This window comes from Planctobacterium sp. AWM4_229, assembly GCF_056160305.1.
Window position 1 is genome coordinate 115344 of sequence record NZ_JBSWWX010000009.1, and the last position, 44697, is coordinate 160040.

Below are 44697 nucleotides of genomic sequence, written 5' to 3' on the forward strand. Positions count from 1 at the left end.
ACAAACTTAATTTCCCCGGCGATCTGCTTCATGAAGCGGGACATATTGCCGTTGCCCCGCCCGACATTCGAGCGAATTTACAGGATGATGTAGCGCAATTCGGTCAAGGCCCCGCTGAAGAAATGGCAGCAATCGCATGGTCATGGGCAGCTATCAAACACCTGAATATCCCACCTGAAGTGGTATTCCACAAAAATGGATATAAAGGAGCCTCATTAAACTACATAGAAGCCTTTGCAAACAGTTCGGGTTTTGGACACCCAATGCTTGCTTTCTGGGGCATGTGTAATAACTTCAATGATCCCCGAGGTGGCTTTCCATCAATGCTACACTGGCTTCGTTGTTAAGACTGGTTTACGCCAGTTTCATCAGCGATATAGAACTTTGGCACGGGTCTCAAACAGTAATTCACATTTACAATTCCCCGCCCCTCTGATTGCCAGTCTACATCTGTGGGAAATGTCAATCCGCATTGATACTCTTCTATTGTGATTGCATCGTCCAAACGCAAAATGGTGGTAATTACCAAGTCTCGTTTGGCGGCGAAAACCGTTAAGTCGAATTGCCCGAGCAATATATTATCTGACTCAATCTGCGCCACTTTATAAGTATGCTGGTCCAGTTTTAAAAGCGCCACTTTGTGCCTACGAAAAGGCATTAGCATTCCAGTAATAGCAGCATCTGTTTTATCGGTAAGCTTAAGTAATTGTTCCACTTCCCCTTTCAAGGAGGTGCCGACCAGGTGGCATTCTATGCTATGAGGAATCAACCTACCTGTATCCTTCAGCAGCTTTGAAACATGCAGGGTAATCGCCACTTGAGCCTCTGCTTCTAAGGCCTTCGTTAGACACTCAAAAATGACAATATCATAGGGCAAGTGATCGTGATATTTAAGTACATCACTTTGAACAAAAGTCACCTCTAAATTAGGTTTATTGAGAGATTGCCATAGGTGTTTCGCATTTTCCAAGGACGTTTCAGACACATCCAATAGCACTAGTTCGATTGGCGCGCTTAATCTTAAAGCCAATATGGGTAATACCAGGGTAGCAAACGGGCCACAACCGGGGTATAACACTCTAATGACCGAATTATCGTTCCTGCGATTGACGTTATTCAGCAAAGCCTGCCAATATTTTACCGTGCGATAATAATCAGGCATACACCCGGCCGCCGAAGAGCTGCACAGTTTAAGCCCAAAGTCACCGAACTCATCTTCTCCAGTAAATAATTCCTGTTTCGATGCGGCATACAATTCGTCAAATATCTCCGTCAATAATTGCCGCCCTTTAACGTCACTAAGGGGTTTCGAAAGCGACTCATTTATCTTCCTGGCTATGAGATTTAATTGCTTTTCTTCGATCATTCTTCCTCCGGTGCCTGAAATCCAAAATAACGTATTTCGTCTGCAAATAGTTGCCCAATATTCTTGATTGTCTCAGGTGACCAACGCTGGATGTAGGTATGTCCGGCGGAATGATTAACGTCATGTCTGACTGGAAATAACTGAAACTGCCACTTTTGTGCAAGACTGGCCATAGCCCTTTGCAACTCTTTCGCTCGGTTAATGGGTTCTGTACAGTGCAGCCTGATAACATGGTCTACGCCTTGAGTGTATTGCAACTGACTGAATGTGTGTTCTGTATTTTCAGAGTAAGGTAAAATAGCTCTGTGAATTGATTCTTGAGGCGCCGGACACCCCGCAGCGACCCAGCTATCGAAGCTATATCTCTGGTAGCTATCAGCCTCAAGAGAGTAGCGATAAAAACGAAATATGGATAAAGCCCTGTCCCAAGTATTTCTCACCACTACGAAAGAGCGATACGCCTGCCATTGCTTAGGATATTTTTTAGCGATAACTGCAGGAACTTGATGGCTCACGGTACCCACTCGAGGGTCATCCCGCCCCATATAATCTACCCCTGTCATTGCTCTTCGTACGGCCGTACTGGCGCTTTTGGGATTTTCAATAAAAATAACTTTAGTGTCGTCGTCAATCATTGTTCATTAGGGCCGGATATTGAAAGCTGTTGCAATAGTTTGGCAATTTGAGGATGCACGTTTTTTGAAACTGGCGGTGCTATAAAACTACTGAAATTATCAACGCGCTCAAGCTCATAACTCGCTGAATTTGCTTCTCCTCCCAGAAACCGAACAACCTTTGTCAGCTCAGAGCCACAAAACATCGAATCATAGTCTAGCTTCAAAAAGTTACTCTTGGGCATTTTTTGCTCGAGCTGACGGGCGTAATGATGCTGTTCACAATAGTAATACAGGCATTTATCCACCGGACTAAATTCATGCCATACATCGCTAATATAACCAAAGGCGACCCCGTCAGAATCTGGTTCCAACAAGGACTTATATGATTGATGAGGTAATAAAGGAGGAACATAGGCATTTATCTTTATCAATGAAAGCGCATTGGATACAGGTTCTCTGGTGATCTGTATTACTTTCAGCTCAACATCCATTGTTTGCCTTAGCTCAGACGCAATCCACTCAATGTGCCGCCAGCCCGGATAGCCACACTCAACATAATTGTTCCCCTGCTGCAACGTCAATCGGATGGACTCTACATGCCCTTGAATCTCTTTGCCATTGTGTTCAAGAGGATTCCCCCCGGAATTAACATGTGGCGCATAAAGAAGATGTATGGGTTCGTGTTCCACCCGATATGAATGAGCCAACTGTTGATTTAAATTATGCGCTAACCACTGAGTGCCGCAACGCCCCGGTGATATCACGAAACAACATATTGCCATGCTCAGTTATCCTTTCTTACTTCGAGTTTAAACCTGAAAAAAGCAAATTATTCTGTCACTAATATCGCCTTCAGAGGAGCCAGATGACTTTCAAAATTTCGCCACTGCTCAAGTCCAGAGCGATAAATCGGTTGGCGAACTTGCTCGGAACTCGGGGTATGAATGTTTCTGTTGGTTTGATGAAAAGCAACGCAAGCCTCTTCAAACGGTAATCCACAAAAGTTCAGAAGTCTGCGCACCTCAAACTCAAGATTATTCACCACCTCTTCATATTGGACCGTTAATACCTCACCGGGCAAAACCTTATCCCAATGGTTCATCAAGCGAAGATAGTCGTTGTAGTATTTACCTAAGCCGTTAAGGCTATAGCTAAAGTGATACCCCGTTGCGAACAGCTGTTTAAAGCAACTAAAACAAGCGGCCATCGGATCTCGGCGCGCATCTATGAAGATAGCATTGGGCAGCATTAATTTAATTAAAGCAATGTGCTTAAAGTTATTGGGCATTTTATCAATAAAGTAAGGAGCTCCCTTTCTAAAGTCCCGGGTTTCTGTGAGATAGGTCTCTCCCATCTGTTTTAACTGCTCTGGTGTCAACTGGTACAAATAACCAGCATAATGCTCTTGGTTATTAAAAACTCGGTTAATAATACTTTGCACATTTAGCAACTCCATGGTGCTATCCACCATGGAGTGTGAGGCTAATATCTGCTCCAGCAAAGTGGAACCAGAGCGGGGTAAACCAACGATGAATATCGGTACCGGCCCTTCATTTTCTGCCGACTTGATCTGGTTGAACAAGCTTTGGCGGCAATGAAACGTTTGTTGTGATACCAGTTGTTCAAAATATTCAGGTTGATAATTAATGGCTTGCTGTTGTAAGGCGTTTCCTTGTTGGTAAAAGTGAAATGACTGGGCAAAATCACCTTGATCTTCCCACCCTTTGCCCAAAGCAAAAAACAAGTAGGTTTTGTCCTTCACCGATACTTCCGGTGACTCAAGCATGTCGCTCATTTTCCCTATCTGTTCGACGCTGAATTGATATTTCTTGGTATTGGCTAAACTCCACCACACTTCACCAAAGTCTGGTTTGGCTTCTATAGCCGAACAATACGCCCTGATAGCGCGCTCGTAATTACCTTGGGTTTTGTGTGCATGGCCTGACAACATAAAAAAGTAGTGCTGTTCTGCGCTGTCCAGCTTTAACAACTCGTCGTACAGCACAATCGCTTCTGCCACTCTCCCCAAATGACTCAAAGCAGCAGCACGGTACCCCCATAATCGAATTTCCTGGTCATTAATAGTTCCCAAATTCTCTGTCACAGCGACAGCCTTTGCAAACTTTCCGCTATTCATGAGTAATGCCATAAAGGTTAACCTGGCCTGTGTATGCCCAGGTTCCAGTTGCAGACAGATTTGCAACGCATTTTCGGCTTCCAGGTGACTTTCATACGCCAGACAAATTTGCGCCAGAATAAATAATCCCTCTACATGATTACCGTTTACCTGTAAAAACTGTCGACAAAGACTATTAGCAATATCAAATCGTTTTTCATACAAATATACTTTTGCCTTTACCAACTCTGCAGGCAGGCTTTGGAGATAAACCAGCTGTTTTTCTGTAAATTTCAGGGCTTCGACATTATTTGTGGCCTGATACCACCCCCTTAACTTTTGCCAGGCGGGGATCAGTGCTGAATTAACCTCAACTCCTCGCCGATATGCCAGCGCAGCTTGTTCATCTTTATTCATGTCGGTGTAAACATGTCCCAGCTCTTGCCACGCACGGCCACTGTGGGGAGTTAATTCAACCAGCTCTAAAGCCTGCTGCAGAGCTTGCTCAAACTGTTTTTGAAAGCGGCTAACTATTACCGAAAGGTACCGCAGATGGCATACCTCCGGGCTTAAACCCGGTGCGCTAATAGCAAGTTCGGTTGTGATTAAAATCCTGGCTTTGTCCAGCTCACCGGCGGAAATCGCTTCTTCAATAGCAGATATAGGGTTCATAAGTTCCTTGTCATCATAGTCATCCTAACCTAAAGGGGGGAAACTATTTGTCGTGAGAGTGCATCTAAATCTATGCTTAATTTTGGCACAATTCAATATTCCAAAAATCGCAACGTCATCATGTGTAAAAACAGCAATAATTTGCCCCTGAAATGAAAAATTAGACATTTATTGTTTGCAAACTAGTATTCTTAAATTCTACAGTAAGTAAACCGGATAAAACGAAAAGTCGTTTATCAAAGGTTTAATCTGCCAAAAAACAGGTAACCTAAATTAGTTGTTAATTAGTGATTAGCTTAAGAAACATAGTAAGCAATGGGATGATTATTCGATCTGAAACGATTGCATTTATCTGTCAAGATTTGTCTTTATTTAAGATTGGACTTCATATCACAATCAGAAAATTGCATTACTTTTGCATGTTCGCTGATGCCTTACAGTTCCTTTCTAATGCACACGTTTGGGTTAACTGCTTTCCATACAAAGTCCCCCCAAGTCAGGCTAATTTTCCAATAGTGGTAAGTGGCATGAAGATGAATTGCCCGAAATTTCACCCCATAAAATCTTAAACTTTACAGGTCGACTATGACAGATGAATTGATTGAAGAAGTTGCTAAGGTCACTGAAGTGATTGTTAGCGATACTTGTACTGTTCCAGAAACTCAAGCAGCAGTCGCCAAACTTGCAAATCTATTGGCCGCAGCATCAACAATAGATTTTAAAGATCCCCAACAGGCTGTTGGTAACAACAACACTGACAACGGTACTGCATTGAGCCCCTTATTGGCAGCCGGGTGTGCCTTTAATCATATCCGAACACAGCAATTTCAACGAGGGGTTCACCAGTACTTGAAAGAAGCAAAAGATGGAGACCAGCCATTGCAAATTTTATATGCTGGCACGGGTCCTTATGCGACATTGCTTTTCCCGGTTTTATTGTTACATCGCCACCGTTCCATTGAGGTAAGTGTCATTGACATTTACAAATCGAGTACGAATGGTGTCTTAAAATTATTCGAATTAGCCCAGTTCAAAAATATTGCAGTTACCGCTTACACTTCAGATGCCACTAAGTGGCGACCAAAATCCTCCGACGAACAATTTGACCTCATCATATCTGAGACTATGGATAGAGGCCTTATGCGCGAACCTCAGGTATCTATTTTCAAACATTTGTGTCAGTTTTTAAAACCAGAAGGCCAGTTCATTCCAGAGGAAATTACCATCAGCGCCACACTTTTGCGCAACAATGAAATTTCCGAGCTCGGCACGATTTTCACGCTGAACAAATCAACTAGTCAGCAACTATCAGCTGAAGACAAACCTTATTTTGATGGCAATATTTTGCTTGGCAATGATGACAATAAAACCTTCACCCAATTAGTCATATCCACAGAAGTACACACCTATGGAGAACACCATCTTAGACGTAACGAAATTGAAATTACCACCGACTTTTCTTATCGCTATTTAGATTTGACACAAGAGAGAGCCATTCCATACCGATACTCAATGGAAGAAAACCCGGGATTTACATTTACACTCCCATTCTATCAGGCGCCATTACCACCGGAAAATCTGGCAATAGAAACGCAATCAGGTACACCTTATCTCTACGTATTCTGGCACAACGTGCTATGGGACTTTCACAGGCCCAGACGAAATGAAGAACACAAGTCTCTGCAAACTTGGTTAAAATGGGATAACGTACTTACCATGATTGATGCCTATAAGGCCGATCTGCAGAGCAGCATAGAGCAAGTATTAGCCGTTCACCCGCCGTGTTTTTCTCGATTCGAGACCTGGTTTTTAGATACCTATGGCAGGTTGAGCAATCAGGAACTAAAGGCTTTAAATCAAACCATCGCCATAAGTCACATGTAGTGCGGTAAATTGCGATTGGCAAATATCACGTGTGTGAAAAACACTTCCAAGATTAAAATATGAAGTATAAACAACAACTTAATCAATTAAAGAAACTGTATACAACACATCTGGCTAATGCTGTACAGTCTCACCTCTGCAGGGAAACGATTGAAAACTTGATTACTTGCGACCATGAGAAACGCACTGAATTGCTCGATTGTTATATCGATAAATTCGCGGGATTAGTTTTTTCATCTGAAGTTAGTGCCTTCCTGGAGTCTTTCTATGAAGAAGAATTTGTTTGGCGTTGGCCAATTTTTGACATCATTGATGATTCTGCACTTAAGACCTATGAAAGTACTACATGGCATCGTGATAGCGGTATGAGAGGAATGTTAAAAGTATTCCTCTACCTTAATTCAGTGGAAGAGCATGACTGTAACACGCTTATGATTGACGAACCTACTAGTAACAAACTCGGAGAAATGGGCGCCTTACCACTTGAACTAGACAAACGTTCAACAGATGTATCTGAGTATTTGAACACTATTCCCAATAATCCTGAAATCATATCTTATCCTCTTGCGGCTGGAGATTTACTTGTATTCGATCCCACCCGGTTAGCTCATCGATGCCAGCCACCATCGAAAAATAAACAGCGCTACACGATTTGCTACAGTGTTTTCCCAAAATCTACTTTTGGATAACACACTATGAGCAAAAACACAGAGTCGACACGGTATTTTTTAGAATAAATCAATTTCGGAATCATCTACCACGATGGGCTGTTCTGATAAGCGTCCATCTTCCACCAACTGTTCATAACAATAAACAGCATTGCGGCCATGCTCTTTAGCGTAGTAAAGGGCCTTGTCGGCGCGTTCCACAAGCACTTGCTCATACTCTTCTTGAGAGGCTTCGGCAAATCCGACACTGATAGTTATCTTGCCTACGAGGGGAAAACGATCTTCTTCAACGTTCTTGCGAAAGTCGTTCAGTTTTTTGAAGGCATCAGAGCGCGTGGCAGGCTCCATGATTATCACAAACTCTTCACCACCAAAACGAAAGACGTAATCAGACGAGCGAAAATAGCCTGCCATTTTTTGCGACAGGGTTAACAGCACCTCATCCCCACAAACGTGACCAAACACATCATTTACTTTTTTAAAGTGGTCAATATCGATGATCACTAACCAAGGTTTGTCCTCAGGGTGAGAAACTCGTTGCGGAATTTCTTGTTGTAACTTTTTCTGTCTGTGGGCTTGCTTGGACAACATCTGACGCAAATGGCGCTCAAAGGAATGGCGATTGAGCAATCCTGTGAGTTTATCTTTCTCGCTTTCCACCAGCACCCGAAGGTAATTACCATAAATCCGCGCAAATGCACTGATCAATGACTTATTCTCAGAGGTAATATCTTCGGCCACCAGGTGCAGTGCTAGCTTGCTCTCCGCCCCGGTTACCGGCACCCATAGCTCAGTTTTTCCATTGCGATTTTCAGTCACAGAACGCTTCAAACTATCAATGGAGGTAACCAACTGCATGGACGGGGTGTCCATTCGCTGATTGGCATGCCAGACAAAATGAGGCTCTTCAGATTGAACTTTGAGTTCCAGAATGATGTTGATGACAGGATTGGGCCAACTGCGTTCTAACTCGTACAAACAGGCTTTTTCGAAATAGACATATTCAGCAATGGTAGACAATAAACTGATGCCGACTGAATCGAGATCTTTGTTATCGGTTAAAGTGATAACCGATTCGAGAATTTGTTTGTTCATTTCCTTGCCCCGTCATAGCCGCCCCTTATGATCGAATCAACGGCCACAAAGCTCAATTAAACTTTAGTCTTAACAGCTATAATTCGCCAGCAATAACAAACCACTAATTTGAAATAACTATTTGCTCAGCAAAGAACTTTTTGTAGTTGATTTTGATGTCTTCAGCCCGAACCGCGCTGGCTATTTTTTCACGACAATGCTTATCCGCTAAGTTGACATCTTTTGGCGCGACAAAATGGTTGGAACGAAAAGAATAAAAGGTTTTTACTTTGGGCGAAAGCGGGTTGTCTTCATTGTGCTCAGTCACCAATGAAAGTTTTTCCGAATCGAGTTTTACCAAACTACCCACCGGGTGTACGCCGATGTATTTAATAAACTTATTAACCAGCGCTCTATCCAACTCAGAATCAGTGCACTTTAAGATTATTTTTAACGCCTGATTTGGAGACATACCTTTTTTATAACAACGGTCTGCCGTCATTGCGTCGTAGGCATCCACAATGGCAATCATACGGCCATAGATGTTGATGTCATCCTCGTCCAGTCCCATGGGGTAGCCAGTGCCATCTAGCCGTTCATGATGCTGTGCCACTACGTTGAATAAACGCTCAGTGACACCATCCATTCTTTTGAGCACTTCCAGGCCTTTGATAACATGACCTTTCATGATGGTCATTTCGTCATCCGTTAGCTTTCCGGGCTTGAGTAAGATGTTATCAGGGATCTCAATCTTGCCAATATCGTGCAAAGTACCAGCGAGTGCCAGCTCTGATACAACATCTTCATCCAGTTCCAGATATTGAGCGAACGCGCCCATTAAGATCCCGACGTTGAGGGAATGCTCCAGCAAATAAGCATCTTTTTCTCGCAGATGGGTCATGCACAGCAGAGCGTTAGGGTTTCTGTCCAGAGAGGCGACAAATCGGTCACTGACATCTTTTATTGGGGCAAAGTTTACCGGTAATCCGGCTTTGATGGAGTGCAGTAACTTCTTTTGAATGTGCTTTGCTTCCTCATACAAAGCGCTGGCTTGCGTCAATTCATCTTCCATGGATACTGACACTTTTCGCGTTTCTGAAGCCTCTACATCCGTGCCTGAATGTTGCTCTTCTTGTGGCGATTCTTCGGCTAAGTCACTTTTTTCTAAGTCAATCACCAGGGATACAACGCCCTTAGCCTTGAGAAACGCGATGGCTTTATCGGTTGTTACCTTGCCTTGAGTCTTAACCTTCAGATCCCCTTTTTGTTGATGCACAGCATCGACATACATCCCCACTTTTAACTCAGCTACGGGTACAACCTTCATTTGACTCATAAAATTCAGGACACTCAAGACAACGATTGCTTGTCATAATAGTGTAGCTTTTCAGCAGATCCAATCTTTGATTTTAATTTGCCCAAATTGGGCAAATTAGCTATCCATAGTCTGTTTGATTTTTTGTAACAGCATTTCATAACTGAAAGGCTTCTTTAATGCTTGCTGACATAATTCCTTCAAGCGTGGGGTTTGCAAGACTTCATTTTTCTCAAGCTCTTTGGCATAGCCAGTCATCAACACAATGGCCATAGTTGGCTTTAACAACATAACCTGAGAGGCGAGTTCCAGACCATTCATTTCTCCGGGCATGACAACATCTGTTAACAACAGATCGTAATCCGGTGCAGATTTTAGCAGTTTTATAGCAGCCTCAGCATTTGGCGCACAGTCAACAATATGACCTGCCAGCTCCAATTGCTTCTGAATAATTTGTAGCAACTCAGTTTCGTCATCCACTACCAAAATACGCCAGCAATTTACGGCCTTTGAATTGGATTCAATGGCACTGCTCTCTAATGTGGCACTGTCGGCAGAATCGATGGATGGTTGCGAGGGCTCCTGTTCCAACAGCTGATTTATCTGTTCCAATGCTGTTATGGCTTTAATAACTCGGCTCTTTTGTTTTATCTCAAGCGAAGCATCGTCGTGCAACAATTCGAGATTCCCCTGCATGATGCCCAACAGATTATTTAGCTTGTGTTTAGTTTTTGAATTCATGGATTCACAGCACCACTCACGAAATAAAAGCGTACCACCTAATGAGCATAATATAATGTTGTCAAAAACACAGTATTATCAAATGTGACAACCCGAAAAATAACTTTCTCACTCTCGATGTCCAAGGTGAAATGGTTATTGACCACTTAAATTAAAACCAATCCACTATTGATATAATATATCATTTCATGCAGACTGTATTTTTATTCCACCTGTGCACCATAAAAGTATCATTTCTCAAAAACATTCACCCGCCAACTTAATAAAACCTTCACACTTCAGTCATTTGTTTCACGGGTTCGTCTTATTATTGCAACAGAAAGTCTTATTCAATGAGTGCCAGAAATTACAACGCCGTTACACTGTTCCTTTATTCACACAACCTCCCTCATTTAAGTGAAGTAATAAACACCTGAAAGCCTGACATATTTCATTCATAAAATTGCCTTTCTTGTCACATATAAGTTACTGATGAGACACAAAAACATAAAATTTGTTTCATTAATCCCGCCTATCCTCGTCCGGGTTTTGTGGTTCTAGAACTACATTCCTCAACCCAACAATTAATCTATCAGGAATACAACACATGAAGACGAACTGGATTGCTCCGGTTAGCGCATTGGCGTTAGCCGTATCCGCCGCGACTCATGCTCAAGTATTACCAGAGGTGCAAAGTAGCAGCGCCTGGTATACTGACGGTCAAACGCAAATCACCAGTAAACTGGCCAGAGATCCAAAACAAAAAGCGAAAAACGTTATTTTGTTTGTGGGTGACGGCATGGGGATTTCAACCTTAACTGCGGCGCGCATTTTAAAAGGCCAGCAAGAAGGTAACTCCGGTGAAGAAGGTTATTTAAGCTTCGAAACCTTCCCGTTTTCAGCGCAAGTCAAAACTTACAACGTCGATGCTCAAACACCCGACTCAGCGGGTACCATGACAGCCATGATGTCTGGTTTGAAAACCGACGTGGGTGTTATTGGTGTTGATGAAGACATTGAGCGCGGAGACTGCTCAACAGTGGCGGGGAATGAAGTGGTTACCGCTTTAGAACTGGCTGAAATCAAGGGGCTTTCCACCGGTATTATCTCTACCGCCCGCATCACTCACGCCACACCGGCTGCCACTTACGCAAAATCAGCTGACCGCAACTGGGAAGATGTTTCTGACATGCCAGAAGATGCTGTTGGCACCTGTGCTGATATTGCAGACCAGTTAGTGAACTTTGAAATGTACCTTGAAAATCGTTATCCGGGTATCGATGTAGACGGTATCGAAGTGGCTATGGGCGGTGGTCGTCGTCACTTCTTGCCTAAGGATGAAGCATTCAACTCGCCTGATGCAGCAAGCAGTGTAGAAGGTGACCGCACTGATGGTCGCGACCTGACTGCTGAGTGGCAGGCGCAATATCAAAATGGTGTGTATGTGTATGACCAAACCGGCTTTGATGCCATTGACGCAGATTCAGTTGAGCGCGTATTTGGTTTGTTTAACGAGTCTCACATGCAGTACGAGGCAGATCGCGACAACGACATCGCTGGCGAACCTTCTATTGCCGAGATGACAGCCACTGCGATTGATGTACTAGACAACAACGACAAAGGCTTTTTCCTGATGGTGGAATCGGGTCGTATTGACCACGGTCATCACGCCGGTAGTGCTTATGGTGCCTTAACTGACGCGATTGCCTTCGCTGATGCAGTACAAGCTGCTGTGGACGCAACAGACCCGGAAGAAACACTGATCCTGGTTACGGCTGACCACAGCCACGTATTTACTATTGCAGGTTACCCAAAACGCGGCAACCCCATCCTTGGTCATGTGGTTTCTGTCGGCGCTGAAGAACCTTCACTGGCTGCTGATGGCCTGCCCTACACCACAGTGGGTTACACCAATGGTCGCGGCTACCGAGATTTAGGAACAGAGACAGATGCTGATGCAACCTACGCTTTAGATGCCGTGACGGGTCGAGTAGATACTTCAGCTGTCGACACTACACAACCTGGCTATCACCAGGAAGCGACCATTCCTACGAGTTCAGAAACTCATGCTGGTGAAGATATTTCATTGCACGCCATGGGGCCGGGTTCTCAATATGCACAGGGTGTTATTGAGCAAAGTGTCGTTTTCCACCTTATTGATCAAGCGCTTGATCTGGTTGACTAAGGAAGATTTCAAAATGAAAAAGTTTATTTATACATTGATTGCTGCTTCCGTTATCGGATTGGCAGGTTGTAACGGTGATGACGGCGACCAAGGACCAGCAGGTCCGGCCGGTCCTCAAGGCGCACCGGGTATTGATGGTTCTAATGGAACAGATGGCGCTGATGGCGCAAACGGTGCCGATGGTTCTGATGGTGCAGACGGCAGTAATGGTCTGAACAGCTTAATCAGCCAAACGGCGTTACAGGTTGGCAATGAAAACTGCCGCAACGGCGGTGTTCAAATTGACTCAGGCCTGGATACCAATGGCGACGGCGTTTTGGATGCTGGCGAAATTACAGCCACCGAATACGTTTGCTCACCGGCGATTGCACAATTGGATGATGCAGCGCTGGAAACCAGCCGCACCAATGAGTACTTCATTGCCGGTCAAGCTGAAATCGCTAATGCACAAGAAATTTGGGCTGATGTTACTGACCCCACTGCGGCTCGCGCATTAAAAGCGGCTGAAGCACAAGGACTGGTCATTGAAAAAGTGGCTGCACGTGACATTGCAGATGTTCGCGGTAAAGCGAAAAACGTGATCTTGTTTGTGGGTGACGGCATGGGTATTTCCACCGTAACCGCAGCGCGTATCCTGGATGGCCAGAACAAAGGGCTTGAAGGCGAAGAGCACGTATTGGCAATGGATAACATGCCCTTCTCTGGTTTTTCTAAAACCTACAACGTGGATGCGCAAACGCCAGATTCGGCGGGCACCATGACCGCTATGGTTGCTGGTGTAAAAACCGACGTTGGTGTTATCGGTGTTGCTGAAGGCGTAGAACGCGGTAGCTGTGCAACGGTTGCTGGCAACGAGTTAGTCACCGCTTTAGAGTTGGCTGAAATTGCCGGTAAAGCAACGGGTATTATCTCAACGGCGCGTATCACCCACGCGACCCCGGCTTCTACCTATGCCAAATCAGCAGATCGCAACTGGGAAGATATCTCTGACATGCCAGAAACGGAAACCGCTTGTGAAGATATCGCTTCTCAGCTGGTTAACTTCGAAGCTAACCTCGAAGCGCGCTTTGACGGCCTGGACGTGGATGGTATCGAGGTAGTCATGGGTGGTGGTCGTCGTCACTTCTTACCCAAAGACGAAGCATTCAACTCACCTGATGCAGCCAGCTCAGTAGAGGGCGACCGTACTGATGGTCGTGATCTGACAGCCGAGTGGCAGGCAACATATACTGACGGTGTTTATGTTTATGACCAGATTGGTTTTGACGCCATTGATGCTGCAACTACCACACGCGTATTTGGTTTGTTCAACGAGTCGCACATGCAGTACGAAGCTGACCGCGCCAATGACATCGCTGGAGAGCCTTCTGTTGCCGAAATGACAGCCAAAGCCATTGATATTCTGGACAATGACCAGGATGGTTTCTTCTTGATGGTGGAATCGGGTCGTATTGACCACGGTCACCACGCAGGCAGTGCCTATGGCGCATTAACCGATACCATTGCCTTTGATGATGCAGTGCAAACAGCCATCAACATGACGGACGATAGCGACACGTTAATCATCGTTACGGCTGACCACAGTCATGTATTTACCATCGCAGGCTATCCCAAGCGCGGTAATCCTATCTTAGGTAAAGTGGTTCCTGTCGGCTCTGATGAAGTCTCGTTGGCTTCTGATGGTATGCCTTACACCACTTTGGGTTACACCAACGGCCGTGGATATCACGATTTTGGCACAGAAACCGATGCCGATGCCGTATACGGTAGTGCTGGTCCTGTTACGGGTCGCGTTGACTTAACTGATGTTGATACCACAGCTCCGGGTTTCCACCAGGAAGCGTTAGTTCCGCTTTCTTCAGAAACTCACGCGGCTGAGGATGTGGGTATTTACGCAAGTGGTCCCGGTGCACACCTGGTTACCGGTACTAACGAGCAAAGCGTTATATTCCATGTAATGGAATATGCAGCAGATATGGTAAGCGCTGCAGAAGAAGCATTAAATTAAGTAAGGCTTAATTTTTTCGACACAAATCGGGACCATAATGGTCCCGATTTTTTTAATGAACTGAAAACAATACTGAAATCATGAAACTCAAGACACTTTTATCTCTTATTCTGCTTTTCTGCTTACAACAAAATTCATTCGCCAGTGAAGCTTTATTGGCAAATTATGAGATCACTGTTAAACAAAACAATCATGACCATGCTGAATCCACAAGAGAACTTGGCTTGTGGCGACTCAGTGCCAATCAAGTAGTACACCAGTTTAACCAGCAGCAGCTTTCCCAGCACTGGACCTTACAAAAAAATAATCGGGTTAAACTACTCAAATTATTCGATGCGCACGACAGAGGCGTGGAGTACGCAGCAGCTGATATCAAAGGCCACCAGAAACGAGATTGGTCTGAAAAGTATCAGCTACTGAGCGACGACTTTCTGGCGCAGCTAAAAATAGTGAAAAGCTATCAGGATGACCACTATGGAAAGGTTCAGGTATTAAGAACAGAAGCTAAAACACGCAGCCTGACTGTGGAGTGGTTACCAGAATACAAGCTGATCAAATCCCTCAAAACTGAGGACCCAAATGGTACGGAGCACTGGCAACTGGTGAACCTCTCGCGGGATAAAGAAAAAATTAATGCTCAAGCACAACTTTGGGAAAAGTATTACCTGACGGATTACGCTGATATTGGTGACAACGAATCCGATCCCTTTTTGATGCAAATGATTAACCTGGGCTTTGTCGAGGAAGCCGCTTCTGGTTTTTACAATGAAAAAGGTCAGCAGATTCAGGGGCAGCATAAGCATCATCACTAATTGAATGGCAAGGAAGCCAGGCCAACGCAAAAAAATCCCCTGGTAAAAACAACAACCCCTATTTACGTGTTAAAGTGCTCGGATACGGAATTTAGATTTATCCAAACACATGGATTTAACAGCATTCACTGAAGAGCTCAAAGCCATTGGTAAAGAGGCGGAGCGCAATAGTAGCCAAAAAGACTACTACCACATGCGTGCCATTGGTCTTATGGGACACTTATCTTTTCTGGCAGGTATTGTGGCCTGTATTAGCGAATACTATTTTGTCAGTAGCCTGTTAATCGCCTGGTCTCTGATGATCGGCTGGCTACTCATGCACCACATTGGTCACGGCGGCTATAACAAAATTACAGGTATTCCAAAGCGCTTTCACTCTAAGCATTATGCACAAGGTTGGCGTCGTTATATTGATTGGTTTGACTGGATCAAGCCCGAAGCCTGGAATTATGAGCACAATTATCTGCATCATTCATTTACCGGTGAATTGAAAGATCCGGATCTGGTAGAGGAAAACCTCGACTGGTTAGCCTCCTCTTCTGTGCCATGGCCGTTAAAAATCGTTGTATTGCTGTTTTTTGCGCTGACCTGGAAAATCACCTATTACTCAGCCAGGACCTTGTCCTACTTACGTGGCCACAACAAAATAGACTTTGGGAATTTCTTCGACATCAGACAAAAATCCCAGCGGGTTATGTGGCTGCAATTATTTATCCCCTATGTCAGCGTGCACTTTGTATTACTGCCACTGATATTAGAATGGGCCTTTGCAGCGGGTTGGGCCTTTTTGATGTGTCGCTTAGCGGCAGAGCTTTTACACAACCTACATACGTTTCTCATTATCGTGCCTAACCATGCTGGTGATGATCTTTTCCGGTTTGATGATATCGAAAAAAAGGAACGCAAAGGCAGCGGCTATTATTTACGACAAATCACCGGTTCAGCCAACTACCATTGCGGCAATGAGTGGCTGGATTTATCGCAAATGTATCTTAATTACCAGATAGAGCATCATTTGTTCCCGGCGCTGCCAATGCGTCAATATCGACTGATTCAACCTAAAGTAAAAGCCCTGTGTGAGCAATACGGTGTGCCTTACGTGCAAGAAAGCATCTGGAAGAGAGTATGGAAAATGACCACAATTGCCACTGGTCGGAAAAAAATGAAACGAGACTTTCAGTTTTTAACCCCCAATCAGCGTTAAAATTTTCACTAACTGATTGATTTTTAAGCTGTCATCTGAGTGTCACAGTAATGCTGCTTGCACCCGTGGATCCTGCGCTATAAACTGCGAACAATGGGCTTTCAGAATCTCTTCCCCCAAATTTTCATCAACTAAAAACAATAAGAATGTCTGAACAAACTGTAGAATTAAAAGGCACGGGTTTTACTCTATCTGTAGTGAAAATTACCAGCCCGGACCTCATCAAAGTTAAACATGAACTCGCCTCAAAAATTGCTCAGGCACCACAGTTTTTTGACCTGGCACCCGTGGTGATTAACCTGGAAACCTGCGAAACCATGCCGGAATTCAGCGCATTAAAATCACTGTTATCTGAGTTGAAATTACTACCTGTTGGCATTACCGGTTGTCCTGAACCATTCAAACAAGCAGCCAATGATGCCGGCTTTGCTCTGATGACGGCGGCGAAAAAAACCGCACCAGCAATAACACCTGTGCAAAATGCCCCGCAAATAGTAGAGAAAGTGGTAAAAGTCCACGAATCTCAACCTGGCAAAATCGTGCAGCAAAACTTGCGTTCCGGCCAGCAGATCTATGCCAAAGGCACAGATCTAATCATCGTTGGCTCGGTGAGTAACGGCGCCGAAGTCATCGCAGACGGTAACATCCACATCTATGGCGCCCTGCGCGGTCGCGCTATCGCTGGGGCTTCGGGCAACAACGAGGCGCGGATTTTTTGCCGCAAGTTGCAGGCTGAACTGGTGAGTATTAATGGTCACTATTGGACCTCAGAAAAACTGCAGGACCATTGGGAAAAGAATACTTGTATTGCACTCAGCGGGGAACAGTTACACCTGACCTCGCTTGAGGCTTAAACAATAGGAAAAATTATGTCACGAATTATTGTCGTAACGTCTGGAAAAGGCGGCGTGGGTAAAACTACCAGCAGCGCGGCCATCGGCACAGGCCTGGCTCTGAAAGGCCACAAAACAGTTATTGTAGACTTTGATATTGGTTTGCGTAATCTGGATTTGATCATGGGCGTTGAACGCCGCGTAGTGTATGACTTTGTCAATGTTATCAATGGCGATGCCAATTTAAATCAGGCGCTGATCAAAGACAAACGAGTAGATGGTTTGTATATCCTTCCAGCCTCACAAACTCGGGATAAAGATGCACTGACTAAAGAAGGTGTGGAAAAAGTTCTGGAAGAGCTCAAGCAAACCTTCGACTTTATCATTTGTGACTCGCCTGCTGGCATTGAACAAGGGGCATTAATGGCGCTGTACTTTGCCGATGAAGCCATTGTTGTTACTAATCCGGAAGTGTCCTCGGTGCGAGATTCGGACCGTATTTTGGGAATTCTGGCCTCCAAATCACGCCGCGCAGAGCAAGGGCTTGAGCCAGTCAAAGAACACCTGTTATTGACCCGTTACAACCCGACACGCGTTACAGCAGGTGAGATGCTCAGTGTTGATGATGTCAACGAAATACTCGCCATTTCTCTATTGGGTGTTATTCCCGAATCCCAAGCGGTGTTGAAAGCGTCCAACTTGGGTGAGCCCGTAGTTATGGATCAGGAAAGTGATGCGGGCCTGGCTTATCAGGATGCAATCGCGCGCTTGTTAGGTGAAAAGCTAGACTTCCGCTTTCTTACTGAAGAAAAGAAAGGCTTATTGAAGCGTTTATTTGGGGGGTAAGCAACGATGTCATTATTGAATTATTTTCGTCCGAAAAAGAAACCTGCGGCTTCCGTTGCGAAAGAGCGTTTACAAATTATTGTGGCTCATGAACGCAAAAAGCGCACTGGCCCCAGTTGGTTACCGCAAATGGAGCGAGACATCCTGGATGTGATACGCAAATATGTGGAAATCAGCCCGGATGCCATCTCAGTGCAGCTTGAGCAAAAAGAAGATGATTTATCTGTACTGGAACTCAATGTGACGTTGCCGGAATAATCCGGCAACTCACTCCCCATCTAAATTTGTTTAAAGCGATTTCGCTAAACTCCCGTCGCTGGTAATTGGGCCAACATCTCACTGCCAGCGCACGGTGGCGGCAATAATGAGTCTGAGCACAGCTCGATAGTCCATAATTCCTCTTGTTTATGACTTTCATCCAGATGGATGAGATGCAATAAAGAGCGGTCTTGTAAGGGACCTATTACGACTCGAAATCGCGTCGCACTCTGTTCCGGGTTCTCCACAATCAGCGTATTGTAATGGCGATACAACATACTGCGCTCATAAGCGAATTTGAGATCGTTAAAGCTGCCTATCACAGCATAGCTTTGCGCTAATTCCGATTGTGATTCATTAGCCACAAACAATTCAGTCTCTGCATTGCCTTTCTCGCTGACCGCCGCAGAAATTCTTGATTCTTGTTTGAATTCATCTTGCACAAGAGTACCCTGGTCTACCTGCTCTGTTACAAGCTCATTTGCAGCTAGCAGTTGTGGCGATTCTTCGCTGCTTATCAATTCTGCACAGAGTGGCTCATCATTTAGCAAATGATGCCAGGCACAGTCTTGTTCCATGACCGCTGACATTGCATGATCCGTCAAACCTTTGCCAGTCAATAAATAACTCACTCCACCCACCGCCATTAACTCCAGCGAAGCACAGCCGGTAGCACTACTAATGGCAGCACACAAAACACTGATTTTTATCACTTTTGTCATAAAAAACCCCGATATTACGCAACGTCAGATTTCTAACGTTGGCAACAATATTGATTGTCAGATGAGTATTAGAGGCAAAGTCCAGGCCATTTCTTAGACGGTTGTTGTTATTTGTTTGTACCCGAAGGTTTTCATGGTTAGACTCAGCGCTACACAGCCGCCATCAAAAGAATTGAACAATGCAAAAAAACTACTCCCTATTAACTGGCTATATCATGGCCGCCGTGGTGGTTTCTATCTGGAGTGGCTTTATCGTGGTTTCCCGATTTGGAGCCACTCACGCACTAAATAATTTTGACTTGATTGCCCTTAGATACGGTGTTGCCAGCCTGGTCTCAATCCCTGTGTGGTGGTTTTTGTCTTCTCGCGTTAATTTCCTGAATATTCGCTATTTATTGCTCGCTGTATTTGGTGGCATGTTATACGCAATATGTGCCTTTACGGCATTTTCCTTGGCACCGGCCAATCACGCTGCAGTATTTTTACCGGGCTTTATGCCGGTTGCCATCAGTCTTTGTATCTGGTTAATCATTGGCACTCCAGTAAAAGGCAAAGCCCTGCTTGCTTTGGCTATTATTTCACTAGGGATAATATTGTTAGGTACTAAAACACTGACCGTCAGTCCGGAAACACTAACAGGTGATATTCTCTTCATTTGTGCTGCATTGAGTTGGGGGGTTTTTAACGCGCTATTGAAAAAGTGGCACCCTGATCCTTATGCAACGGTAGTGGCCGTATCTTTATTTACCACCTTGGTATACCTGCCGATTTTTATCTTGTTTTTGCCTTCAAACCTGGGACAAGCGCCAGCCAGTGAGATTTGGTTACAAGCGGGCTATCAAGGCGTACTGGCAGCGGTTGTGCAGCTCTTGTTGTATGTGAAAGCAGCCAAGACCATAGGGGCTAACAATATGGCGGTTACCATGGCCTTTGTGCCGGTACTCGCCGCCTTAATCGCTGTTCCAGTATTGGCAGAACAAATCACCCTATTTATCGCGCTCAGTTTGCTTTGTGTAACGGGTGGTGCCATCTTCGGCAACATTCACGGGAATAAAAACAGACACAAAGATGAAATAAACTAGGGCGCCAATAATATCAATGGATATAACGCCCTTGTTCATTGTTACGGCCTACCGTTTGGCCCCTGACCGTCGGAGTTTCGCTCCTCTCTCTCTTGCACTTCAGGAGAAAGAAAAACATTGCGCTGCAGCTCTCTGCCGACGTCGGTGTTTCGGCGAATAATATCTGACAGTCGAGTTTCTTCTATGCGACTTGCCTGCCGTTCAGACATGACATTTTGATACCAAAATCTGTCACCGTCGCGCAACGCCAGAAACTGACGACGTAAAATATGGAAGAACAGTTCACCTACCATAGCATCCTGATGGTGGTCTTCTGCCAGACCACCCACCCATAAATCAATATCGTCCACTGATTCATATGCTTCTGCCAGCGCCGAAGAAACTAACGGGTCACTGGAAATTTCAGTAAACTCAGAAACCGGAATTAATCCCAACGCAACTCTGGCTTGATTGTACCCCGGTAAGCCATGATCGCGCCCCCGCTGAATATTAAGTGATACCAAATCAAAGCCACCAGCCCCCGGGGCACCAAACAAAAAGTTGCGTACGTCGTCTATGACATAATTATCAATAGACTGACAAATTTGTGTGGCTAAGCCACGCAGTACAGGCTCGAGCCCTTCATTGATAATTTCCGAGGGACGAAAGAAGGCATCACGTAATGACAAATGGCCTGCATCAATTTCTTCCCCATTTTCATCAAGACGCAACAACTGTGGGCTCAACAGGCTATGCCCTAATCGATAAGCCCCGGTGGAAAACTCATTGGCAATACTGGCATCAACTTCTGAGTTATAACCGCGATAGCGAGGTAACGCGTCACGCCCGAGTAACAGGGGTAAAAACTCGTTGTAAGTAATCACTTGCATCTGAGCGGCTACAATTGCTCGCGCCTGTTGATAAAGCTCCTCACCGCTCAAGTCAGGACTGTCCCTTTTTATCCTCTCCACCTGTCGATTGTGTTCCCGCACAAACAAGGTGTGCATTGTAGCCAACCCCACTTGTTCATTGGCGCGCACATCGCCCGCCAGGAAAAGTGCAGCAGATGTGCCCCCGGCATTGGCCAGACCATCATCATTAAAAGGCAACAAATTGCCTTCGCTGGTTTTTAGTCGACCTGTTCCGTCCAAAGTTCGCAGTGCATTGGCCCGTTCTGCTGAAGAGCCATACACATTGGAAGCATCTATCCAGGCTGAAATTTCGTTAATTTGTTGACGAGGATTATCAAAACCCGTTCCGGTTTCAATATCATATACAGAACGGTTTAAGGAAATCTGGGCTATACCAGTAGCTTGCGGATCAAAAAACACATCACCTGTTGGTACGTTAATGTTGGCGGGCTCTTCTGGATCAACACCGTCTGTCAAATCAATATCGTGATCTAAAAACTGTCCCCACTGCCACATAAAATCAGTAACCATTTTCGCATTTTGTACGTCGTGGCTTTGAGCAAAAACCAAATTACTGATTTCTCTGGCGGAAGGGCGGTCTTCACCCGCGGGAGAACTGATGCCATCACTATAATCCGCTGCAGTATAACGTTGCAGTTGAATGTGCGCTTTGCCCCAATCTGGATTTTCCAGATTATTATTACTGCCATCATAGGCGCGAATATCAAATACCGGGACGTCAGGTGCAGGTGGGTGGTCACGCTCAATATTGCGCACCGGGGATACCGAATTGCGGTTGCTCCTGTCTCGCTCCAATCCATCGTTTTGTTGTGCCGTTGCGGCAAAGCCATTTAGTGCAATCGCTATCGATATAGCCAAAGTTCTGTATCGCATTTTTTTCTCCAAACTGCGGGGGATTCAATGCTTACAACGCGAATGTTTACCTTTGGTTGACAAAGCTTACGCATTATTGACAAATTAGTGGGATACTGGCGAGAGTCGAGCGACCAGGTCTCATTAGAGTAACGCCAACCATTAAAAGTTTTATGCAACCACCAAGGAAAAAAACTGATGTTAAGTGAATTGCGACGAAAACTGACACTTGCGCTATTGCTCTGCCTGAATATCAGTTACGGTTTTGCCCATGGCGATGCACAATACCTGGGAAACAGCGCGGTACTGGTTGAATCAGAAGGCAAAAAAGTGTTGTTTGATCCTTTCTTTCACAATGACTTTGGTGTATTTCAACTTGTTCCGAAGCACCTGCAAAAGGCTATCATGCAAGGCGAAGCCCCTTATAATGGTATAGACGCAATAGTCATCAGTCATGCCCACGAAGACCATTTTTCTGCTGTGGATGTGGCCGAGTACTTGCGACGTTTTCCCGAAACAAAACTGATTGCTCCACAACAGGCGATTGATTTACTCGAGGAGTACAATTTAACTGCCTCGCAATTAATTGGCTTCGACCTCTCTTTTAATGCCCCAATGCAATCAAAACAGGTGGCAGAATTAAACGTGCAAGCAGTTCGGATCCCTCATGCCGGTTGGCCCGCAAGAAAAGACGTACAGAATATCGTGTTTAGAATCGAACTTGGCGATGCATTCAGTGCCATGCATATGGGTGATGCCGATCCTGACGATGATCACTATCTGCCTTATAAAAACCACTGGCAGAATCATGAAACGTCAGTGAATTTTCCCCCCTACTGGTTTTTTATGTCGCTCGAAGGACGAGATATTCTCAATGAGATATTACAAGTGGAGCAGCACATAGGCGTTCATGTACCCAAGGAAATCCCACAATTTTTAAAACAATCCAGTTATCCATACTTCTCTATCCCTGGTGAAAGGCGACAATTTCACAAGTAACGAACCTCGTTGATAGAATTTATTGTCTCGAAACTTCACGATTTTGTCATAAGAGCACAGTATTTTTGCCTGTTTCGGAAACAAAATCGTACAATAAACGCGCAAAGCACCTGAAATGCCTGGTTTTTCATCATTTGAGCGTAAAATAATCAGATAAGTGATAATAACCCTGATCAATTTTGCAAAAATGATGTATACTGCCGCGCAATTTTTTTTTAACTCCAAAAAGTGAAGCCATGACAGACTTAGCTAAGTACAGAAATATTGGTATCTTCGCTCACGTAGACGCGGGGAAGACAACTTCTACAGAACGTATTCTTAAACTTACCGGTAAAATCCATAAAACCGGTGAAGTACATGACGGTGAATCAACTACCGACTTCATGGAACAGGAAGCAGAGCGTGGTATTACCATCCAGTCTGCTGCAACAACTTGTTTCTGGAATGATCACCGCTTAAACATCATCGATACTCCAGGACACGTTGACTTCACCGTTGAAGTATACCGTTCTTTGAAAGTACTTGACGGCGGTGTAGGTGTATTCTGTGGTTCAGGTGGTGTTGAGCCTCAATCAGAAACTAACTGGCGTTATGCTAACGAATCTGAAGTTGCTCGTATCATTTTCGTAAACAAACTGGACCGTATGGGTGCAGATTTCTACCGCGTTGTTGGTCAAGTGAAAAACGTATTGGCGGCAAACCCGCTGGTAATGACATTGCCAATCGGTATCGAAGACGAATTCACAGGTGTTGTCGATGTACTTTCTCAAAAAGCGTACATCTGGGACGATTCTGGTTTACCAGAAAACTACGAAGTGACTGACATCCCAGCTGACATGGTTGACAAAGCGGCAGAATACCGTGAGCAACTAGTAGAAACTGCGGTTGAGCAAGACGACGATCTGATGATGGCTTACATGGATGGCGAGGAGCCTTCTATCGAAGACATCAAGCGTTGTATCCGTAAAGGTACTCGCGAACTGGCCTTCTTCCCAACTTACTGTGGTTCTGCCTTTAAGAACAAAGGTATTCAGTTGGTATTGGACGCTGTTGTAGATTACTTGCCAGCTCCTCAAGAAGTTGATCCTCAAGATCTGACAGACGAAGAAACCGGTGAGCCTACTGGCGAAAAAGCCATTGTATCTGCAGATGAGCCGTTCCGTGCTCTGGCGTTCAAAATCATGGACGACCGCTTCGGTGCATTGACCTTTATCCGTATCTACTCAGGTGTTCTGAACAAGGGTGACACCATCCTTAACTCTGCTACAGGTAAAACAGAGCGTATCGGCCGTATGGTTGAAATGCACGCCGACGAGCGTACTGAGTTGAGCTCTGCACAAGCCGGTGACATCATCGCAGTTGTAGGTATGAAGAACGTACAAACTGGTCACACTTTATGTGATCCTAACAACCCTTGTACGCTTGAGCCTATGATCTTCCCTGAGCCGGTAATCTCTATCGCTGTAGCACCTAAAGATAAAGGTTCTACTGAGAAAATGGGTATTGCCATCGGTAAGATGGTTGCAGAAGATCCGTCATTCCAGGTTGAAACTGACGAAGATTCTGGCGAAACCATCCTGAAAGGTATGGGTGAGCTTCACTTAGATATCAAAGTAGACATCCTTAAGCGTACTTATGGTGTTGAACTGGAAGTAGGTCAGCCTCAGGTTGCTTACCGTGAAACTATCACGCAAATGGTTGAAGATTCATACACTCACAAGAAGCAGTCTGGTGGTTCTGGTCAGTTCGGTAAAATCGACTACCGCATCAAGCCAGGTGAGCCTAACTCAGGCTTCAAGTTCGAATCTACTGTTGTTGGTGGTAACGTACCTAAAGAATTCTTCCCTGCCATCGAAAAAGGCTTCAAGGGCATGATGGAAGAAGGCGTACTAGCTGGTTACCCAGTACTAGACGTTGAAGTAGAGTTGTTCGACGGTGGTTTCCACGCAGTTGACTCCTCTGCAGTAGCGTTCGAAATCGCAGCGAAAGGGGCTTTCCGTCAATCGATTCCTAAGGCTGGTCCTCAGTTAATCGAGCCAATCATGAAAGTTGACGTATTCACCCCAGATGATCACGTTGGTGACGTAATCGGTGACTTGAACCGTCGTCGTGGCATGATCAAAGATCAGGAAGCTGGCGCAACAGGTGTACGTGTTAAAGCAGACGTACCTCTTTCTGAGATGTTCGGTTACATCGGGCACCTGCGTACTATGACTTCTGGCCGTGGTCAGTTCTCTATGGAGTTCTCACACTACATGCCTTGTCCGAATGCAGTATCTGAAAAAGTAATCGAAGAAGCTAAGGCGCGTAAAGCTGCTAAGTAATTCCGCTTACTAGTAAGTATACAAAAGCCCCGGTCAGTGACCGGGGCTTTTTAGTTTTTACCCTACCTGATTTGTTGACTACACTTAGTTAACAGATCAATTACTTCGCAAGTCATCATGAATCCGGGCCTGACTTTCACTAAAAAGATGCTCTTTTTAATTTTTGCCTGCGGTTTATCCTTTGTCACGCATAGCACGCCAAAACAAACTATTGTTTATCCTATTTCAATCGACCTGCAAGATAAACGCGATCTGTACACGGTCGCCGTTGTAAAAGTGATTTTTACCCAGTCTAAACGATATCAATTACAGGCCTTACCACTCAAAAGGGAGTACGACAAATTACTGGCATTGCTAAAGCGGGGAGAAGTGGACATCGCTTGGGGAGGGGCAAGTGCTGCCAATGTCAAACAATTCAGGGCTGTTGATTTTCCGATCATGAAAGGCTTGATAGGCTATCGTTTGTTCTTGGTAAAAAAATCCAACCGAGATATGTTGAGAAACGTAGCGCAACTAGACGACTTAAAATCTTATACCATTGGTCAGGGTAGCACCTGGGTTGAAATAGACATGTTCCAGCGCGCCGGACTACAAGTTGTGCCGGCTGAATCTTACCCAGCTTTGTTTTCCATGTTAGCAAATGGTCGATTTGAGCTGTTTCCTCGCTCCATTTTAGAGATTTCTAATGAGCTCAATACCTTCTCTCAATATGAGCTAGAAGTCGCCGACCATGTGGCACTGCACTATGACTTTGCATTACTTTTCTACGTTAATAAAGACAACCAACAACTGCACCAATACCTTACCGACCGACTCAAAGACCCAATAATTAAATTGCAGATAGAGCAGTTATTTAACAAATATTATCAAGATTCTTTAGATAAATATCATTATGAACAGAGAAGAGTTATAAAGCTTCCCAACACTCTTATGCCTTCAATCAATGACCTTACACAGGCTCACTAACCAGCTACCTCTTGCCAGGTACTTTCGAGTCTGGCCATCAGTTGACCTAATTCCTGACTGGATTCATAAGGATTGGTTTCCCAACCTGCAATCCTGCCAGAAAAGCGCTCACTCTTTTCATTTAGCAACTGTATAATCCAACGCAAATTAGAGGTATTAGGAATAATACCTATATTCGCCCAGCAACGCCATTTGTCGAGATGTTGCTGAAAAGCATCAACATCAGTATCAAAGCCTTCTGTGGCAAGGTCTTTAGCTAGTTTACCTGCAGATGAATCAGAATTGTGTTCAATGTAAAATGACAGTGATATACGCTGACTGGTATTCAGGTTTCTGTGCCTGAGTTCATGAGTGATTTCTTTAACCCAATCATTGACTGTGAGGTTGTCTGACTGCATTTTGACGGCTCCTGACAGCGGTACTGCCCGTAGATTGCATTTACTTCAAGCTTAGTTTACCTGAACTAAATCAGGTATGAGAATGCAAACCACCACTTAGGTATGTAAATACATACCTTTTAATCACCATCAGGTGCAAATAAGGTTTGAAACTTCATACCCAAATCTAGCACGCCATACCCACTCTCACGTGACATTGCATTGAGCTTGATTTACTCGCGCAATACAATATAGCTACAAGATCAGCAAGAATATTGCTCGCCAAAGGAATATTTAGCGATTGAACAGGACCTATTATTTGCCCGAATAATAATATGTATAGGGTGATTGTATGAATCGACAACCGAAAATTGATTATGCTACGACAACCAGTGCTTCTGGTTATGAGCAAGTGTGTGCTTTTTCTTTATCTTCCAGTCAAGCCATCAGACTGAATCTCAAATCGATTTGGGAAAAGCTGTCTCGGCTATCCAAATCACAACAAAACGTCATCTATTTTCCATATCACTTGATAAGGCAGCAAAGCGAACAACATGCAATCGCTTGTCGCCATAGTTATAACGACATACCACTAGGAAAAAAAGAAACACGACGAATAAGAAGTATTGAGGTGGAAGTATTGGCACTGGATACGGCTTTTAAATGTAGTTCTTTTCAAGAGTACAGTGAACAAAAGCGGGAGATTAAGCTTATTCTCATCGCTTTACGCACAATATTCAACGAATTTAAAGACAATCGCAATGCCGACTGCAAACAACGATTAAAACTGTTCGAGCAACACATCACCCAGTTAATCGAAGAGCTTAAACACATTTCTGATAACCTCGCTTAATGTATCTCTCCCCTTTACTACCAAAGACATTGCTTTTTAGGTAGTTCAGCATTTGACTAAATTCACTAAATTTTCAGCATTTCCCCTAAATTCTATTAGTCATTTTCACAATTAATTAACATAAATATCAGCTATTTTACTGATTTATATGCATTTTTTATTATGTGGCCTCAATAATGCAGTAGAAGAAAACGCAAAGTCGCTATTAATTTCTGACAAAAACACATCGAGGACAGATAAATGTATTCAGATGAAGATCTAAATGAAGCGGTTAATAAAGGGATTTTTAGCCCTGCCGCAGTCAATGAGTTCAGACAACAATTTGCACAAGCCCGCAATATTCATCAAGTGGATGAAGAAAACTTCCGGTTACTCAGTGGTTTCAATGATGTTTTTGTAGTCATTGCTAGCGGACTTTTGTTGGCATCACTCACCTGGTTGGGATTCGAAACCAAGCCTGTTTTAGGTGCACTCATTTTGGCGGCAGGTTCTTGGGGCCTGGCAGAAGTTTTTGTTAGAAGAAAACGCATGGCACTGCCTGCTATTGGGTTGTTATTGAGCTTTTTAGGAGGCCTGTTTGCCATTCCAATCACCCTTTACGACGTCTCTCACTCAGTACATGAGTTACAATTTGTCGCCGCCGGTCTGCTCACCGTGGCAGGTGCATGGTTGCACTGGCAACGTTTTAGAGTTCCCGTTACCGTGGCTGCTGGTATGGTCTCACTATTTTTGGGGGTGTTTGGTGTGCTATTTAGCCAATTTCCCGAAATTCGCTTTTACTATCAACCCTATTTAGCAGGGGCTGGTTTAATAACTTTTGCACTCGCTATGTATTGGGATGCCAAAGATCCCAAACGTCAAACCCGCAATTCCGATATCGCATTTTGGCTACACTTGTTGTCAGCGCCTCTGATCGTACACCCAATCTTCAGCACACTAGGTATCTTTTCTGGTGTTACCGGTTACTCCACAGCGATGATTGTATTGGCGCTATACACTTTACTGGCCTTAATATCCATTATCGTAGATAGAAGAGCCATCATGGTTTCTGCACTAGTCTATGTCGTCTATGCTATGAGTGGTTTATTGGAGAACTATGGTTTTGTGAGCTATAGCATGGCGTTAACAGGTATATTTATCGGCGGCAGTTTGCTATTGCTTTCAGCCTACTGGCAGAAGACTCGCCAGTCCGTTGTCGGTTGGTTACCAGGCAAAGCGCAAAGCTACTTACCAGCATTGCAATAATAGCAATAGTGCAGTGCGAGATAATTCGCACTGCACTTTTCACACAGTCCAACTGCCAATGAGTAACTCAAGCATTTGATGAACCAGGTATTATAAATATCGGTTCAATGTTTCTATCAAGACGTCTCTTTTTATTGGTTTAGTTATGTAATCATCCATTCCTGCTTGTTTTCCCATATTACTATCTTCTTTCATCGCATTTGCTGACAAACCTATTATCGGAATATCCACATGACCATTACTTCGAATGTTTTGGGTCGCCGTATAACCATCCATTTCAGGCATTTGTATGTCCATTAATACGGCGTCGTAATGCGGGTAGTTTTCTATTTTACTGACCGCTATCGCACCGTTTTCTGCAACATCAAAGGTCAAACCCAAGCCTTTTAACAGTTCTCCGGCGACAACTTGATTAATATCGTTATCTTCCACTAATAAAAGGTGTCCATTGAGCTTCACTACAGCACCAGCATCTGACGCGGAGGGAGCGGCAAGACCGTTAGCTTGATTATCGAGTGTAATGATGAAATTTTTAAATTGCAGCGGACTGAATGGATGCACCAAGACAGAGAAGCCAATATCGCTGGCACTCAATGAATCTGCAATCAGCGACGGAACAACAACACCGATCCGAACTCCATTGCGTGAAAGTTCAGGAAATTCATCCAGGAAGTGACGAAGCTCTTTGTGATTTTCAACTTCTAAAATCAAATGCGTAACTTTGCCTTCTGTTAATAGTATTTCGCTCTTTTCTTCGGAGATACATTGACCATGCAAGCCTGCACGGATTCGAAAACTATCCGCAATATAGTTTTTGCGATTAATGTAATACGCGGTATCGGGTAACATTGGTAACTCGGCAAAAATATCGGGCTGATTTTTAAACGCCGCGAGTGGTAAACGCACCTGAAAACAGCTGCCTTTACCCTGTTCAGATTCGGCACTGATTGTCCCGTTCATCAGACTCAAAAGCTGAGTGACAATAGACAACCCCAAGCCAGTGCCACCGTATTTTCTGTCTGTCGAACCATCAGCTTGTTCAAAAGGCTTAAAAATCTTATCTAACTGCTCTTTTGTCATGCCAATCCCGGTGTCTTCCACTTCGATACACAACATAAGCTCGTTCCCCGCATCATTAAGCTCACCAGAGAAGCGAATAGATATATATCCGGACTCCGTAAACTTGACCGCATTATTCGACAAATTCATCAGGATTTGCGATAAGCGCAATGGGTCACCAATGACTCTGTCAGGAAGCCCGGGATCAACTTCCAGCTTCATTTGTAGATTCTTTTCCTTGGTGCGCAGAGAAACCACCCCAATGAGATTGTCAATAAATGCATGTAGTTCAAAACTGCATTTTTCAATTTCCATCTTGCCAGCTTCAATTTTAGAAAAATCCAAAATATCGTTAATCACCGTCATCAATATTTCGCTGGAATAGGATGCTTTTTCCAGATAAGTGAGCACTTCAGGTTGATTGGTTTTTTCACTTGCCAGCTCAATCAGGCCAATAACACCATTCATTGGGGTTCTAATCTCATGACTCATGTTAGCCAGGAACATACTTTTAGAAATAGTCGCATTTTCAGCTTTTAATTTTTCCTTACTTAGCTCCTGGTTGAGATGTTCCATGCGCGCATTGGTGTTTTGAGCAGCCACCAACAACGCTTGAGTTTCATTATTTTTGTCGCTAAATACCTGTGCAGCAATCGCCAATGCGCCAATCTCATCTTTGCGCTGCAAGCCCGGAATCGATTCAACCTTCAGGTTTCTGGAGAGTTTTTTAAATACCTCGGTGATTGCCCGAATAGGTACTACAATCCTGAAAATAGAAAATAGTGCCGCACCAAATGCAACAAGAATCGCAATCGTTGAAAATAGAATGCTCTGAAGCTTTGCTTTCCGAGCCTCTTCCTGAGATTTTTTTCTATTTTGCTCTACGGCGTAGCTTACCTCCTCCACGAGCTGCGTACTCAAAAACAGAAACTCGTTTGCAGCTCCCGCCATGACGACATTAACCAGAAAAAGATTACCTTGGATTAGTTGTGTCAACGCCAAAAAGTCGCTGCTTGCCCCTTTGATTAAATCAAGACTCGCTTCCCGAAGACTATCTGGTAGAGAAGCCGAAAGCGACTCTGCATGAGCCAAATTCTCATTAAAGAGATTGATGTAAGAGCCACCAGGTTGTGCCATATATCTTATGGAAGCCACCTCAGCATCAGCCAGGAACAATAGAAGTTCATCCACCAATTTTTGTTCAACGCCTTCAGCTGAGGTTTTTAAGGCTATTTTTAGATCATCAATTTTCTTAATAGTGCCTTGTTGCAATAGCCTTTCACGCTGTGCTCTGGTTTCCACGACTTGCTGAAAATTTGCCTCATAGTCAGATAAGTGTAAGCGCATACTCTCTAGAGAGTTATCAGTGCTGGTGCTCGTAAGATTAGACTGTTTAAGTAATTCAAAACGGGCCAGATCATTGTTGATCTTAGCCATACTTCGGGAAAAGCGAGTTACTGCTGAGGGACTCCCCGTATTGATAAATAGCAATACCGTGCGCTGTAAATTCAGAAGTTCATATTCAATCGCTTTTACTTGTTTCAGATCTGAGAAAGAAACGCCTGCGGCATCAAGAGCCGAGCTGAGCCGTGATTGACTTTTTTGATTTAAGAAGGCCTGTAACAAAAATAAAACCATCAGCGCGACAATAACAAAAATCAGTTGTGAGCGAATTGATTTCAACATTTAACATTATCCTGGTTCAGCCCGTGATGAATTCATACCACTTCTGCAAACTGTATTCATAAGTGGGCATAACCGTATTCCAGACGGCAACGTTGCTGAGCCGATCGACATAGCTGCCCCCGGCCCTCACCTGTCCTTTTTTAACCGACAACTTACCATCATGACCTTTCAGGTCAGTGGCAGCAGGCAATCCACCGTACCAATAGTCCCATTCTTCCTCGCTGAGAAAATCTTTAGAACGCTGCGGATTGGAAATATAATAACCTTGTCTTGCGATAAACGCGCCGGGCCAACCCGAAAGCCACCAGTTCATATATTCATATGCTGCATCTTTTTCTCGTCCTTTTGTCGCTGCAGACAAACACATCACCCCGTGCCATCCTCGATACCCTTCTCTCGGAGCAGCAAAGCGTACTGGAATATTCTGACCATTGAGACTAGATACCGCAGGTGAAAACATACTCTCTATTAGCACTCGACCGGACTTCATGAATTGCACAGATTCAGGAACTGAAGTCCAAAAACCATTAAAATGACCATCCAGTTTTAAGTTAAGTAGTACCGAAAACAGGGCGTCCATTTCCGACTCTGTAATTGCCCCAATGTCTTCAAAAGTGACTAACCCTTTCGCTTGCGCGGCGAGCGCGAGATCAAACAATCCGATGGTAGGGTCATTCACAACGCCTACTTTGCCTTTAAATACCGGATCAAGTAACCAGCCCCAGCTTTCACTACTTGCATCATATCCACTAGGTACTTTATCTGTGATATAACCAAATGAATCAACGTTGTGGACGTACGGCAAAAAGCTGATTTTATCTGTGTGTTGTTCTCCCAATAATCCATTGCTTTGAACATTTAAAATTTTGTGCGGAGCATCACCGGCACCAATTTTTGCGCTGGCCGATATCTTTCCAGTTTTAGTGAGATCATTGATTTCATCCCAATATAGCAATCTTTGCTTTTCAATGGGCTGAATGGCTTGTGAGCGCCAAAGTACGTTAATGCTGTTCGACCACTGCTCGTACAAATCAAAACTGGCTGGATTAGTGGAAGCCTTTTGAAGCACCGCAGCGCTGCCCTTAGGTTCGAATTCCACTTGGATACCCAAGTCAGCCATCGCTCTCTCACGAATGGCATCCCTCAGTGTTACATGTGTCCCCATGACTCTAATAACAGGTTTGGCTCTGCCAATCGCGAAAGGCGCGACTCCTGCTGATACTGCGAAAGCCGCGCTACTCTTTAAAAAAGTTCGCCGTTTGTCATTTTTAACCAAATCAGTGTTGGCGTTTTTTGTCACGAATTCAGCCCTACAAATGTGCCCTATTGAGAGGTTGGCACTGCATTTTAGAAAGCGCAAATAGACAAAAGTCTAATCCAGTTAATTTTATTGAATTCGCTGGCGATATAGAGAGGTTGGAAACAGTTTGGAAATATTTGGACCTGCAAATTACAGTGGTATAGCAATGATTCAAAGGCCTTGAGAAAACGTAAAAATCTTCTCAATATCAGGGTAAACTCGAAGCTCATTATTAACAGATGTCTTAAACTCTGAAACCAAGGATTAAATAAATGAACCGAAAGACTTGCTTATTTGCTTTGCTCACTGTCGTTGGTATGAACGCACATGCTCAAACTCTCAATGATTTGAATAGTGGGGAAATAGATGGCGCCTGTTTTGGACACTATGACTCCGCCACCAAAAACTATTACAATTCTGCCACTATTCCTCATGTTTTTGTGAGTTCAAACAGGCTGGCTCATATTATCGTGCAAAATACTTCTGATGCGACTCTAAAGCTCTACTATCAACCGTCATTTTATTCTGAAGCTTCGGCTGGCGCTGCAGTAAGTATCAGCAACGAAACATATCAGGGAGCCTTTTCGAGCAACAACTCCCCTAAGTCATCTTCTGGTGCGACATTAAGTGCCAACTCGGCTGGCAGAATAGTTGTTCCCTATCAAAACGGAAATCACACAGGGCACATAAAGCTTTATTGGGCTACAACAGAATGTATGACATCCCCTCCGGTGATCGCTTCCGCTGAATCACAGTACTATGTAAGCTCTCCACAGCTTTCAGGGATTAGCTACATTGAAGTTAATAACGGAAATGCCTGGTAGGTAAATAGTGAGTAAAAGGGCGACTTACTTTGCGCCCTTATCTCTTTTTTAAAAGGGCAACGGATACTTTTTCAATAACACCAAAACTTCAGCTTGCAGCGTTTCAGACAGGGGCATTGTAAATGCAGCCAGGTTTTCCTCAAGTTGAGGCATACTGGTCGCGCCAATGATTGTAGAAGTCACACCATCCACTTTATCACACCAGGCCAGTGCCAGTTGTGCGGCTGTCATACCATGACGTTCAGCCAGTGTTTTAATATCTGCCACTGCACTGTTCACCACCTGACTATCGCGGAACAATCCATTGCGCTGTGCAATTGTCCAGCGGCTTCCTTCAGGCCTTGCACCATTGAGATATTTACCACTTAGTACCCCGCCCCCTAGTGGCGACCAAGGCAGATAGGCAATGTCTTCGTGAATGCAATGTTCAATCAAGTAAGGCCAATCTTTGGTGTGTAGCATGTTAAATTCGTTTTGAATCGAAACCATGCGGGGTAAGCTGTATTTTTCACTCAGCTTGAGGTATTCGCTAATCCCCCATGTGGTATCGTCTGAAAGGCCACAATAACGTATCTTACCCGCCTTTACACAGTCGTTAAGCCCTTGCAGTATCTCAAGCATATCATTGGACGCTTGTTCAGTTTTAGTGTCACTAAACTTCACCTGGCCTGGCCAATGGTTGGAAAAATGAGGATGACTACGATTGGGCCAATGCAATTGATATAAATCGATGTAATCTGTCTGTAAACGCCTGAGGGAAGCATCTACCGCCTGCTTAACCGCCTCACCGCTAATCATGCTGCCTTCTCGAATCCATGGCAACCCAGGCCCGGCTATTTTTGTGGCTAACACCAGGTCCTTGCGTTGTTCTTGATTTTTTGCCAACCAATTGCCGATGACCTTCTCCGTCGCGCCATAAGTTTCTGCCCTTGGCGGGATAGAGTACAATTCAGCGGTATCAATAAAATTAACTCCTTGGGAAAGCGCAAAATCCAGTTGTTGCTCCGCATCTTGCTGAGTGTTTTGTTCACCCCATGTCATGGACCCGAGACACACACGTGACACCTTCAAACCACTACTACCTAAAACGGAATATTCCATATCTGAGAACCTGCTGTTAAGAGTTTTATTAATTCTATAGCAAGATGTATGGACGGATCCTGGAATTGAAAGGTAACTATCTCACTTCACGGTGATTTTCGGGTAGCAGGGAGATACTCCACGCGCATTGTTAAGTCTTGACGCTGGCTTTGTAGACGGTTGTATATTAAGTTGTTGAATTCTAGGAAATTCAATAACTTGGCGTCCTCCAATGGCAAATATCGGGGACGCTGCCTCTTATCTATTGTCGTTGACTTTATCTAGCACGGCTTTTTCTCGTTTTTTACCCAAGCTTTTTGCCAGCTTTTTCATACTCACAGTGCGATCATTTTCATCCACGATATCAATGCCTAACAGAGTTTCCAGCAAGTCTTCCATGGTTATAATACCTTCAAGGCCACCGTATTCATCCACCACCAAGATCATATTGGCCCGTTGACTCAAAAACTTATCAAAAGCTGTCGATAGCGGCATAGTTGCAAGCATCACTATCATTTCTTTTTTGTATTCCACAAGCTGTTTCTGGCCATTTCCCCTTGCTTGCGCCAGCAACAAATCTGACTTCATAACAAAGCCGCTGATCTTCTCTGGTTCGTTCTCTTCATAGATGGGGATACGAGAAAATTCGTTGCTATCGTGTTTGTGGAAATAGGTTTCCACCGTAAGGTGCTCTGGTAGAGAGAACACCACCGTTCTGTGAGTCATGGCATCTTTTATTTTTAACTCATGAAGGTTTAATAAACTCTGCATAAAGTTCATTTCATGAACCGCCAACTGCCCTTCCTGTGCAGAGATCTCTGCCATGGCTAACATTTCACCTCGACTCAAGCCTCGCAGTGGACTGTCTTCCTTAAATCCCTTTGTTAGCTTCTCTGACATTTTGACAAATGGATAGAGCACGATAATCAAATATTTAAGGAAAAAAGCGGTCACAGGAGCAAGTTGACGCCAATAAGTGGCACCAAGTGTTTTTGGAATGATCTCAGAAAAAACCAAAATCAAAAGTGTTAATACCGCGGATATTACCCCCAGATACGCATCGCCGAATACCACCGCAGCCTGTGCCCCTGCCCCCGCAGCTCCCATTGTATGAGCAATGGTATTGAGAGTCAGGATAGCCGACAATGGTTTGTTTATGTCTGAAGAAAGCTCGCGTAACAGTGTTCCTGTCGGCTTACCATCTCTTTCCAATAGCGAAATATATGCAGAGGAACAGCTCAATATAACGGCTTCCGCTACAGAGCAAATAAATGAGAACCCCAGGGCAATAAATACGTAAATAATCAGCAGCGTCACTACTCGTTCCTATCTCAAAATTCGGATGTATTTTCAGGTGAGCCCGTAGTATGACACAGGCGTCTTTTATCCGGGAAAATAAAATAAAAACTATTTTGTAGTAATTATTACTTGCAACCTTCCATCAATTAATACTACATTGTAGTTATAAACATCTGAGGCAGAACATGGCGGAAAAAGAAAAGTTTTTAGGAGAGTTCGAGCAAATCGTGTTATTGGCTTGTATTCAGTTGGGCACAACCGCTTACGGTGCCAGCTTGAGACAATTACTACACGATGAAATTCAACGTGATGTGGCAATAGGAGCACTGTATTCCACCCTGGAGCGCCTGGAGAAAAAAGGCATGGTGACCTCAAGATTTGGGGAGGCAACGGCCGAGCGCGGTGGCAAACCGAAACGCTTCTTTGAAGTTACCGCCAAAGGGCAAGAGGCCTTAAAGCGAGCCAGGGAGGCGATGAATACGCTTTGGAATGGTATTTCCATCAGGCAAATAGATGCTTAGGTAGATCCATGAGCGAATCTAAATTACCTCATAAACAGCCTCCGCTGCTGGCACAAAGAATACTAAATCTGGTGGTCCCAAATCACTTAAAAGAGAGTTTAACGGGCGATCTGGAAGAAGAGTTTGCGCACCGCGCAATAAATAACAACAAACAAGCTACTCACTGGTTTTGGAGACAAACAATGCAAACATCACTGCACTACTTTTCACAATATCTGGCCACTGAGGCCATGCTGAAAAAGCTGGTTATCATCACAACAATCATATTGTTCCCCACTCTGCTAATCATGATTTCATGGCTTAGTAATATGGACACCGATACATCCGAGCACATCTGGAACAATTTATTACAAGGTAAAATACACAGTTTCTTATTTGAAGCCGAGGTACTAACGCTGGGATCAGAAAAGATCGCAACTGAGTTTGATCTCTTAATGTATTTCAATATTCCTGCAGCACTGTGGTCTTTGTTTGCTTTAGCAGTGCTGTATTTTCGCAACAAAAAAGCGGTCTTTTCCGCACACCAAGCTGCGGCCTGGTCAGCGGTATTGATGTTGATGCCCTATTTGTTTGGACTGATCTATATCGAAATCATTGAGCCGCAAGCACGCCACGTAGGCCCCCCGGTTGCATTCATGGCTTTGTCCATTGTTTACCTAATCTTACCCTCGAGCTATCTGGTGTTGAGCAAGATGACTAAGAAGTAAAGCGACTCCATCAGAAGTGTTTTAGAGCTGGTAGAAAGGATCATTGCTTGTCATATTACAAGACAAACCGATACGCCTTGCCAGCTCATTAACAACCACTCTCAGCCTGATGTTTTCCTCAATTAATTTCCCGGTTAAAAACTGCAGCTCTTATTCGAACGATTAAGTGAGGAGCTCCCCTGCACTTTTAGTATTTACTGTAAGATCACAAATAACACCTCACTCCTTGCTTCTGTATTAGTTTCTCGAATCAATAAACAGAAAATAGCAAAGGCCAATTCAAACAAGCGTTTAAATTTCCAGTAAGACTGCTACACTCAGACAGGCAAAAACCAATTGGAAGAGTGAATATGCTTAAAGCACAATATAAAGAAAGAGGCTCGGTGCCCCAAGACGTCATTGAAGCTGTCGAATTTACTGCGCCAGTACCGCAGCACGATGAAATACTTGTGGAGTTGCAAGCCTCTCCGATAAATCCCTCTGACGTACTCACGCTAACAGGCTTATATGGTATTCTGCCGCCACTTCCCGCTATTGGTGGTAATGAAGGTGTTGGAAAAGTGGTTTCTGTGGGCGACAACGTAGATCATTTTCAGCCCGGCCAGTTGGTTTTACTGCCTGTAGGTATAGGTACCTGGTCCACTCATATAGTCGCCCCTGCTAAAAAGTTCATCCCGTTACCTGACGGTGCCGATGCTCAGCAACTGTCTATGCTATCCATCAATCCACCAACCGCTTCATTGATGCTGTCAGAATTTGTATCGCTGGAAGAAGGTGATTGGGTGATTCAGAATGCCGCCAATTCAGCGGTGGGGAACTATTTAATTCAACTGGCCAAATTACGCGGTTTAAAAACCATCAACATAGTACGCCGGGAATCTCTTATTGAGCCACTCTTAAAAGCGGGTGCAGACATTGTACTTGTGGATGGTGATGACCTAGTGAAGCGAGTGCGCAAAACCACAGAAAAAGCAGAAATAAAATTAGCAATCGACGCTGTTGGTGGCAGCGCTTCGAATCGCCTGGCCGACTGCCTGACAACTCAAGGAACCTTGGTCAATTACGGCATGATGAGTGGCGAGGCTGCACAGGTATCCTCTGCTAATTTGATTTTTAAGGACATCACCGTAAAAGGATTTTGGTTGGCCTTATGGTTTCAGCACGCGACCAAAGAAGCCCAACAAAGCCTCTACAATGAACTGGCTATGTTAATAGCGACCGGCAAATTAAAAGCGCCTATTGACCGTACATACAAGGTGGCGGATATCAAAGAAGCAATAGCCTATGCGGCTCAAGGAGAGCGCAATGGCAAAGTATTGATCACCGCTTGATCAAACCAAAAAACTGCGGGGGTCTTCCCCCCTTTTTTGGAATTATTTGTAGAATCATTCAAACTTTATTAACACTCAGAACGACTTACAAAATAACTTCTCAATATCAGGTATTTTGTAATGAATAAATTCGCTAAAACCGTCGCCCTGTCCTCAAGCTTTTTATTAGTCTCATTGTATGCAATGGCCCGCCAGGCCCCCACCCCAGTTTACGCGGTAGCTATCGACGACTGTCAGGTCGTCAAGCAAATAACGCTAGGAGATGAGGAATATGAAGCCTGGCAAAAGATGCAGGACCTGGAAAAGCAAATGCAGGTTATCCAAGGACCATTGAAAGCAGTAGAAGCCAAATTTTCTGAATATGGTAAGGAGATGGAAAAACTAAACGAATTAGCAATTCAGGAAACAGAGCAAACCTTGTATATAGATAAGGAATTACTGAAAAAAACGGAAGTACTGGCTGACAAAATTTCAGCATTGGCGGACGCGCACCAGTCAGATTTTGATGCTATAGGTGACTTAGGGAAACTAATTGGTCAGCAAGCTGACATCTTTAGTGACACCATTGAGAGTGCCTTTAAAGGTCTCGATTACAACCGGGTTAAAATATACAAAGCAGATGAGCCACTAGACTTAGACCAGTGTTTCACTGACCAATTGATGTAGCATTAGCGAAATAATTCAGGGCGGAATTACCGCCCTTTTTAATGTATATAATTAAATCAAATTGACGCTCGGTGACCCAACCTGGGTTTCAGCGATTTGTGTTCTGGAAGTATTCTCGGCATATTCTGTTGAAAGAATAGTATCCACATAATGCCACTGTGTAGTAACTTTCTCAGCGGTGAACGTCAGGGTCATAAAGCCCCTATCCATGACATTCATATATTGCAAATCCTCAACTAACTGAACTATGCCAGCTTCGGTTGCAATAGCATCTTCTGGCGCAATTGAGAGGTACTGCTCTAATCCAGGAGAAGACACTGAGGGTGTCGCGAATTCAACAGCCACTGAATCGCCTGAAATGTCTTTTAAGTTGTTAGCCCAGGCATTGTGTGTATCTCCTGCAAGTACAACTAAATTTTTATTAAGCTGTTTTGCGGTCCCCAGAATAACTTCACGCTCATAGGCATAACCATCCCATGCATCAAGGTTATACGGGATAGATGGTAGACTAAGCAAGGCAACCACCTCTGGTGTCAGCCGCGCTATATTGGCTTGCAAATAAGCTAATTCTTCGGCTGTTAAAGTGGGATCCCCCGCCTCCGCGCGTTGTGCCAAGATTGCGATTTGGCCGAGCTCAGCATAGTCTCCAACGGAAAGCTGTTGAGTCGCTATTGCTGCGGGCAACAACATACGGCCCATTAGCACTTGCTGACCAAGTACTTGCCAGGTAGCCGTTGAAATAGACATCGAGCCTTGCAACCAGGTTAGCTGTTCTGAACCTAACATTGTACGGTTAGTATCACTTACATCAGCGGTAAACCCGGCAGAATCAATTGCCCCGGTAACAGGATCAATATAGTTGGCATAATCAAGTTGTTGATCTCGTGCGACAACACGGGTGTCGAGCATGTATAAGTCTACCAGCTGCCCAAAACTAAATTGGCGATTGATGATTTCATTGTTACCCTCAATTACTGGCCTGATGGGCATCCACTCGAAATAAGCTTGTAACGCTGCAAGTTTACGCTCTTCGAAATCACCTTCATCTTCCTGGTGATTTTCCGCGCCATCTCGCCAGGTATCATTAGTTACTTCGTGATCATCCCATACGGCTATAAATGGTACGTTAGCGTGCAACCGTTGCAACCCTGCATCGGTATGATATTGCGCATAGCGAGTGCGGTAATCTGCCAGAGTGATTAACTCGGCATCCGGCAACACTTCTCGGCCCATAGCAGCGGCGTTTTCACTGGCATAGCCATTGCGGTCATACTCATAAATGTAATCACCAAGGTGAAGTACCGCGTCGAGATTTTCTTGTTGTGCAGCTAAGTCATAAACATTAAAAAAGCCAGCAGGGTAATTTGAGCAAGACATTACGGCTAGTTTGACAGAGGATACGTCTACCGCCGGCAAAGTACGAGTCATCCCCAAGGGTGACGTGGTATCTCCACTGATAAAACGATAGTAATAAGTAGTGCCGGCAGTTAAGTCGATGGCATCGATCTTCAGCGTGTAATCGCTGGCGGAAGAAATATTGGTGCTGCCGCTTGTTACCATTTCCTGAAACTCAGCATCAATTGCAACTTCCCAGCTGACAGGAAGCTCGCCATCAAAGCCTTCTTCAATTGGTGTTACTCTAGTCCAAAGAATAACTGCATTTTGTGTTGGGTCACCACTGGCAACGCCGTGTTGAAATTCGACCTGTATAGGCTCGGGTTCTGGTGTTACCGTTGGCGTTTCGGGCTCTGGCAACTTGAGGTCATTGCCATCGAGACACCCCATTAAACCGGAAGAAACTATTGCAAGACCCACTCCTCTGGAAGTGAGTTTTAAAAAGTGGCGTCTGGACAGAGCTTTGTTTTTCATCATTTTATTCGCCTGTGAGTATGTCAAAAAGTAAGCATATTGACTCTGCGGTATGACATTTATATTAAATCAGCTTAAGGATTTTACCGGAGATGAGAACTCTTAATCATTAGACAGTCTTATTATTTTTTTTGAAGCTAACGAGGACCTTGTGATCACATCCTGCCATACCAGATTAAAAAACTGCTCAAATTGACCGTTACTTTCCATTGCCCGCAAGGTTTTTTGTAATTCCTCTGCGATTGGCTTGTTGCTCTTAGCGAAGAAAAAAGTAAATTTTGCAGGATAATAGAGTGCAATATCATCGGATACAGAAATCTCTTTGCTTTGTAAATGCTCATGTTCAAACCAAACTTCAAACATACTTCGGGGCAAGTAGTCCACGCGGTCGAGCTCTAATAGTTTGAATAAACTATTGTAAGAAGTAGTCCCCTGGACGTTGAATCCCTGCTTTTTTAGTAGCATATAATCCGGCCAATCTGGTGACATACCGGCGACCTTGTTGTGTATTTCATTGTCTCTGAGTGTTTTGAACTCGTTAATCCTGTCGTTTTTAATGAGTAGTAAACGATAGCCAAATAATCCTTTGAAAATATCAAAATCCACTTGTGCAAGATTGCTAATTCTTTCTGGTGTAGAGATAGCCCAAAAGACATCTACTCCCATGCCTTGCTCGACAAGCTTCAAACTCCTGCCTCTTGGAATACGCATTTCACCGGGCACCAATTGATATTGATTCAAAGTATCTGAATTCTTGAATGCAAACCGCAGCAACTGCAACGGATAACCGGTCCGCTCATCAAAATTAGTTTCCGGACGAGGGTAATAAAGTTTCAATGCCGTACTTGCTTGCAACCCAGTACATAAAAAAAATAATAAAAAACAGATACAGCGAGTTATCTTATGTATCATCCTGAAAGCACACTTCACTCTTAACCTGAGCTAAGTGTAGCAGGTTACTTTTACTACCCAAGTTGTAAACCGGAAACATTTTCGTTGGCCAAAAATTAGCGGTTGCTGTTAGTATTTAATTCAACTTTGTTTTTTTAAATACAGGACAGCCATGAGATTCGATAAATTCCTACGCACTTTGGACATGGGGGATTGTGAAGACCAGCTTCAGAGAGAAGCGTTACTTGAAATCGCCATCTTTTTTATGGTGGTAGATGGTGCTGTTGATGCAGCTGAAGAAGAGGTTATTCGCAACTGGCTCACAGAAATTGAATGGAATTCTGATATCTCAGTTCAAGATTTTTATACCAATGGTATGCAAAAAGCTAACAACGCGAGTGAGCAACAAGATTTCGAGCACTTTATCGCTCACCGCACTAGTCAATTATTAGATACTGAGTTTAAAACTAATGCGTTAAAGCTCGCCGATGAAATTGCTTCTGCTGATGGCATCATTGATGAAAAAGAGAAAGCGGCTCTAGATATATTGAAGAGTTATCTAAATTAGCCCTTCCTTTCTTATCAAAGGAAGGGATCCTTATAAAGAAATATTACTGCGATTACTAATATTGCCAGCGAAATAAAGATTTTGATCATATCACTCAATACATTTGAGATTTCATCAGACATGCTTCCCTCACGAATAATAAAATGTTCAGTGAGGGAGATTCTAGGGTATTTTTAACCCCTTATCATGCAACCAAAATGATAGAAAATGAAAGCGTGGTTTGATTAAGTTTGTACGACATTGTCCAACCTACTTCTTCCTCCACACAATTGCCTTTCTAGTAATGAATATAAATAAACTGGCTTTTTAAGGCATAAGTTTGCTATTTACAACCCATTATGACAGCGTTGTCATACCCTTTGAGAAAATAGTATTTAATGATGAAACAACGCGACAAAACTTTGGATGTGTTCAGAGGACTGACCGTGTGTCTAATGATATTAGTCAATACCCCTGGATCATGGCTGCATATTTACTGGCCTTTAAAACATTCCGACTGGCACGGTGTTACGCCAACTGACTTAGTATTCCCATTCTTTTTGTTTGCGGTTGGCAGTTCGCTTTTTTATGCACTTAAGAAAGCCAACAATAAGATAGAGACCCTCAGTAAAGCATTAAGGCGGTTTGTGTTATTGTTTTCCATTGGCTTGTTTCTAAATGCCTTTCCCTTTGTTGAGACGTTCAATGAATTAAGAGTCATGGGAGTACTGCAACGAATTGCCATTTGTTATCTGTTAGCTGTGTTAGTGATTTTGTATATTCCGACGAAAAAAATCAGCTTTTTTTGTTGTTCCGGCCTCGTAATTTATTGGTACCTTATTGGTTTTGATAATGCATCGTGGCAACTAAGTGATAACCTTGTAAGAGACATTGACCTTTTCATACTTGGTCAGAATCACATGTATCAGGGATTTGGCATACCTTTTGAACCAGAAGGATTACTAAGTAGTTTATCTGCGACGGTATCTGTGTTATTCGGCTATCGGACAACACAATTAATATCAGCTACGAAAAACCCGACTACAAAGTCTCTTTTGCTTTTAAAATACGGCACTGCTTGTACTTTAATTAGTCTGATTTTGGCGTTGTATTTACCACTTAATAAACCATTGTGGAGCAGCAGTTATGTATTGCTGACAATAGGACTGGCTCAGATATTACTTAGTTTAATTTATCTCTCAGAAAACCTCCCCGCATGTCACAAGCTCAATAACTTCATGGAGATCTACGGGAGTAATCCACTGCTTGTTTATATCCTTTCGTGGCTTTTTGCTGCCAGTTTAGCATTGCCACTTTTTGACCCTTTGATTTATCCTTCACAATCTTTAACCGGGCTTTACTTTCATGCACTATCCTCCTTCCTTCCCTCGAAACTTACCTCGTTAAGCCATGCTATCGTTACTGTCACTATTTTTTATTTGCTATCACGGTTTTTGTACAAAAAACGTATTTTTATCAAAATCTAGCAATCCATTTCATGGGCGGGGGTCAGAGCCTTAACGTGGATGCTTCTGCTAAGTTACGATAAAGTTCAATAAACGCTGATCCTGATATTATGCCGGATCTGACCTCGTATGCTGACAGGTGCTTCGAACTCACATGGGGGAGAGGGAGGAGTAAAGGAGCGAATACCTGGAGCTCCGACCGACCGAACGCCAGACAAGTCTCCTACAAGGATGTAGGCTGTTAGAACAACGCAGGAGCAGTTGTCGAGAAGCCACCGCAGGGAGGCTTGTACCCCGTACACTAATCATACTACTAATCTCGCCATGTTCTTCGTGGGTTACGCGTTGCTTGTGGATTAGCGCAGCTAATTTCTATTTGGAGAGAGGGCTATCCCTTGATACTGATACAACAACAGGACTTTTCTGAATCGCAAATGCAAAAAAGGGCTACCCTTTCGGATAGCCCTTTCTCTAAATAGGAGCCTGGCGGTCCCCTACATGGATGTAGGGGGTAGAACAACGTCTGGAACAGTTGTCGATAG

39 protein-coding genes (1 of these 39 cut by a window edge) are annotated in these 44697 nt (G+C 44.0%); 23 read left to right on the forward strand and 16 right to left on the reverse strand.

Features of this window, described 5'->3' with window-relative positions:
* A protein-coding gene (locus ACXAGP_RS19160) for a hypothetical protein (protein ID WP_475263224.1) crosses the window boundary here: on the forward strand, positions 1-347 show its 3' portion. 157 nt of this gene lie to the left of the window's left edge; the window shows 347 of its 504 coding nt (coding positions 158-504); its start codon lies off the left edge, out of view; the stop codon is at positions 345-347.
* Here the strand turns inward: ACXAGP_RS19160 and ACXAGP_RS19165 are convergent.
* From ACXAGP_RS19165 to ACXAGP_RS19180, 4 genes are read right to left on the reverse strand one after another with little or no spacing between them, the layout of a single operon-like run.
* Positions 344-1366: a methyltransferase domain-containing protein gene (locus ACXAGP_RS19165; RefSeq protein WP_475263226.1), complete on the reverse strand. Its 1023-nt coding sequence runs from the start codon at positions 1364-1366 to the stop codon at positions 344-346. The genes ACXAGP_RS19160 and ACXAGP_RS19165 overlap by 4 nt on opposite strands.
* A complete protein-coding gene (locus ACXAGP_RS19170; protein WP_475263227.1) occupies positions 1363-2001 on the reverse strand; it encodes a hypothetical protein in 639 nt (212 codons plus the stop codon). Before ACXAGP_RS19170 ends, ACXAGP_RS19165 begins: the two co-directional genes overlap by 4 nt.
* Complete coding sequence (locus ACXAGP_RS19175; protein WP_475263228.1) at positions 1998-2765, reverse strand: sulfotransferase domain-containing protein; 768 nt, start codon at positions 2763-2765, stop codon at positions 1998-2000. The genes ACXAGP_RS19170 and ACXAGP_RS19175 overlap by 4 nt, the downstream gene beginning before the upstream one ends.
* A gap of 47 nt (positions 2766-2812) precedes the next feature.
* Complete coding sequence (locus tag ACXAGP_RS19180) at positions 2813-4771, reverse strand: tetratricopeptide repeat-containing sulfotransferase family protein (protein WP_475263229.1); 1959 nt, start codon at positions 4769-4771, stop codon at positions 2813-2815.
* Positions 4772-5356: 585 nt separating this feature from the next.
* Between ACXAGP_RS19180 and ACXAGP_RS19185 the strand changes: the two genes are divergently transcribed.
* Together ACXAGP_RS19185 and ACXAGP_RS19190 are read left to right on the forward strand one after the other, a co-directional pair.
* Positions 5357-6655 (forward strand): SAM-dependent methyltransferase, encoded by a 1299-nt coding sequence (locus ACXAGP_RS19185; protein ID WP_475263231.1) that lies wholly within the window; start codon positions 5357-5359, stop codon positions 6653-6655.
* Positions 6656-6714: 59 nt separating this feature from the next.
* Positions 6715-7344, forward strand: a complete 630-nt coding sequence (locus tag ACXAGP_RS19190) for a 2OG-Fe(II) oxygenase family protein (RefSeq protein ID WP_475263232.1) — start codon at positions 6715-6717, stop codon at positions 7342-7344.
* A gap of 39 nt (positions 7345-7383) precedes the next feature.
* On the opposite strand, the gene ACXAGP_RS19195 is transcribed toward ACXAGP_RS19190, so the two are convergent.
* From ACXAGP_RS19195 to ACXAGP_RS19205, 3 genes are all read right to left on the reverse strand, one after another.
* Complete coding sequence (locus ACXAGP_RS19195) at positions 7384-8418, reverse strand: GGDEF domain-containing protein (protein WP_475263234.1); 1035 nt, start codon at positions 8416-8418, stop codon at positions 7384-7386.
* Between the two features lie 103 nt (positions 8419-8521).
* Positions 8522-9733: an HD-GYP domain-containing protein gene (locus ACXAGP_RS19200; RefSeq protein ID WP_475263235.1), complete on the reverse strand. Its 1212-nt coding sequence runs from the start codon at positions 9731-9733 to the stop codon at positions 8522-8524.
* 96 nt (positions 9734-9829) lie between these two features.
* The gene (locus ACXAGP_RS19205) at positions 9830-10453 is read right to left on the reverse strand and encodes a response regulator (protein ID WP_475263236.1); all 624 of its coding nucleotides are present in this window, start codon (positions 10451-10453) and stop codon (positions 9830-9832) included.
* Positions 10454-11039: 586 nt separating this feature from the next.
* Here ACXAGP_RS19205 and ACXAGP_RS19210 point away from each other — a divergent pair.
* The 7 genes from ACXAGP_RS19210 (at position 11040) to minE (ending at position 18578) form a co-directional block, all read left to right on the forward strand.
* The gene (locus ACXAGP_RS19210; protein ID WP_475263237.1) at positions 11040-12617 is read left to right on the forward strand and encodes an alkaline phosphatase; all 1578 of its coding nucleotides are present in this window, start codon (positions 11040-11042) and stop codon (positions 12615-12617) included.
* A 13-nt stretch (positions 12618-12630) separates the two neighbouring features.
* Positions 12631-14625 carry an alkaline phosphatase gene (locus ACXAGP_RS19215; protein WP_475263238.1) on the forward strand — a complete coding sequence of 665 codons (1995 nt, stop codon included), beginning with the start codon at positions 12631-12633 and terminating at the stop codon, positions 14623-14625.
* A gap of 80 nt (positions 14626-14705) precedes the next feature.
* Positions 14706-15437 (forward strand): hypothetical protein, encoded by a 732-nt coding sequence (locus ACXAGP_RS19220; RefSeq protein ID WP_475263239.1) that lies wholly within the window; start codon positions 14706-14708, stop codon positions 15435-15437.
* A gap of 109 nt (positions 15438-15546) precedes the next feature.
* Positions 15547-16641 (forward strand): fatty acid desaturase family protein, encoded by a 1095-nt coding sequence (locus ACXAGP_RS19225; protein WP_475263240.1) that lies wholly within the window; start codon positions 15547-15549, stop codon positions 16639-16641.
* Positions 16642-16787: 146 nt separating this feature from the next.
* Positions 16788-17495 carry a septum site-determining protein MinC gene (gene minC, locus ACXAGP_RS19230; protein ID WP_475263241.1) on the forward strand — a complete coding sequence of 236 codons (708 nt, stop codon included), beginning with the start codon at positions 16788-16790 and terminating at the stop codon, positions 17493-17495.
* 15 nt (positions 17496-17510) lie between these two features.
* Positions 17511-18320 (forward strand): septum site-determining protein MinD, encoded by an 810-nt coding sequence (minD, locus tag ACXAGP_RS19235; protein WP_338294010.1) that lies wholly within the window; start codon positions 17511-17513, stop codon positions 18318-18320.
* A 6-nt stretch (positions 18321-18326) separates the two neighbouring features.
* Positions 18327-18578: a cell division topological specificity factor MinE gene (minE, locus tag ACXAGP_RS19240; protein ID WP_338294011.1), complete on the forward strand. Its 252-nt coding sequence runs from the start codon at positions 18327-18329 to the stop codon at positions 18576-18578.
* A 44-nt stretch (positions 18579-18622) separates the two neighbouring features.
* On the opposite strand, the gene ACXAGP_RS19245 is transcribed toward minE, so the two are convergent.
* Positions 18623-19300, reverse strand: a complete 678-nt coding sequence (locus ACXAGP_RS19245; RefSeq protein WP_475263242.1) for a hypothetical protein — start codon at positions 19298-19300, stop codon at positions 18623-18625.
* Between the two features lie 179 nt (positions 19301-19479).
* On the opposite strand from ACXAGP_RS19245, the gene ACXAGP_RS19250 reads away from it, so the two are divergent.
* Positions 19480-20382, forward strand: coding sequence for a DMT family transporter (locus ACXAGP_RS19250; RefSeq protein WP_475263243.1), 903 nt, complete (start codon positions 19480-19482; stop codon positions 20380-20382).
* A gap of 41 nt (positions 20383-20423) precedes the next feature.
* On the opposite strand, the gene ACXAGP_RS19255 is transcribed toward ACXAGP_RS19250, so the two are convergent.
* Positions 20424-22166 (reverse strand): peroxidase family protein, encoded by a 1743-nt coding sequence (locus tag ACXAGP_RS19255; RefSeq protein ID WP_475263244.1) that lies wholly within the window; start codon positions 22164-22166, stop codon positions 20424-20426.
* Between the two features lie 177 nt (positions 22167-22343).
* Between ACXAGP_RS19255 and ACXAGP_RS19260 the strand changes: the two genes are divergently transcribed.
* The 3 genes from ACXAGP_RS19260 (at position 22344) to ACXAGP_RS19270 (ending at position 26434) form a co-directional block, all read left to right on the forward strand.
* On the forward strand, positions 22344-23144 hold the full coding sequence (locus ACXAGP_RS19260) for an MBL fold metallo-hydrolase (protein WP_475263245.1): 801 nt from the start codon (positions 22344-22346) through the stop codon (positions 23142-23144).
* A gap of 236 nt (positions 23145-23380) precedes the next feature.
* The gene (fusA, locus tag ACXAGP_RS19265) at positions 23381-25468 is read left to right on the forward strand and encodes an elongation factor G (protein ID WP_475263247.1); all 2088 of its coding nucleotides are present in this window, start codon (positions 23381-23383) and stop codon (positions 25466-25468) included.
* 117 nt (positions 25469-25585) lie between these two features.
* Positions 25586-26434, forward strand: a complete 849-nt coding sequence (locus tag ACXAGP_RS19270) for a substrate-binding periplasmic protein (protein ID WP_475263248.1) — start codon at positions 25586-25588, stop codon at positions 26432-26434.
* Here the strand turns inward: ACXAGP_RS19270 and ACXAGP_RS19275 are convergent.
* Positions 26431-26832: a ribonuclease E inhibitor RraB gene (locus ACXAGP_RS19275; protein ID WP_475263249.1), complete on the reverse strand. Its 402-nt coding sequence runs from the start codon at positions 26830-26832 to the stop codon at positions 26431-26433. The genes ACXAGP_RS19270 and ACXAGP_RS19275 overlap by 4 nt on opposite strands.
* Before the next feature lie 331 nt (positions 26833-27163).
* Here ACXAGP_RS19275 and ACXAGP_RS19280 point away from each other — a divergent pair, with 331 nt between their 5' ends.
* Positions 27164-27664, forward strand: coding sequence for a hypothetical protein (locus ACXAGP_RS19280; RefSeq protein WP_475263251.1), 501 nt, complete (start codon positions 27164-27166; stop codon positions 27662-27664).
* Between the two features lie 240 nt (positions 27665-27904).
* Positions 27905-28909, forward strand: a complete 1005-nt coding sequence (locus ACXAGP_RS19285; RefSeq protein WP_475263253.1) for a hypothetical protein — start codon at positions 27905-27907, stop codon at positions 28907-28909.
* Between the two features lie 90 nt (positions 28910-28999).
* On the opposite strand, the gene ACXAGP_RS19290 is transcribed toward ACXAGP_RS19285, so the two are convergent.
* Together ACXAGP_RS19290 and ACXAGP_RS19295 are read right to left on the reverse strand one after the other, a co-directional pair.
* Positions 29000-31654, reverse strand: coding sequence for an ATP-binding protein (locus tag ACXAGP_RS19290; protein WP_475263254.1), 2655 nt, complete (start codon positions 31652-31654; stop codon positions 29000-29002).
* 16 nt (positions 31655-31670) lie between these two features.
* Positions 31671-32954, reverse strand: coding sequence for an ABC transporter substrate-binding protein (locus ACXAGP_RS19295; RefSeq protein ID WP_475263255.1), 1284 nt, complete (start codon positions 32952-32954; stop codon positions 31671-31673).
* Between the two features lie 272 nt (positions 32955-33226).
* Here ACXAGP_RS19295 and ACXAGP_RS19300 point away from each other — a divergent pair, with 272 nt between their 5' ends.
* Positions 33227-33778, forward strand: a complete 552-nt coding sequence (locus ACXAGP_RS19300) for a hypothetical protein (protein WP_475263257.1) — start codon at positions 33227-33229, stop codon at positions 33776-33778.
* Between the two features lie 48 nt (positions 33779-33826).
* On the opposite strand, the gene ACXAGP_RS19305 is transcribed toward ACXAGP_RS19300, so the two are convergent.
* Positions 33827-34879 carry an aldo/keto reductase gene (locus ACXAGP_RS19305; protein ID WP_475263259.1) on the reverse strand — a complete coding sequence of 351 codons (1053 nt, stop codon included), beginning with the start codon at positions 34877-34879 and terminating at the stop codon, positions 33827-33829.
* Positions 34880-35116: 237 nt separating this feature from the next.
* A complete protein-coding gene (locus tag ACXAGP_RS19310; protein WP_475263261.1) occupies positions 35117-36175 on the reverse strand; it encodes a CNNM domain-containing protein in 1059 nt (352 codons plus the stop codon).
* A gap of 167 nt (positions 36176-36342) precedes the next feature.
* Between ACXAGP_RS19310 and ACXAGP_RS19315 the strand changes: the two genes are divergently transcribed.
* The 4 genes from ACXAGP_RS19315 to ACXAGP_RS19330 all read left to right on the forward strand — a co-directional run bounded on the left by ACXAGP_RS19315 (position 36343) and on the right by ACXAGP_RS19330 (position 39382).
* Positions 36343-36678 carry a PadR family transcriptional regulator gene (locus ACXAGP_RS19315; protein ID WP_475263263.1) on the forward strand — a complete coding sequence of 112 codons (336 nt, stop codon included), beginning with the start codon at positions 36343-36345 and terminating at the stop codon, positions 36676-36678.
* A gap of 8 nt (positions 36679-36686) precedes the next feature.
* Complete coding sequence (locus tag ACXAGP_RS19320) at positions 36687-37385, forward strand: permease prefix domain 2-containing transporter (RefSeq protein ID WP_475263265.1); 699 nt, start codon at positions 36687-36689, stop codon at positions 37383-37385.
* 350 nt (positions 37386-37735) lie between these two features.
* Complete coding sequence (locus tag ACXAGP_RS19325) at positions 37736-38716, forward strand: zinc-dependent alcohol dehydrogenase family protein (RefSeq protein ID WP_475263266.1); 981 nt, start codon at positions 37736-37738, stop codon at positions 38714-38716.
* A gap of 120 nt (positions 38717-38836) precedes the next feature.
* Positions 38837-39382, forward strand: coding sequence for a hypothetical protein (locus tag ACXAGP_RS19330; RefSeq protein WP_475263268.1), 546 nt, complete (start codon positions 38837-38839; stop codon positions 39380-39382).
* Between the two features lie 51 nt (positions 39383-39433).
* Here ACXAGP_RS19330 and ACXAGP_RS19335 read toward each other — a convergent pair whose 3' ends face one another.
* Complete coding sequence (locus ACXAGP_RS19335; protein ID WP_475263270.1) at positions 39434-41254, reverse strand: alkaline phosphatase D family protein; 1821 nt, start codon at positions 41252-41254, stop codon at positions 39434-39436.
* 99 nt (positions 41255-41353) lie between these two features.
* Positions 41354-42181, reverse strand: a complete 828-nt coding sequence (locus ACXAGP_RS19340; RefSeq protein ID WP_475263271.1) for a type 2 periplasmic-binding domain-containing protein — start codon at positions 42179-42181, stop codon at positions 41354-41356.
* Between the two features lie 133 nt (positions 42182-42314).
* On the opposite strand from ACXAGP_RS19340, the gene ACXAGP_RS19345 reads away from it, so the two are divergent.
* Entirely contained in the window at positions 42315-42710 is a 396-nt protein-coding gene (locus ACXAGP_RS19345) for a tellurite resistance TerB family protein (RefSeq protein ID WP_475263272.1), read from the forward strand.
* 377 nt (positions 42711-43087) lie between these two features.
* Entirely contained in the window at positions 43088-44176 is a 1089-nt protein-coding gene (locus ACXAGP_RS19350) for an acyltransferase family protein (protein WP_475263273.1), read from the forward strand.
* The last annotated feature ends 521 nt before the right edge of the window (positions 44177-44697 follow it).

What these genes read in the sequence shown, in the direction of transcription:
- ACXAGP_RS19190 (WP_475263232.1), top strand. Translation starts at nt 6,715, where the DNA reads ATGAAGTATAAACAACAACTTAATCAATTAAAGAAACTGTATACAACA.
- ACXAGP_RS19330 (WP_475263268.1), top strand. Translation starts at nt 38,837, where the DNA reads ATGAATAAATTCGCTAAAACCGTCGCCCTGTCCTCAAGCTTTTTATTA.
- minD (WP_338294010.1), top strand. Translation starts at nt 17,511, where the DNA reads ATGTCACGAATTATTGTCGTAACGTCTGGAAAAGGCGGCGTGGGTAAA.
- ACXAGP_RS19170 (WP_475263227.1), bottom strand. Translation starts at nt 2,001, where the DNA reads ATGATTGACGACGACACTAAAGTTATTTTTATTGAAAATCCCAAAAGC.
- ACXAGP_RS19220 (WP_475263239.1), top strand. Translation starts at nt 14,706, where the DNA reads ATGAAACTCAAGACACTTTTATCTCTTATTCTGCTTTTCTGCTTACAA.
- ACXAGP_RS19210 (WP_475263237.1), top strand. Translation starts at nt 11,040, where the DNA reads ATGAAGACGAACTGGATTGCTCCGGTTAGCGCATTGGCGTTAGCCGTA.
- ACXAGP_RS19300 (WP_475263257.1), top strand. Translation starts at nt 33,227, where the DNA reads ATGAACCGAAAGACTTGCTTATTTGCTTTGCTCACTGTCGTTGGTATG.
- fusA (WP_475263247.1), top strand. Translation starts at nt 23,381, where the DNA reads ATGACAGACTTAGCTAAGTACAGAAATATTGGTATCTTCGCTCACGTA.
- ACXAGP_RS19180 (WP_475263229.1), bottom strand. Translation starts at nt 4,771, where the DNA reads ATGAACCCTATATCTGCTATTGAAGAAGCGATTTCCGCCGGTGAGCTG.
- ACXAGP_RS19185 (WP_475263231.1), top strand. Translation starts at nt 5,357, where the DNA reads ATGACAGATGAATTGATTGAAGAAGTTGCTAAGGTCACTGAAGTGATT.
- ACXAGP_RS19225 (WP_475263240.1), top strand. Translation starts at nt 15,547, where the DNA reads ATGGATTTAACAGCATTCACTGAAGAGCTCAAAGCCATTGGTAAAGAG.
- ACXAGP_RS19200 (WP_475263235.1), bottom strand. Translation starts at nt 9,733, where the DNA reads ATGAGTCAAATGAAGGTTGTACCCGTAGCTGAGTTAAAAGTGGGGATG.
- ACXAGP_RS19245 (WP_475263242.1), bottom strand. Translation starts at nt 19,300, where the DNA reads ATGACAAAAGTGATAAAAATCAGTGTTTTGTGTGCTGCCATTAGTAGT.
- ACXAGP_RS19350 (WP_475263273.1), top strand. Translation starts at nt 43,088, where the DNA reads ATGATGAAACAACGCGACAAAACTTTGGATGTGTTCAGAGGACTGACC.
- ACXAGP_RS19275 (WP_475263249.1), bottom strand. Translation starts at nt 26,832, where the DNA reads ATGCAGTCAGACAACCTCACAGTCAATGATTGGGTTAAAGAAATCACT.
- ACXAGP_RS19305 (WP_475263259.1), bottom strand. Translation starts at nt 34,879, where the DNA reads ATGGAATATTCCGTTTTAGGTAGTAGTGGTTTGAAGGTGTCACGTGTG.
- ACXAGP_RS19270 (WP_475263248.1), top strand. Translation starts at nt 25,586, where the DNA reads ATGAATCCGGGCCTGACTTTCACTAAAAAGATGCTCTTTTTAATTTTT.
- ACXAGP_RS19215 (WP_475263238.1), top strand. Translation starts at nt 12,631, where the DNA reads ATGAAAAAGTTTATTTATACATTGATTGCTGCTTCCGTTATCGGATTG.
- ACXAGP_RS19175 (WP_475263228.1), bottom strand. Translation starts at nt 2,765, where the DNA reads ATGGCAATATGTTGTTTCGTGATATCACCGGGGCGTTGCGGCACTCAG.
- ACXAGP_RS19315 (WP_475263263.1), top strand. Translation starts at nt 36,343, where the DNA reads ATGGCGGAAAAAGAAAAGTTTTTAGGAGAGTTCGAGCAAATCGTGTTA.
- ACXAGP_RS19255 (WP_475263244.1), bottom strand. Translation starts at nt 22,166, where the DNA reads ATGCGATACAGAACTTTGGCTATATCGATAGCGATTGCACTAAATGGC.
- minE (WP_338294011.1), top strand. Translation starts at nt 18,327, where the DNA reads ATGTCATTATTGAATTATTTTCGTCCGAAAAAGAAACCTGCGGCTTCC.
- ACXAGP_RS19325 (WP_475263266.1), top strand. Translation starts at nt 37,736, where the DNA reads ATGCTTAAAGCACAATATAAAGAAAGAGGCTCGGTGCCCCAAGACGTC.
- ACXAGP_RS19205 (WP_475263236.1), bottom strand. Translation starts at nt 10,453, where the DNA reads ATGAATTCAAAAACTAAACACAAGCTAAATAATCTGTTGGGCATCATG.
- minC (WP_475263241.1), top strand. Translation starts at nt 16,788, where the DNA reads ATGTCTGAACAAACTGTAGAATTAAAAGGCACGGGTTTTACTCTATCT.
- ACXAGP_RS19285 (WP_475263253.1), top strand. Translation starts at nt 27,905, where the DNA reads ATGTATTCAGATGAAGATCTAAATGAAGCGGTTAATAAAGGGATTTTT.
- ACXAGP_RS19345 (WP_475263272.1), top strand. Translation starts at nt 42,315, where the DNA reads ATGAGATTCGATAAATTCCTACGCACTTTGGACATGGGGGATTGTGAA.
- ACXAGP_RS19335 (WP_475263270.1), bottom strand. Translation starts at nt 41,254, where the DNA reads ATGATGAAAAACAAAGCTCTGTCCAGACGCCACTTTTTAAAACTCACT.
- ACXAGP_RS19280 (WP_475263251.1), top strand. Translation starts at nt 27,164, where the DNA reads ATGAATCGACAACCGAAAATTGATTATGCTACGACAACCAGTGCTTCT.
- ACXAGP_RS19320 (WP_475263265.1), top strand. Translation starts at nt 36,687, where the DNA reads ATGAGCGAATCTAAATTACCTCATAAACAGCCTCCGCTGCTGGCACAA.
- ACXAGP_RS19165 (WP_475263226.1), bottom strand. Translation starts at nt 1,366, where the DNA reads ATGATCGAAGAAAAGCAATTAAATCTCATAGCCAGGAAGATAAATGAG.
- ACXAGP_RS19195 (WP_475263234.1), bottom strand. Translation starts at nt 8,418, where the DNA reads ATGAACAAACAAATTCTCGAATCGGTTATCACTTTAACCGATAACAAA.
- ACXAGP_RS19260 (WP_475263245.1), top strand. Translation starts at nt 22,344, where the DNA reads ATGTTAAGTGAATTGCGACGAAAACTGACACTTGCGCTATTGCTCTGC.
- ACXAGP_RS19250 (WP_475263243.1), top strand. Translation starts at nt 19,480, where the DNA reads ATGCAAAAAAACTACTCCCTATTAACTGGCTATATCATGGCCGCCGTG.
- ACXAGP_RS19290 (WP_475263254.1), bottom strand. Translation starts at nt 31,654, where the DNA reads ATGTTGAAATCAATTCGCTCACAACTGATTTTTGTTATTGTCGCGCTG.